Raw genomic sequence first — 57,671 nt, forward strand, 5'->3', positions numbered from 1 at the left:
GAACGTATTATCGTAACCTCCACCGGAATGGGTGGCCCGTCAACCGCTATTTGCATCGAGGAGCTGGTCAAATGCGGTGTCGATACCTTTATACGCGTAGGTACAGGTGCATCCACATCCGAGAAAGTAGGTAAGGGTGATATAATCGTAGTGAATGGTTCTGTTCGCATGGAGGGTACCGGGTGCCATTATTTGCCCATGGAGTTTCCTGCTGTACCGGATTATGGACTGCTTAAAAAGTTAGAAATTGCGTCAAAAAAATTGGGCTATTCTACTGCGGTGGGCATCACCATTACAAAAGACTCCTTCTTTACACAAACCGAGCCGGAAAGCAAACCAATCGCCTATGAACTAATTCATCGCTGGGACTCTTATGTAAAAGGTGGTGCAATTGCGACCTCTATGGAAGAAGCGCCGCTGTTTTTGGTGGCAAATTCACTGGGCGTTCGCGCCGCAAGTGTTCTGGTCTCCGCGACAGATTACGTTGGCAAAGTATCCAGTGATATTTCTGCAGGCGGGTTTCCAAAAGATTTTATTGACCGGCCTATACAAGTTGCCGTGGAGGCAATTCGCAATGATATTCTAGCGCGAAAGTAACCGTTAAGGCCCTTGGCATTTATTCATGACAATTTTTATAAAATGTGCTAGTATTATGTTGAATTTGTAAATTCATAGAGAATGGAGCTGTTTGGGGCTTGACGAAAAAAAATCCGACAATAAAGGGAAACCGCCAGCTGCGCTATGTAGATGCATACAGTAGAATAGAAGCAATGATTAAACAAGGTGATATTAAACCGGGCGATAAACTGCCCGGTGAAAATGAGCTGTGCGTCCAATTGGGCATAAGCCGTGGTACGCTGCGCCAAGCCCTGCTGTTGCTGCGTGAAGACGGCATGATTTACAACCACCAGGGCAAAGGAAATTATGTCACTGTACGCAGGCAGGATACAGAGAAAGGGGTCGAACAGATCGGCTCACTGGCACATTGCTTTAACACAGTGGAATACGATGAAATCTCGTTAGAGGTGCAGTATACGCCCAGCAGCGCCAAAATGCAGGAATTTCTGGATTTGAACAGCTCCACTTTAACGATGAATTTTCATATCAGCTATAAAGTAAAAGAAAACGTAGCGGCAATGGCGATTTACTTTATACCATTTGAAAGCATCACGCCCTATCACCTGGATTTATCCGACAACGAAGCGCTGCTTGCATTTATACAAAACTATGTAAAAGAAAAAATTGCATCCAGCAAAAGCATGTTTAATCTGACCACTGCCCGCGAATCAGTCGCGAAGCGAATGAACTTGCCGGAAGGAACCCCTTTGCTTTACTTTAGCGAAGAGATGATGCTTCCTACCGGAGAAAAAGCAGTTTATGTAAAATCTTATTTTGAGCCTTCCTATTTTAATTTTATGGTTTATCGCCATTAAGGGGGAAATGATTTGATAAAAATTTTAATCGATGCAGATACCGGGATTGACGATTCCCTTGCCATTTTGCATGCGCTGAAAAATCCCGATATGCGTGTTATGGGCATAAGCACAGGGTGTGGAAATACCACTGCTACCCAAGCAGCGGAAAATACTCTGCGCCTGATTGCTCTGGCACAGCCTGAATATGATGTTCCTGTAGTGGTTGGTGCTCAACAGCCGCTTATGCGAAAATGGGACGGGCCCGTTTACCACATTCATGGAGATAACGGAATTGGCAATGCCGAGCTTGCACCCAGCAAGCAAACGCTCTTGAATGAAGAGGCAGAGGATTTCATCTACCGCATCGCCAAAGAAAACAGCGGAGAACTGGTGCTGATTACATTAGGACGTCTCACCAACATAGCGCTGACGTTAAGAAAATATCCCGACCTGGTAAGGCATGTGAAAAAACTGGTGATGATGGGCGGAACTGTTTATGCACCCGGCAATGTAGGCCCCAATGCCGAAGCGAATGTGCACGGAGACCCGGAAGCCGCCGATGAGGTGTTCCTTTCCGAAATTCCTATCACATTGGTTGGGTTGGATGTTACGATGCGCACGCGCCTCAACGCGCAGCACATCGCACATCTTCAGCAGTTTTGCCGCGAAGACTGCCGCGGAATCGCCGAATATTTGGATACCGCAATGATTTTTTACCGCAACTTCAACCGCATACAAGACGGTGCGGTGGGAGATTGCCCCGTGCATGACCCTCTGGCGGTGCTGGTAGCTGCGTATCCCGATCTTGTTGTTACTCAAAAAATGAAAGCACGGGTAGAGTGCAGCGGAGATTATTCCACCGGCCGCATTGTTGTGGACCAGCGCTTACATGGTATTGAGGCAAATTATGTAGAAATGTGCTTGGAAGTTGACGGAGTGAAGGCGGTAGGTAAACTGCTATCTGTTTTTTGCCATAATTTCTATAGCAACTCGAAATAGCACTTCACTTAAAAGAGCAGGATATCTAACTAAGGCTGGAATGCTGAGACCAGATACAAACATAGCAAGAAGCCCCCAAACGCAGAATTGATTTTGTGTTTGGGGGCTTCTTTATTCTTTTGTTTTATTTGCGTTTCATACTGCGGATAATCGCTTTTGTTTCTTTGTCCACACGGTAGGATTCTGTAATCTTTTGCAATGCCTTGTTGTACGTAAACTGATCCAAAGAGTTCTCTTTTAAATAAGCCATAGTCTGCTTCGGAAGTTTTACAAAGCAAATGGAAACGGCCCAAGCAACGGCCATTTTTACGTAATATCCTTCATGCCGTATTTGATCAAGCAGCCTCAGCACTTCGTCAATGTGGGGTTCATCAATATAATAAAACAGCAGCATCACAACTCCGAACCGAAGTTCAAACTCCTGCTGCGAAATCAAATAAGGCTGCAAAAAATCCCAGACACGCTCCGGATCTTTTTTAGTAAATTTTAAACCGTTGCAAAAACTATCACACACCGACCAGTTGTCAATTTTGGGGATAAAATCTGCCGCGTAAGCAAGCAGCTCTTCGGTATCTGCTTTGGCGTTGCCAGTTACCATGCCTTGTAGCATAATCTCTTCAAAATAGTCGCAATGTGCCGTTTTTAAGTAAGCGCGCCAGTCGCCCATGGTTATCTTTTTTGCCATGTTGCGCAGCAAGGGTAGGCGTACGCCTAAAATATTGTTACTATTCGGCAGCAGCCCGGAAGAAAATTTTCGATAATCCTCCTGCGCAAGGGCCAGTAGCTGCTCTCTTATCGTCAGCTCCACCGCATAATCCCTCCCTATATCCGATTTTTCTCATCCTATCTTTCAAAATAGTATCATTTCGTGTTGCACCTGTCAAATCATAACAGGTTGCATCAAAACTAAAATCTGCTCAATATTTGTAAACCTACGCCATACCCCAAAATAGCAAGCCCAAGACCAAGCACAAGGCTTAAAATAATGGTAACTAATATTTGACAATCATTTACGAACATTATAATATGGTTCTATCAAGTGGAATAAATTTAAACAACACTACCAGAATTTAAGCGGTATGCAAATAAAGGAGCAGTGTATGATTAAAGTTGTTGTAGCAGATGATGAGCTGAAGGTTTGCCAGTTAATCTGTGGTTTGATAGACTGGGCGTCGCTGGATATGGAGATTGTGGGGGTGGCGCACAATGGAATCGAGACGTTAGAATTGATACAAACGCTTCAACCCGATTTGGTGATTACCGATATTCGTATGCCCGGATATGACGGCTTGGAAATGATCAGCCGGGCGATCAAAATAAAAAAGGATATTTATTTTATTATTGTCAGCGGTTATCGTCATTTCGAATATGCTCAGGTCGCCCTTAAATATGGGGTTAGCGATTACATATTAAAGCCCATCAAAAAGAACGAACTTATGGATACGCTGAATAAGGTGCGCGAAAAGTATAAGCAGAAAACCGAGCAACTCTCCAACGAGGAGCGCCTGAAAATACGCCTGCAGAGCGATATCGAAAAGCTGCGCTCCGGTTTGTTTACCGATATCTTGTTCCACAAATCAGTTTATTTCGAGCCCATTCAAATTGAGCAAATCAATAAGGACTACCACTATGATTTTCAACCTGGCTGTTTTCAGGTTTGCGTTATCAAAGTGGATTGTGAATACGAAGGCGTTTTTGAAAACAGCATTAAGATTTTAGAGGACAAGGTGATTCAAATTTTGCGCGGTCAGCTGAAATCAATCTGCTTTGACCTGGAAATCTTTTTTCGAGACAGCTGGGCGTATTGCATGCTCAACTACAGCGAAAGCAATAAGAAAACGGTAAGAAGGCAGCTGAAGGTCTGCCTTGATGAACTATTATTGCAGAAAAATATTTTTGATAAGATAGAATTTACAATCGGTTTAGGCGCAGCGATATCGAGCATCAACCAATTACCGGTTTCGCTGAAAGCAGCAGAGCGTGCTGCTGCACAGCGTATTCTGGAAGGAACCGGAAAATTAATTGAAGATTTACCCCCGCAGGACATTGCCCTTGACGAAGATGCCTTGCTGATAAATTTCAGCAAAAACATGGAACCTGCTCTGGAGGTTCTAAATGCCGATATTATGATTCAGGAGATCGGGTTATTAAAAGTGTTTGTACTGCAAAAAGAAAATGTTTCGGGTCAGACGATTTTTGATGTAGTGATAAAAGCTTGCCGTCTTTATCTCTTGTCCCTGAAAAAATACCAGTTTAACATTGGAAATGCGGATGAGTTTCTCGATAACTTTTATGCACATGCAGACCTCTGCAGCTCTGCGGCACAGTTGTTCGCTTATCTCTCAAAGGTCATCGGGGAATCTGTAAGCTATATTATAGAGGACCGTAAACAGGCAGACACAAAACCAATACGTACCGCAAAGCAGTATATTCAAAAAAATTACATGCAACCAATCAGCTTGGAAGAGGTGGGAAATATCGTTGGGTTTAATTCCTCCTATTTCAGTTCCCTGTTTAAAAAGGAAAGCGGTAAAAACTTTTTAGAATACCTTTCTGAGGTGCGCATGAATAAGGCAAAAGAATTACTCAGAGAAACCAGCTTAAGCATTGCTGCAATCTGTGAGCAGGTGGGGTACAACGATCTAAAGCATTTTACCAAAAGCTTTAAAAAATTTACCGGCATCAAACCCAACGAATTTCGAAAGCTTTATTCTTAAAACGAGGATGTATCCATGAAAAATAAAATACACCGTTATCTGGTCTATCGAGCATTTTTTATACTATTAGTGCTAAGCATTTTTGCAGGCCTTTTGCTGGTTACTCTAGCCGTTTTGTCGGTTCGCCAAAGCAGCTGTGGTTTATTTTTGATTGGCGGATTATTAATAGTATTTATCGCAATTATTTATCTTACCTATAAATGGCTCTATCGCCCATACAAAGAAACCGCAAAAGTGCTGCAGCTATTTGCAAGCGGCTATACCATTCAAGCAATCTATGATTTGCGCCTGCCCATTAGCCCGGAGGTAGAGGGCGCTATTGAAAAACTGAAGGCATTTCTCAACACCAATGAGCTCATCAACGTTACCAAAAAGCAAGCCCAATATCTTGCGCTGCAAAATCAAATTAACCCACATTTTTTATACAATACGCTTGAGGGAATTCGCGGTGAAGCCATTACGGCAGGGCTGGATAACGTAGCTAAAATGACGGAGGCGCTGGCTACCTTTTTTCGCTATACCATTTCGAATGTAGAGCACTTGGTTTTGTTGGAGGATGAGTTGGCGAACATTGAGAATTATTATATCATTCAGCAGTACCGCTTTGGGGAACGCCTAAATTTGACGATTGATTACGATGGTGAAGATCAAACAGAGGTATTAAAATATCGTTTGCCCAAGCTTATTCTGCAGCCGATTGTGGAGAATTCGATTTTCCACGGTATCGAGCGAAAAATAGAAAAAGGGAACATTCGAATTAAGATTGAAGCCACCCCGAAGCGGCTCATTATTACCATTTCGGATGATGGTTTGGGGATAGAGGAAACGCGGCTGAGGGAGCTCAACGAGAAGCTGAATGTATCGTCTTTCGATTATGTGCAAACAGACAACGAAAAAAAAGGCGGTATCGCTATTGTAAACGTCAACAACAGGATTAAGCTTTTGTTTGGTGAGCAGTACGGTATTACAATTTACAGTACGTTAAACGTGGGTACCGATGTGGAGGTTACGCTGCCGCTTATCACAAAGAACATAGAGGGAAAATAGATGAAAGAGGAGATTATTCGCTTAGAAAGAGTTACACAAATTGTTGACGGTGTAACTCTTTTAGATAATTTTAATCTACATATTTTTAAGGGCGAAATTATGGGACTGCTCAGCATCAATGTGCACGGACAAGAGGCGCTGATTCGTCTGCTGTGCCAAAATGTTCCTATTCATTACGGGCATGTCTATTTTCAAGAAACTTTGGTAAATAACTACGAGCACAGCTCTATGAGCAAAAACCGGGTATCTGTGATAGAAAAGCAAAGCCGTTTAGTAGAATCTTTAACCGTAGCCGATAATATTTTCGTATTGCGCGACGGTTTTAAAAAATACCTTATCAGCCCCAAAATGTTGGATGCACAGCTGCGCCAGTTCACCGAGGAGTTGGACATTTCCATTGATGTGAATCAACCGGTTGCGAATCTGTCTTTTTTTCAAAGGTATGTGGTAGAGCTTTTAAAGGCAGTTGTAACAGGGGTGAAATTGGTTGTAATACGCGATATCAGCAATTTTATCAGCACCACCGATCTGAAAAAATTTCACGACCTGCTGCGCCACTATTTAAAACGGGGAATTTCGTTTTTGTATATTTGCAACCACCATGAAGAAGCATTTAAAATCTGCGAGCGGGTTTCCCTTATGGAAAACGGAAAGGTATTTAAGGTTTTGAACCGAAACGATTTCCGTGATGAAATGATCACCCCATACACCCTTGATTTCAGCAGGATAGCTTCTCCCCCAATCCGTGAAACCGGCAAGGATGGAATTCTCAGATTCCAAAATATTTCTACACAAAACATCAAGAATATGAGCTTTACAATTGAAAAAGGTGAATGCGTTGTCTTTTTAGATATCGACAATACGGTTTTAACCGATATACTGCAGTTGATGAACGATGAACAGCAGCCCTCATCGGGGGATATTTTGCTGAATGGTTTACACTACAGCGAAAAAGCTGCTCGATTAAAACGCAGTGTCGGTTTTATACAAGAAAACCCGACGCAAAGTATGCTGTTTAAAGAAATGAGCTATATCGACAACCTGTGCTTTTTGATGGACAGAAAAAAACCAAACTTATGGTTCAGTAAAAATATGAAAAAAAGTATTCTGCGTGAATACGAGCCGCTGATTGGCGAAGATATTTATGCTGCCGATATTACGAGTTTAACACCATTGTCGTTGTATAACCTGGCTTATTACAAAATCCATCTTTATAATCCAAAGGTGGTTCTTTGTGTGCAGCCGTTTTCAGGTGCGGATATGTACCTCAGGCACCATCTGATTGGCCTGATCAGTCAATTGCGCAGAAAAGGTATTACCGTTATTATTTTGGCGGTCAGCCTTTCCGATTCACTGGTTGTAGCAGACCGCTTGATGGTGATTGAACAGGGGCAGCTCCGCAAGGAATATCACCGGGAAGAACTGGATTTTTTTAACACAAACTAAATCAAAAGACGAGCGTGGCTACAATGGCTACGCTCGTCTTTTCCGCTTATACTGAGCTCATGTTTAAAAACCTATATGGTCAAATATTACAAATAAAAACTAAATTGGTTATATAATATATATATTTAATATAAAAACTCCAAAAGAAAACCCCCATACTCCCAAAGTATAGCCCCTTACAATACCTAATTTTGGATGCTATACTACAGTTATAAAGTAATAGAAGATGGGTGGGTTTATGCTGGAATATATAGTTGAAATTGAACATGTCTATAAATCTTTTCCCGGAGTAAAAGCATTGGATGACGTATCGTTCCATTTAAAATCGGGGGAAGTTTTAGCATTGTTGGGCGAAAATGGTGCCGGTAAATCAACTCTTATGAAAGTTTTGAGCGGTATTTATACGAGAGATAGCGGTGACATCACGATCTTCGGTGAAAAAATAGGCGTGCTAACACCCAAAAAAGCGCAGGAACTGGGTGTGGCAATCATTCACCAAGAGCTGAATATGTGTGCACACCTCTCAATAGCAGAAAACATATTTCTGGGGCGCGAAAAAAGCCACTCCGGCCTTTTGTCGAACAAGGAAATGAACAAACAGGCAAAGGCAATTCTAGATCGATTAAATATTGATCTGGACCCGGAGACCATTGTGGGCGACCTTACCGTTTCAAAACAGCAGATGGTGGAAATTGCAAAGGCACTCTCAACCAATGCCAAAATATTGATTATGGATGAGCCCACCTCCGCACTAACCTCCAAAGAGATCGACGATTTGTTTGGCATTATCCGAAAATTAAGGGATGAAGGCTGTGGTATTGTATACATCTCGCATCGACTGGAGGAACTACAGTACATAGTTGACCGCGTAACTATTATGCGCGACGGCAGGCACATTACCACAATGAACTTTGCCGAGACCACCATGCAAGAGATTATCGAAAATATGGTGGGACGCGAGATTAAAGAGAAGTTTCCCAAGGTGGTATGTGAGCGCGGCAAAAAAATATTGGAGATTAAAAATTTAAACGTAGGCAGATTGGTAAGGGACATCAGCTTCGATATTTACGAAGGTGAAATCGTCGGTATTGCGGGGCTGCTGGGTGCAGGCCGTACCGAGACTACCCGGGCAATATTTGGGGTAGACCCCAAGGAAAGCGGAGAAATTATCTTGAACGGCGAGCCACTCACAATCAATAAACCTATGGATGCGATTAAAGCCGGCATTGTACTTGCACCTGAAGACAGAAAGAAAGACGGCTTATGTACAAAGCTGAGTGTTCGGGATAACATTGCTTTGCCGAATCTGGACATTCTTTGTAACGCACTTGGCGTTGTAAACAAAGGTAAAGAGGATGAGATGGTGGAGGATACCATCAGCAAGCTTACCATTAAGCTGCCCAACGCAGAGGTTGATGCCATCAGTCTTTCCGGCGGTAATCAGCAAAAGGTCGTGGTGGGGAAATGGCTGGCGCGAAACTCTCATGTGGTAATTTTCGATGAGCCTACAAGGGGTATTGACGTGGCTGCAAAGGTTGAAATTTACAACCTAATGAATGATTTAAAAATGCAGGGGATTGGCGTATTCTTTATTTCGTCAGAAATGCCCGAGATTATGGGGATAAGCGATAGGATTCTCGTGATGTGTGATGGCAGGATTACGGGGGAACTGAATATCGAAGATGCCACGCAGAATCTTATTCTGGAATATGCCACCAAGTTCGATAGCAAAGTCATAACGTCAAATGCCCAATGAAACAACATTTTACAACCATAGGAGAGGTAAAAATGGAAAAAAGAAAGAATCAAAATCCTATAAAAAAGATACTGTCGATCAGGGGGATGGGGCAGGTTATCACCGTAACGTTTGGTCTCATTATTCTCTGTATTGTATTTGGTATTATCAATCCAACCTTTTTCTCAAGCAAAAACGTTGGTAACCTGCTGCGCCAAATTGCACCAATCCTTATGATTGGTATTGGTCAATCCTATGTGCTAATCACCGGAAACATCGACCTTTCCATTGGCTCTGTGGTGGGTATGAGCTGTATGATCTCCGCAACCCTGATGACAAAGGGCATTAACCCTTGGGCCGCAGTTGCCATTACCTTTGTATGTTGCATTCTGGTTGGCGTAACGAATGGACAGTTGGTTGCAAAATGTAAGCTTCCTCCGTTTATTGCCACATTGGGTACAATGACAATTGCCAGAGGCATTGCCCAAATTGTAAACAACAATTATAACACCGATTCTATTGGCGATGCAGCACAAATGTTCAGAGATTTCTTCTACTACGGCAAAACCTTAAGCATCTACAATACCATTTGGATTGCTGCTGTAATATGGATTGTATTCAACTTTATCTTAAGCAAAACCCGCACCGGCCGCCACATTTACGCAATCGGCAGCAATATCGAGGCATCCAGGTTATCGGGCGTCAACATCATTACCACCACAACAAAAGCATATGTTGTAAGCTCAATTTGTGCTTGTATCGTCGGGCTTATCACCTGTGCCACCAGTGGAATGGGTACGATGGATGCGGGCAACAGCTATGAAATGTATGCGGTTGCTGCCTCCGTAATTGGTGGTGTGAGTACCCTTGGCGGACAGGGCATACTGCTTGGAACTGTAATCGGTGCTTCTATTTGGGGTGTACTACAGAACGGCCTGCAGTTTGCGGGCGCACCGGTTGCTATCCGCAATATCGTAATCGGCATCATCGTTGTTATTTCCGTTCTGCTGGATGTTGTAGTAAGAACAGGCACACACAGAAAGAAAAGGGCAAAAACAGATTCATCTGCAGCAGTTAAAGCATAAGCTTTAATTATAAAATTTTAGGAGGATTTGAAAATGAAATGCAAATTAACCGCGCTTATACTGTGCCTTGTTATGGTCGTTGGTCTCATTTCCGGTTGCGGAAGTGCTCCGGCTGTTTCTTCTGAAGCACCTGCAAGCAGTGCTGCACCGGCAGATTCTACTGCTCCTGCACCTGCACCTGCAAATTACAGTGTTTACCTCATCACCATGGATCAAATGGACCAGCATTGGGTGAATGTAGACGCAGGCTGTAAAAAAGCTGCTGCTGAGCTTGGAAACATCAAATACACCTGGTTGGCTCCGGATGTAAAAGACGATGCAAAACAAATTGAATGCATCAACAACGCAGTAGCCGGTGGGGCAAATGCAATTCTTCTGGCTGCCAATGGCCCTGACGCGGTTACATCTTCTTTAAAAGAAGCTGAGGCTGCCGGCGTTAAAATTATTTACGTAGACTCCGCTGCAGATTTCCCTGCCATTCAGACCTTGGCAACTGACAACAAAGCTGCCGGTACCACCGCAGGCAAAGAAATGATTGCCGCTCTTGAAGCAGCCGGTACAAAAGAAGGCAAAATCGGTATTGTAAACGTGAATGCTGCTACCGCTTCCACTGTAGCTCGTGAAGAAGGCTTCCGCGCTGCATTTGAGGGCAGCAAGTTCACAATTCTCGAAACCCAGTACGGCGATGGCGACGCTGCAAAATCCAAAGACATTGCTGCGAACTACATCACACAAGGCTGCGTAGGCGTCTTCGGCGCTAACGAAGGTTCTACCGTAGGCACCGGCAATGCAATTCAAGAAGCGGGCGGAAAAGTAATCGGCGTTGGTTTCGATAAGTCGGATACAATTCTCAACCTAATCAAGAGCGATTTCCTCCTTTGCACAATGGCTCAGAACCCCGACGTTATGGGCTACGAAGGCATGAAAACAGCCGCAAAAGCCTTGGCTGGCGAAAATACAGGCGATGCAAACGTTGATACCGGTGTATCGGTAATCAACAAAGCAGCTTTGTAATTGAAAAACTCTTATCTCTTATTCTTAACAACGAAAAGGTGGTTTCTATTTGTAGAAACCACCTTTTCGTTTGTTTATGGTATTTAAGTTTCAAGAAACAGAGCAGACGTGAAATAAGCTGTGCGGCCTATCGGGGCAAGAACCCAACCTTTTTGTAAACTTTGTCCAGAGTACGGCGGCTGATTCTATCCGCCTGTTCGGCACCGCGTTTGTAGCAGCTCTCCAAGTAAGCCTTATCGCTCATCAAACGGTCGTAGTTTTCGCGCACGGGGCGCAGGTGTTCTGCCACAGCCTCACCGACTGCCGTTTTAAAGTCACCGTAGCCTTTGCCGGAATAGTCGTGCTCAATGGTTTCTAAGCTGTCACCCGTTACGGTGGAGAGAATGGTCATCAGGTTGTTGATTCCATCCTTGCCGTCACGGTAAGCAACCTCCATGTCCGAATCGGTAACCGCACGCTTAAACTTTTTCACAATGGTCTCGGGCTTATCTAAAATCGAAATAAAGCCGTTCACATTGTCGTCTGATTTTGACATTTTTTTGGTAGGGTCGGCAAGCGACATAATCTTGGCGCCCTGTTTTGGAATATACGGCTCGGGGATAGTAAAGGTGTTGCCATAGGTATTATTAAAGCGGATAGCGACATCACGGGTGAGCTCAAGATGCTGCTTCTGGTCAATGCCCACAGGAACCAGGTCGGTCTGATACAGCAGAATATCGGCAACCATCAGCACAGGGTAAGTAAACAAACCTGCATTGATGTTGTCGGGGTAGCGTTTGCTTTTATCCTTAAACTGGGTCATGCGGCTTAGCTCGCCAAACTGTGTACTGCAAGCCAGTACCCAGTTTAGCTCGGCATGTGTGGTGACATGGCTTTGAATAAACGCAATGCTTTTTTCGGGGTCAACCCCGCAGGCAAGCATAAGCGCATAGGCCTCGAGGGTGTGCTGCTTTAGTGCTTTGGGGTCTTGCGCAACGGTAATGGCGTGCATATTTACAATGCAGTAAGCACAGTTGTAAGCCTCCTGCAGCTCCACCCAGTTTTTTACGGCACCCAAATAATTGCCCAGTGTCATAATACCGGTTGGCTGAATGCCCGAAAAAATTGTTTTTTTGCGTTCGGGTATTTGTGTTATTTTGTTTTCTTCCATGGAATTTTCCTCCCAATATTTTAACGCGAAAGCAGATGAAAACTATGTCAAACAAGATAGCAACGATCTAAGTTGGTAAGAACAGCAAGACATAATGATTCATAGCCTTCAAAATAGTTCTCTTGTTAATTTGCCCAAAATTGTGCAGCCTTGGGCGATTTTATCATCGGTGGGGGTAGAGAAATTAAGGCGGAATGATGTAGTTTCAACCTCATCATCGGTGGTAAACGCACTGCCGGGTACCACTGCAACCTTGTTTTGGGCCGCAATACGGCAGAAGTTCATCATATCGCTGCCCTGCGGCAGGGTGCACCAGATGAAAAGACCCCCCTCAGGCTTTGTGTAGGCAACGGCAGGGTGAAAATCGGTGTCGATATGGTCGAGCATCAGTTTGCACTTACCGCGGTAGATGGCCTGCAGTTTTGCAATGTGCGCATCAAGGTCACATTCAGTGATGAATTTGTGGCAGATCATCTGCGATAGAATGGTGGTGTGTACATCGTTGCACTGCTTGGCAACAGTCATTTTAGCAAGGACATCGTTGTGTGCGCATACAAAACCCACACGCATACCGGGGGAAAGAATCTTCGAAAAGCTGCCGCAATATACAACAAGGTTTTCGGTATCCAGTGTTTTGATGGCGGGAATGTGCTCGCCCGAAAATCGCAGGTCACCATAGGGGTTATCCTCGATAATCAGTACACTGTACTGTTTCGCCAGTGCGTAGACAGCCTTACGTTTTTCCCAGCTCATTGTAATGCCAGACGGATTTTGAAAGTTGGGAATAAGGTAAATAAAGCGTGCCTTGGGGTTCGCTTTCAGAGCATCCTCCAATTTTTCAAGATTGATGCCATCCTCATCCATATCCACACCGACAAGGTTTGCGCGGTAGCTGCGGAAGCAATTGAGTGAACCGATAAAGCTTGGCGCCTCGCAAATAACGGTGTCGCCCTCGTTGAGCAGGCAGCGTGTTGCGAGGTCGATACCCTGCTGCGCCCCCGATACTACCAACAGCCCGTCGTTTTCGTTGCCAATATCATAGCGCTTTTTCAGCATATCGCTGAGCGCAGTGCGCAGGGCTGGGTAGCCCTCCGTAATGGAATATTGCAGTGCCGCAATGGGCGAGTTCTCTAAAATTTCGGCGGTAATACGGCGAACATCTTCGATGGGGAACGCCTCGGGGGCAGGGTTGCCCGCCGCAAACGAGATAACAGAAGGGTCTGAAGTGGCTTTGAGAATCTCACGAATGGCAGAGGGTTGCAGACTGATGATTCGATCAGAAAAAATATAATTCATAAAAAAGACCTCCCTCTTATAAAATGTTAAAGTACACACTGAATAAGCCTTATTATAACACTATTAGTTCAAATTTGAAAGAAAAGATTGGTTTACTTTTTACCGGTCAAGCGTTATAATGTAGGAAAGAGTGGATAATATTTTGGGTATTTTTACAAATATAAATACAGCATGGAGGGGCAATTATGTGGGAGAGAGCGGAACTAAAAACCAACGCGAAAGCGGCATTGTCGCGTTATTACTGGATGGCATTTGCTGTATGCCTGGTATATGGCGTAATCAGCGGTATGGGCAGCGGGGGTAGCAGTGTTATTAATGTGGTCAACAATCTGCAGAATACCGGTACCATTCGGCTCTCGAATGCCGCGCTGATGGGGTTGGCAAGTGTAGCAATAGGGCTTGGCGCAGTTGGTATTGCATTGTCGTTTTTGGTAATCAACCCGCTTATGGTGGGTTTGTACCGTTATTTTATGGAAAGCAGAACCTTTAAAAGCGATTTTGGTACCTTGTTCTATGGCTTTACCGGTGGCCGCTATTGGAAGAATGTCGGTGTAATGGCATTGGTCAATGTAAAAACATTTTTGTGGGGGCTGCTGCTGATCATTCCGGGCATTATTAAGTCTTACGAATACTATATGATTCCGTACATTCTCGCAGAGAACGACGAAATAGAAACCTCGCGTATTTTCGAGTTGAGCAAGCAGATGACAGACCATGAAAAGATGAACATTTTTGTACTGAATCTATCGTTCTTGGGCTGGGTTTTGTTGGGTGCACTGCTGTGCGGTATTGGAACACTGTTTGTTAACCCATATATCTATGCTACAGATGCAGAGCTGTATGCTTTGATGCGCGCAAAGGCATTTGCTATGAACTTTTCGAATGCAGGTGAGCTGCCCGATTTCCATCCGCCGGTTTATGGACAGCTGGGATAACACAATAGCAAAGGGGCGCTTCGGCGCCCCTTTTTCGTTGCGCAGTGTTTGAATCAATGCTATACTACTTTTAAGATCATGAAAGCAAAGGGGAACATAACATGCTGTACGGCAAACAAGAAATTTTGGACAATTTGAAATATTTAAAAGCATTGGGGATTCAGTATCCAACGGTACAAGCAGCCTCTACCGAAATCATCAATCTGCAGGCGATTCTTAATCTGCCAAAGGGAACCGAGCATTTTATGTCCGACCTGCACGGCGAGTACGAGGCTTTTTTACATATCCTCAACAATGCATCGGGGGTTATCCGCGAAAAGGTGGATATGCTTTACGAAAAGAGCCTGCCCACCAAAGAGCGTGCGGTACTTGCAACACTCATCTATTATACCGAAGAAAAGCTCAAGGAGATCAAAGAGGAAACAGCCGATATGGAGGAGTGGTACCGTATTACGCTCAACCGCCTAATTGAAATCTGCAGGCTGGTATCGTCAAAATACACACGCAGCAAGGTGCGAAAGGCTCTGCCTAAAGATTTTGACTACATCATTGATGAGCTTTTACACACCAACTACGACGAGCTCAACAAAGAAAAATATTACGAAAACATTATCGACACGATCATTGATATTGAGCGGGCAGATGAATTTATTCTGGCGCTTTGCAATACCATCAAGCGCTTGGTTGTCGATCGTCTGCACATCGTCGGTGATATTTTCGACCGTGGTCCCCGCGCCGACATCGTGATGGATTCGCTGATGGAGCACCACTGTGTCGATATTCAATGGGGCAATCACGATATTCTTTGGATGGGTGCTGCGGCGGGCAGCCGCACATGCATTGCGAGTGTGCTCAACAATTCCATCACCTACAACAACCTTGAGGTGGTAGAGATGGGCTACGGCATCAACCTGCGCCCTCTGGCGCTTTTTGCTACCGAGGTGTACGGCAACAAAGACGTCTCGTGCTTCCGCCCGAAGCTGCAAGGCTCACAGTATTACAACCCTAAGGATATCCGTCTGGTGGCATGCATGCACAAGGCAATTGCTATCATCCAGTTTAAGCTGGAGGGGCAAATCATTCAGCGCAACCCCAGCTTTCAAATGGACGACCGCCTGCTGCTCGATAAAATTGACTACGAGCATGGTACCGTGCGCCTTGGCGGCAAGGATTATCCGCTGCGTGACTGCGATTTTCCGACGGTTGACCGCGAGCACCCGTATGAGTTGACCAACGAAGAAACCCTGCTGATGGAGCAGCTGAAGTTTGCATTCCGCCACAGCGAGAAGCTGCAAAAACACGTCCGTTTTCTCTACGCTAAGGGCGGGCTGTATAAGTGCTACAACGGTAACTTACTGTTCCATGGCTGCATTCCCATGAACACCGATGGCAGCTTTATGGAGTTTGAATGCGACGGCGAGCGGCTTTCGGGCAGGGCGTTTATGGATTACACCGAGGTGCTGGCGCGCCAGGGCTACACCGCCAAGCCTCATTCGCTTGAAAAGCTGCGCGGCAAAGATTTTTTATGGTTTTTGTGGTGCGGGCGCAACTCGCCGCTGTTTGGCAGAGATAAAATCACAACCTTTGAACGACTGCTGATTGAGGACAAATCAGTTTGGGATGAGCCTAAAAACCCTTACTATGTTCACAGTGCGAGCGAAGAAGCTTGCAAGCGTATTCTGCATGAGTTTGGGTTGGATGGCCCCCACTCCCATATCATCAACGGGCATGTACCCGTGCGCAGTAAAGACGGCGAGACCCCCGTTAAGGCAAATGGCAGGCTCATTGTAATTGACGGTGGCTTTTGCAGGGCATACCAGCCCACCACGGGCATTGCAGGCTACACATTGGTGTATAACTCCTATGGCATCCGCATTATTTCACACGAGCCTTTTGACGGTGCGCGCAATGCCATCCGCAACAACAAGGATATTTTGTCCACCACGGAAATTTACGAAACCCTGCAAAGCCGTATTAAAGTGAGTGAAACCGACGAGGGGCAGGTCATAAAAGAAAATATTCAGGGCTTAAAGCTGCTGCTTTCGGCTTACCGTATCGGTATGCTTAAAGAGCAGCACAACAAATAAAGGAGCAATGTTATGAAAACACATGCCTTTCGCCTGCACCGTGGGCAAGATATTTACAAAGAGCTTGTAGGCTATGCAAAAGAAAACCACATTGAGGCAGCGACGGTGCTTTCTGCAGTCGGTTGTGTAACAGTGGGCAGGGTGCGCCCCGCATGGGCAGAAGGTTTTGTTGCAATTCCCGAAAAGTTGGAGGTCGTTTCGCTGATGGGCACGGTGTCGAAAAATCGTACCCACCTGCATATTTCGCTCAGCAATAACGATACGACCACGTTTGGCGGGCATATGGAGGAGGGCTGCCTTGTCAATACCACCTGCGAGGTTGTGCTGCTTGAGCTTGACGACGTAACCTTCTCAGATGAATTCGACCCGGAGACCGGCTATGGAGAATTGGTGATTACAAAAAAATAAGCGGCTCTGCCGCAATTAAAAAACGGACGCATCTGCGTCCGTTTTTTGCTGTTCTAATCTATTTGCTAAGTAGTTCAATGCCTTTTTTGATTCTTAGAATACTTTCCTCTTTGCCGAGCAGTGAGCAAATTTCAACACCGCCGCCGGGGGTAAACTGCTTGCCCGAAACGGCAACGCGAACCGGCCACAGAATAATGCCGTTCTTTACACCGAGCGATTCAATTACTTTAAACAGGGCAGCATGCACACCCTCAACACTGTAATCGTCCAGCTCTTCCAGCACAGGCAAAACAGCTTTTAGGCTTTCCAGCGAGTTTTCCTCGTTGGTTTTCATCTTCTTGTGCACATACAGCTCGGTGCTGTATTCCGGCAGTTCATCTATAAAATCAAGCTGCTCGGGAATATCGCGCAGAACTTCCGTACGGGGTTGCAGCACCTGTGCAATCAGCTTGGTATCTACGTTGCCCTTTACCGTCTTGCGAATCCAGGGCAGCGCTCTCTCGTGAAATTCGTCAAGCGGCATTGCCTTGATGTATTCACCGTTGATGTAGTTGAGCTTTTGAGTATCAAAAATAGCGGGGGATTTGGAGATACTTGCGGGGTCCCACTCCTGAATCAACTCATCTAGAGTAAAGATTTCACGGTCACCCTTGGGGCTCCAGCCCAGCAAAGCAATGTAGTTGAGCACCGCGTCCTTCAGGTACCCCTGCTCAATTAAATCCTCGTAGGAGGCATCTCCGTTGCGTTTGCTGAGCTTATGGGTGCTGTCCTTCATCACCGGCGGGCAGTGGATATATTTCGGCACCTCCCAGCCGAATGCCTCGTACAGCAGATTGTATTTTGGTGTGCTGGAAAGGTACTCGTTGCCGCGGATGACATGCGAAATGTACATAAGGTGATCGTCTACCACGTTTGCAAAGTTGTAGGTGGGCATACCATCGGTTTTAATCAAAATCTGATCATCGAGGGTTTCGTTTTCTACGCTGATATCGCCAAAAATCTCATCATGAAAAGTAGTGGTACCATCTTTAGGCATTTTTTGGCGGATTACATAGGGAATGCCGGCAGCGAGGTTCTGTGCAATCTCCTCTTTGGTAAGCTCACGGCAGTGCCCGTCGTAATGCGGTGCTTGACCGGACGCTTTTTGCAGAACGCGAACCTCTTCAAGCCTGTCTTTATCGCAGAAGCAGTAGTACGCTGCCCCTTTTTCCACAAGCTGCAGGGCGTATTCTTTGAACATGCCCATGCGCTCGCTCTGAACATAAGGGCCGACAGGGCCGCCGATGTCGGGGCCTTCGTCCCAAATCAGCCCTGTTTCGCGCAGGGTGTTATAAATAATATCAGTTGCTCCTTCTACAAAGCGTTCCTGATCGGTATCTTCAATACGCAGCAAAAATTTACCGCCCTCTGCTTTTGCTGTCAAATAAGCATAAAGCGCGGTGCGCAGGTTGCCGACATGCATATAACCGGTTGGGCTGGGGGCAAAACGGGTGCGTACGCCTTCTAGTTTCATCAGTTTATTACCGTCCTTTTTTATGAGGCGCGCAGCCTCACCAAATTGCAGCAGAAAAGTCCGCTGTCTAGCTTATTGTAAGCCTGTAACGGGCATTTGTCGATCGGTAATTGGGTTCCGATTCGGCGCTGCAATTCTTCCGGCACAATTGTATGGAGATATAACAATCTATAGAGCTTATCGGCAGCATTTTACCTTGTTTCGCCAATTTGTGCGGTGGTATTGTGACAATGTTTTTATACAAGTTGTAATAATATGGAAGAAGTACCGGTGGTAACTAACATGATATGCAAACGGCTCCGAGAATATACCAAATCATTATATTATTATGCGGCAGCTTGCCGCGCAGGAGTGAAGCAGATGAAAGTAGGAACACAGAGGATAGGGACAAGCTTTGGCGGTAGAGTAAAACAAGTAATTACCGCAAAAAGTGGCTTGATTGAAAGTGGAATTTGTGCGGCAGTGGCATTTCTAATGGCGAACGCCTTTCTGTTTAACACTATGGCGCCGTTTGGAGTCAGCTTTGCTGCATCGGTAAAGCGTGAAAATTCGCTTGCGGCGGCGGCAGGGGCCATTCTTGGCTACACCTTCTCCTACAACCCTACGTCCAACGTTAAATACATCATTGCTGTCGTACTCATTTTAGCAGCAAACTGGGTGGTCTCCGACAGCCGCTTTTCCAAGTACAAGGGCGTTGCAGTGCCGATTATTGCGCTGCTTGCGGTGCTCGTAGCCGATTTAGCAGTGTTCTCGCTTGGCGGGCTTACCTTATACGATATTGTGCTGAGCCTCTCGGAAGCTTCGCTTGCCGCAGGCACCACTTTTTTTATGATGCGCAGTCTTACAGTTGCCGAGCACCGCGAAAACCTGCTCAGTCTGGGCAAGGCAGATATCTCCTGCCTTATCATCACCTTTGCCATTGCCATGATGGCACTCGGCTCTTTTTTGGTGGCGGGTCTTTCAGTGGGCAGAATTGTCGCTGTGGTTATTATTTTGCTGTGTGCAAAGTACGGCAATGAGGCGGCAGGTGCAGTTGCAGGTGTTACAGCGGGCGCCGCAATGGGGCTGTTGGGCAGTAGCTTTACCTTTTTGGCGGCAGCATATGGGTTTGGCGGGCTGGTAGCGGGTATGTTCGCAAGCTTTGGTAGTTTTGGCTGTGCTGTAATTTTTATAATTGTCAACGGCATTGTATCGCTGGTGCTGGGTGGGCAGTTTGAAGTGATGAACTCGATGTACGAGGTGTTTGCGGCAAGTGTGCTGTTTGTAGTGATCCCGACTGCTTGGACGGATAAATTGATGCTTGCACGTCGCAGTAAAACCGTAGCGGTCACCCAGACGGCGAAGGATATTATGTTGAGCAAACTGCATTTCGCGTCGCAGGCACTTTCGGATATTTCTACTACGACCCAGCAGGTTTCAGGTAAGCTGATGACCATGCAAAGCGTTGACATCGGCACTGTGTACAGCAAAAGCGTTGACAGCGTGTGCCGCCGCTGCAAGCAAAAGGGCGAGTGTTGGGGCGGAGATTTTTCCGCAAGTATGGACAGCATGAACCATTTCGGCGGGACTCTCAAGCGCAAAGGTGAGATTACCGAGCAGGATTTCTCAGGAAGGCTCGCCGGGCTGTGCATCCGCAAGCCGGAAATGGTGCTGGCAGTGAATGCCGAATACAGCCTGTTCGCACAGCAGCAGGGCAGCCGCCAGAAGGTCTCGCAGATTCGCGGCGTGGTTACCGACCAGTTCGAGGGCATGGCTCTGATGCTCGGTTCGCTTGCCACAGAGTTATCTGAAATTTATGAGGTGGATAACCGCAAGAATCGCTGCATTGTTGACCTATTCCTACGCAATAAAACCGAGCTTTCTGCAGCATCCAGTTACGAAGATAAATTCGGTAGATTGTATGTGGAGGTAACACTGCCCTCGTTCAAGCTGGCAAGGCTGCCAGTGGCGGAGATTACCGCCGAACTTTCCGACCTGTGCGAAACCACCTTCGATCTGCCTGTAATACAGGAGGCGGAGAACACCGCCAAGCTGATGTTTGCTGAAAGGGCAAATCTGTGTGCGGAGTTTGGCAGGGCACAAATACCCTACGGCAACAGCAAGCTGTGCGGCGACTGCAGTGATTTCTTCCTTGATAACCGTGGGCGTGCGCATATGATCGTCAGCGACGGTATGGGCAGCGGCGGTAAGGCCGCGATTGATGCCGCAATGACCGTAAGCCTGCTCACCAAGCTGATTAACGCGGGCTTTGAGTTTGATGCTGCACTCAAAATGGTAAATTCCGCTCTTTTGGTGAAATCCAACGAAGAATCTCTTTCCACGATAGACCTTGCATGTGTTGACCTTTATACAGGCAGGGCGGAGTTCCTCAAAGCAGGGGCAGCCCCCACCTTTGTGTTGCGCTCGGGTACGGTGGGCAAGGTAGAGTCAATGTCAATGCCGGCGGGAATCCTGCGGGGAGTAGAGTTTGAAAAATCGTCTATGACCCTGCGTGAGGGTGATATTATTGTGATGATCTCGGATGGCGTGATTTTGACCGGAATCGACTGGATGTACCCCCAGATCAAGCTGAGCAAGGGGCTTTCCGCACAGGAGATGGCACAAGAGATTGCCAACACCGCAAAGGTGCGCCGCGTCGATAATCACGATGATGATATTACCGTAGCAGTGATGAAATTAAGCAAAGGAATATAGCAAGTAAAAAAGGAACGCCGCTGCGTTCCTTTTTTACTTGAAAATCGATATCCCCCAATGAATATCTTCGCGGGTAATGCAGGCGGAAAAGCACAAGAACAACAGGTAGACAGCCGCCGCCAGACCAATGTGCGCAGCAGCCTCGCCGACCGGGGTAGCAAAAGCCACGTCCCACAGCCGAAAAATCGCCTTAGAAGCTGCCGATGCCCCTACAATGCCAAATAGCGGCTTTATCACACATGCCCACAGGTTGAAACGAAATTGTGTTACTGAGATCAGGCGGTTTGCACTGAGGGCGGAATTGAGCAGCTCGGTAAAGAAGATGGTGCAGATATAGCCCGCAAGGGCAAACTTCGGTACCAGAAAATAAACGAGCACCACGCTGCACGACGCATCTATAATGTTATAACGCATGGAGCTTACCTGTTCCCCCAAGCCTTTGAGCATGCCGTCCACCGCAGTATCCAGATACATGACCGGAATCAGCGGAGCAAGGATGCAGATGTACTTTGCGGTGTCGTAGTTTTTGTAAATGGCAACCGCGAGTTCATTTGCAAAGCTGAACATAATCCCCGCAACGCCAATCGAAAAAAGCAGTGTAATTTGAAAGACCCGCGCCGCTATGTAATTGATGCGCACCTCATGGCATTGGGCGCGGCACTCGGCAAGCTCGGGAACAAGCAGCCCTGAAAGTGCCTGTAAAAAAGCCGCAGGAAAAAGAATGACCGGCAGCACCATACCGTGCAGTAAGCCGTAGGAGGCAAGCGCTGCCTCGGCCGATGCGCCGGATTTTTTAAGCCCGCGTGGAATCAACAGGTGCTCAATCGTAATAAGCCCCGAGCGGGCGTAAGCACTAAACGCAACGGGCAGTGAAATACCAAGCAAACGCCGCCATAAGCCACCCGTCACCTGCCCATCCGTTTTATAGCGCCTGCTGTCAAGCAGGTAGAGTATAAAAGAGTAGAAGAACGAGCAAAGCTCGGCTAGGCTGCCACCGCCCACAATGGCGAGGCAGGCAAATTCCAGCCCGCGCGGCATCAGCATAGTCAGCCCTGCAATGGTAAGCGAAATGCGCACCATCTGCTCAAAAATCTGTGCGGACGCACTTTTCACTACCCGTCGTACCGCGGTAAAATATCCGCTGATGGAGGAGGACATAGCAATAAACGGTAAGCTGACGGCAAGCAGCTTCAACGAAAGAATGGTTCGCTCATCCCCAAGCCACTGCATTCCCACTGTTTCTGCGTTGGTGTAAAGTGCTATAGCTGTAGCGGTGCCGAAAACAATGCTGTACGCAAGGCAGCGGTGCATCGCTTTTTTGGCGCCTGATGGATTATTGCGCCCAAGCTCTTCGGCAACCAGTCGCGTCGCTGCAAGGTTTACACCCGAGGTGGAAAGCGTGACCGCCAGCGTGTATACCGACATAATCAGCTGATAAAGCCCAATACCGGCTGCACCGATTTTGTTGGAGAGATAAACCCCAAAGGATACCCCAACCGTACGCATCAGCAGTGAAGTTGCCGTCAACAGCAGCGCGTTGATTACAAAGGCCTTGATTTTTTTCATTTACTCACCGCACTTACATATAGTATCAAACTATCTATATGCGGCATCTGTTCCAAGAAATGCGTCCTATCGGGTAGGAGACGGCACACCTGCAAGCAGAATCTGCCCCAAGCGTTGTTGCTTTAAGCTGTTATATCACTACAAACACAAAAGAGCCATCCGCCGCAGGCAGATGGCTCTTTTTATGCATAGAATCGCCGATTAAGCTTTGTTTACAGAACCGAACATTTCCATTTTCTCTTTTACTGCTGCTGCGATTGCGGCAGTACCGGGTGCAAGCAATTTGCGAGGGTCGAAGCCCTTGCCTTCAAGATCTTTGCCTGCCTCGATGTATTTGCGAGTAGCCTCAGCAAATACCAACTGGCACTCAGTGTTTACATTTATCTTAGATACGCCAAGGCTGATTGCTTTCTGAATCATCTCATCGGGGATGCCGGTGCCGCCGTGCAGAACCAGAGGTATGCCGGAGGTGGAGTCCTGAATTTTAGCAAGAGCCTCGAAGTTCAGCCCCTGCCAATTCTCGGGGTATTGGCCATGGATGTTGCCGATACCTGCAGCCAGCATAGTGACACCAAGATCAGCAATGAGTTTGCACTCTGCGGGGTCGGCAATCTCGCCTGCGCCAACAACGCCATCTTCCTCGCCGCCAATGGAGCCAACCTCAGCTTCAAGCGAAATTCCTTTTTCGTTTGCAAGGGCAACCAGTTCTTTTGTTTTTTCAATATTCTCTTCAATGCTGTAGTGAGAACCATCGAACATAATGGAGGAGAAGCCAGCCTCGATGCAAGCTTTTGCACCCTCGTAAGAGCCGTGGTCGAGATGAAGAGCAACAGGAACTGTGATGCCCATGCTCTCTACCATAGCGTTCACCATAGCAGCAACTGTTTTAAAACCTGTCATATATTTTCCCGCACCCTCAGAAACACCGAGGATGATGGGGGCGTTGCACTCTTGTGCGGCCTGCAAAGCAGCCTTTGTCCACTCAAGGTTATTGATATTGAACTGACCAACCGCGTAATGACCTTCGCGAGCTTTGTTAAGCATTTCTTTTGCAGATACTAACATAAAAATTACCTCCCATAAACTTTTTAACGTCTGAATAAACAGCGTTTTCCAACTATTAATTATAGAGTATCCAGCGCTAAAAAGCAAACTACGTTTTAGATAAATTATGCCACTGTTTTGCCGTTAAATTTATGACAAAGACGAGAATACAAAATAAAAAATTTACAGTTTAGAAGGGAATGCGTCGGGGCACACGCGCGCATAATGGAAAATATATTGCTGCGCAATGCCTGCGTTGTCCCTGGCACAGCGCGGCAACCCCTTCGGGAACAGGTGTTTCATAGCACGTTTCATCCACACATCCATCGGGAAGCACTCCATTCTTGCAAAGCCGTAGAGCAGCGCGCATTCCGCTACCTTTGGGCCAACCCCATGAATCTGCTGCAGCACTGCGCGGGCATCGTCCAGCTCCATCGTGGCAACATCTGCTAAAACAACCTCGCCGGAGCTCACTTTGCGTGCTGCATCCAATATGTATTTCGCACGAAATCCGCTGCGTAATGGGGCGAGGTCGCTTTCACTGAGCACAGCCAGGCGTTCGGGTGTGGGAAAGGCATAGATCCCCGCCGATATCTCGTCGCCGAAGCACTCACACAGCCGTGCCACAATGCCGCGGATGCGCGCTAAATTGTTGTTTTGGCTGATGATAAAGGAGCACAGTGTCTCCCACGGGTACTGGCGCAGCACTCGGATTCCGGGGGCAAACTCTGCTGCCTTTGCAAGTGTTTTGTTGCCGCAAAGCTTTGTACGGATTTCAGCGTAGCTGGTAGAAAGATCAAAATAATCCGCCCAAAAGCGTTCCTCGCCATCCGCAACGCCCTGCAGCAGCAGCCCTTGTGCATCCTGTGAAACACGGCAAAAACGCCCCTCCACTACGCCTTCAAACCAACCGTCTTCTGCTTCGTTCCAACGGAAGCACTGCCCACAGTTTAGCGTATCGCCCAGGGAAAATCCCTCCTCCGCGGGGATAGCGAGCCTGCAAATCGTACTGTTCAAGTCGAGACCTCCTACCTGAATTTATAGCAACCAGTATAGCAGATGGCAGGGGCGATGCGCAAGCGGAGAATATAACCACAAACGGACAAGCCCCTGTAAAGGGAGGATTACTATTTGTAGCCTAAAAAATCAAGTTTTCCACAGAAATGAATATTTTTTTAACAAACTAAGAACTCCTGTTCATAAGGGTTTTGCAATAAGCTTTCCACACTTTCCACAGAGTTTTCCACAGTTTTTGAGGGATATCATGAGAAAAATCTTAATACAACTAGTATATTAGTTCTGAAAATGGCTTATCCGTAGCATTTGTAAGCATGTATATTTAAAAAAGTGAGTGTATAATTCCATAACTGGTGGCAAAACAAGACGCTGAGTACTAATTAAATGAAGTTATGAATTAATACATCTTATATGGGAATAATTTACTTATCTATTTGCGCTTTATTTTTTAGATGCTGCAATTCAAATTACAGCAAAAACAAAAAACAGGAAAGGCGGTTCTACAAAATGCTCAGAGGGGTAAACAAAAAAATTATTGAGGTTGTTGATACACAAAATGATTACTTTGAAAGGGCTATTTTATTTGTAAAAGATCGAAAGCTGGATGAAAACGAGAGCGATATTAAACGCAATGCCGATGAATTTATGAAAAGTGCGGCTACTTTAAAATTTCGCCGCATTTTATATCGCATTCCCGTATTTGAAATTGTAAAACTGCTGGGTGCTGCGAGTGTAGGTGCAGCAATTGTACTCATCTTTATGCTTGTGTAAAAATTTACTTGTTTTTTGTTTCATCCTGTCATATTTTATGGTATAATTTGAAATTAGATATGCGGATGTGTAAAGTAAGCAATTAGGCGGGTTTTACATCCAAACAGCGAAAGGGAAATAACATGATGAACGAAAACAGAAATGACGATAAAACGACCGATTTGATCTACGGCAGAAACTCGGTGATTGAAGCAATCAAGTCGGATAAATGTATTGATAAAGTATATATCGGCACCGGTGACGGCAAGGGGAGTATTGGCAAAATCATCGGTATGGCAAAGGAACGCGGCATTCCTGTAAAAGATGTGACGGGGCAAAAGCTCGATGCTATGTGCGGCAGCACCAACCATCAGGGTGTGGCGGCGACCATTGCCGCAGTGGATTACAGCACCCTTGAGGATATTTACCAAAAGGCGCAGGACAAGGGCGAACCGCTCTTTGTCATCATTGCAGATGAAATAGAAGACCCGCACAATCTGGGTGCGCTTATCCGTACCGCCGAATGCAGCGGCGCACACGGCATCATCATACCCAAACGCCGCAGCGCGGGGCTGTCGCCAACCGTGTTTAAAGCTTCAGCGGGTGCTGCAAACTATACGCCCGTTGTACGCGTACCAAACCTTGCCGCTGCGATTGATGAACTGAAAGAGCGCGGTGTTTGGATTTACTGTGCGGATATGGATGGGCAGAGCTGGTGTAAAGTGGATTATTCCGGTGCGGTCGGTTTAGTAATTGGCAGCGAAGGCAACGGTGTTGGCAGACTGATCAAGGATAAATGTGATTTCACGATATCCTTGCCAATGCTTGGGCACATTACCTCACTCAATGCATCGGTTGCGGGCGGTATTGTCATGTACGAGATTGCCCGACAGAGAATGAAACTGTAAACAGATGATAGATGCCTTTCGTAAAACAGGGGAGGTTGGATCAACATGAATCGCGACTATGACATCGACAGCATCCTTGCTGAAATAAAGCAGAAGAAATCGAGTGGTACTCTATCTGCACCACAACGCCCTGTATACGGGCAAGCGGAGCGAGATGAATACGAGGAAGAGCGGCCGGTTCGCCGTGCTGCGCCTCGCCGTGCCGCGGAATATGACGACGAATACGAGGAAGAACGCCCGGTACGCCGTGCTGCACCTCGCCGTGCCGCAGAATATGACGACGAATACGAGGAAGAACGTCCGGTGCGCCGTGCTGTACCTCGCCGTGCCGCAGAATATGACGATGAATACGAGGAAGAACGCCCGATTCGCCGTGCTGCACCTCGCCGTGCCGCGGAATATGACGACGAATACGAGGAAGAACGCCCGATTCGCCGCACTGCACCTCGCCGTGCCGCAGAATATAACGATGAATACGAGGAAGAACGGCCGATACGCCGCGCTGCACCTCGCCGTGCCGCAGAATATGACGATGAAAACGAGGAAGAGCGTCCGATTCGCCGCCCTGCACCGCGCCAAACGCAGGAGCAGGAAGACAGCTATGAACAGCCTCGTCCTTCGCGTAAACGCATTGCGCGCTATAAAGAGGATGAGATGTATGAACCGGCATCTGCTATCTACGCGGTAGCGGGGCCGAATGTTGAGCCGGAGCGACCGAAAGCACGGCCGGCTGAGCAGCCTTCGCACCCTCGCGGCAGTGCAGCACGCAATGAGCCCGAGAATGACGAATTCATGATGAAATACAGCGGTCTTTCCAGCATTGGAAGTGGTGCCAGAAGAGCGCCTCGCACCGACCGCGACAGTATCCGCAGTAACTTTGGCAGTGCAGCAGAACCCCCTGCAAAGGGCTCGCGCGCTAAAGCGCCGCAAAAGCCTGCAGCACAACCCGAGGAATCGGTGCCGGTTCCCAAGCCGGAGCTGAAGGGAGGCTTCCGCTTTAATCCCAATATCGATTTTTCGCTGCATGATGACGAAGAGGTGTCGAGCGAGCTGACTCGCCTGGATTTACCTGTCGCAAATGCGGATAGGCGTTTTGCCTACAGTGATTTTGACGATACCCGCAGCCTGCCCACGGGGCTAAACCTTGAGGGGCTCGGCAGTGATGTTTTGAGCGGCGGAGTACCGGCTCACGATGAAGAAACGCCCGAACCACAGGACGAACCGGCAGCCGGTATGGAATTGGAGGAATACAACTCTCCGTCGGAGGCAGGTGAGGTAAAAGCAGACCTCGACACCCTACGCGGAAACCTGCTGGTGCGGTTTGTAATTACCATTGTCTGCGGTATCGGTCTGCTGTACCTCGGCCTTTCCGAAACTTTGCCTGTTCCTGTACCTGAAATGATCTCGGCTGCGGGAGCGCCCGCTGTCTTTGTCATTATCAATATGGTGCTGCTCATTGCCGCAACGTTTGCCTGCCACTCCACCATTTCAAACGGTGTTGTGGGGCTGTTTACGCTTAAAGCAAACAACGATTCTCTCGCTGCACTTGCGGTGCTTGCGTCGGTAATGCAGGGGGTATCGCTCATTTTAAACCCCGCCTCACTGGGTGACAACAATATTCACCTTTATTTTGCAGTGGCGGTGGCCGGGCTTATCTTCAACACTATGGGTAAGATGTTCACGGTTGGCCGTGTCACCGGGAACTTCCGGTTTATTTCATCAAGTGCACAGAAATATACGGTGCAGAGCCTAAACAAGCGCGAGCTCGGGCGCGAGTTTACGTGGGATATGAACATTGATGAACCGCATATTTCCTACAGCACCAAAACAGATTTCGCCGAAGGGTTTATCGAGCAGTCCTATGCCGATGACACGAGCGACAACATTGCCAAAATCACTGTGCCGATCATCTTTGTCGGCAGTGTGGTGGTAGCGGTGATGTCCTACGTGTTCAACAAGGATATGTTTATCGCACTTTCTACCTTTGCTGCTATTCTCGCCATTGCTTCCCCCATTACCGCAACGATAGTCGGCAGTCTGCCGCAGCACAAAGCCTACCGCAGCCTGTCAAAGTGCGGCGCGATACTTTCAGGTTATAACGCGGTGGAGCGTTTCAGCGAAACAAATGTAATTTTGGCAGAAGCCTGTGAGCTGTTTACCAACGACGAGGTTCTGCTACACAACATCAAAACCTTTGAAAAAAACCGTATCGATGAGGCAATTCTCGATGCTTCCAGCGTGCTGTGCATGTGCAACGGTGCGGTGAAGAATATTTTTCTGCGCATCATTCAGGGTAATACAAAAATACTCAAACCGGTTGAAAACCTCGTGTACGAGGATGCAATGGGTGTTTCCGCCTGGGTTGGCGGCAAACGAGTGCTGATTGGCAACAGCGAGCTGATGAGACATCACGGCATTGATACCCCAAGCAAAGACTACGAGGCCAAATACCGCACTGAGGATAGAGATATCCTATATCTTGCGAATTCGGGTGAGCTCACCGCTATGTTTGTTATCAGTTATGTGAGAAACGAAGAGGCTGATATTGCACTCGGTGACCTGGAACGCAAGGGCATCTCCGTGGTGGTAAAATCAGTCGACCCAAATCTTACCGCAGCAAAAATTGCCCGCATCTACGATCTGCCTGAAGAGATGATTCGTATTCTGCCCGCCAAGCTGCACGGCGATTTCGATAGGCTGCACCATGCGAGCGGCAGCAATAAGGGCTATATCGTACACAACGGAAGCTTTGCGGGCTTTGCACGTGCAGTATCCGCGGCGTCAGGCGTTAAGGTTGCCACCAACATCGGCCTGATCGTACAGATCGTAGGGATGATACTTGGCTATACGCTTGTCACGTTCTTCTCATTTATGGGCAGTATGGCACAGGCTACCATGGTCACGGTTCTAATCTACCAGGCGGTGTGGGGACTTGCCGTTTGGCTGTTCTCTGCCTTGCGAAGAATCTAGCTTTTTGTCGAAATTATACAATTTGCACAATACACAGCCGTCAAATTCTCTTGACGACTGTGTATTTTTTTGCTATTTGGCTTGATTCCTTTTGTTTTTGTAGTATAATTACACTATAATTGTTTGTGAGTTGTGATATAAACTTATTTAGATTCCACAATTATTATTTTAATTGCCCGTTTACTTACCTGAAGCGGGTAGAACGAAAGGGGACCTTACTATGAGGCAATACTTGGCAGATAAAATCAAAAACGTTGCCTTAGCTGGGCACGGCAGTTCTGGAAAAACATCTTTAGCGGAGGCTCTGCTGTTTAAAGCAGGCGCTACAGACAGACTTGGAAAGGTAGCTGATGCGAATACGATCTGCGATTTCGATCCGGAAGAAACAAAGCGCAAGGTTTCGGTCTCTATGGCGGTGGCTCCTCTCACATGGGGCTCAACTAAGATTAATCTACTGGACACGCCGGGATTATTCGACTTCGCGGCAGGCTTTTACGAGGGCGTAAGGGCAGCCGACAGTGTCATGATCGTTTTATCTGGAAAATCAGGAGTAACAGTTGGTGCAGAGAAGGCATACAAGCTGGCAACCCAGCTGAAAAAAGCAAGAATGTTTGTGGTATCCAAGCTAGATACCGAAAATGCCGATTTCTATAAGGTGCTGGAAGATTTAAAATCCAAGTTTGGGCCTAGCGTCTGCCCTTTGGTGGTGCCTTATTACGAAAATCGCACCGTTTCCTGTTACATTAATCTTATAGATATGAAAGCATATAAGTACGACAGCGCGGGTAACCCCAGCGAGGTTCCCATGCCTGATGCAGGGCACCGAATTGATGGACTTGTTGCGGCCATTTCTGAGGCAATTGCCGAAACAGACGAGGTGCTGTTCGAGAAGTATTTCTCCGGCGAATCGTTTACCCGTGAAGAAACCATTGACGGCATCCGTAACGGCGTAAAAGACGGCACCATTTCACCTGTGGTGTGCGGCTCTGCACTCACTTTGGAGGGAATCGATATGATTCTCGACAGCATTGCGGATTTACTACCCACGGCAAAAAAAGTTGCCGATGAAGTAGGTGAAACCCTAGATGGAGAACAAATCACCATTGAGTGTGACGACACGCAGCCGCTTGCAGCCTATATTTTTAAAACGATTGCAGACCCGTTTGTAGGCAAACTGTCGTATGTAAAGGTGGTAGCAGGCAAACTTTCAGCCGATATTACCCCAATCAATGCAACTACCGGTCAGCCCGAGCGTTTGGGTAAAATTATCTACGTAAAGGGTAAAAAGCAGGAGGATACTGCGTTTATCTCTGCAGGTGATATTGGTGCAATTACAAAAATTTCTGCAAATACCGGTGATACGCTTTGTGACCCGAAACGTGTCGTAAAGCTGCCGGCGATTAAATTCCCCGCAGCTTGCATGTCGATGGCAATGACTCCGAAGACCAAAGGCGACGAGGGCAAAATTGCAGCGGGCATTCAGCGGCTAATGGAGGAGGATCTTACCATTGGCTACGACAATAACAAGGAGACAAAACAGCAGCTTGTTTCCGGCCTTGGCGAGCAGCATCTCGATGTGCTCATCTCTAAGCTCAAAACAAAGTTTGGTGTTGAGGTTACTTTGGATAAACCTCGCGTACCTTACCGCGAAACCATTCGCAAAAAGGTAAGGGTGCAGGGCAGGCACAAGAAACAATCGGGCGGTCACGGCCAGTTTGGCGACATTTGGGTAGAGTTTGAGCCTTGTGAGGCGGAGGACTTGGAGTTCTGCGAGAAAGTAGTTGGCGGTGCAGTGCCTAAAAACTTCTTCCCCGCGGTGGAAAAAGGCTTGCGCGACTGCATTAAGCACGGCACTGTGGCGGGCTACCCTATGGTGGGCCTGCGTGCAACGCTGGTTGACGGCTCCTACCATCCGGTTGATTCCTCTGAGATGTCGTTTAAGATGGCGGCAAACATTGCTTATAAGGCGGGCATTCCGCAGGCAAGCCCTGTGCTGCTTGAGCCAATTGGCAGCCTGAAGGTTTACGCCCCCGATGCTAACACCGGTGATTTGATGGGTGACATCAACAAGCGCCGCGGTAGGGTGCTGGGCATGAACCCCGACGAAGACGGATTGCAGCTGATTGAAGCCGAGGTGCCAATGAGCGAGATGCACGATTTCACCACCGCGCTGCGTCAGATGACACAGGGCAGGGGTTATTTTACTCTTACCTTTGAGCGCTACGAGCAGCTTCCTCAAATGTTGGAAGCGGCTGTAATTGAGGACGCGAAGGAGATGAACGCTGAGGAATAATCCCAGATGTTTCCCCAGTAAAAAATATTTTGTATTCAGAAAAAAACCGGTGCGAATTTTTCGCACCGGTTTTTTGTCGACCAAATTTAAACAATAACTTTATAAAATTTGATATATTGTGTTTATCAAAGATTTATTGGTAAATAATACTTGATAAGAATGGAATAAGGTGGGATAGGTATGCCTAAGGAGCAAAACAGTAAACCGATATGCCCGCAGCCGGATGGAACAATAGATTATAGCGAATTTACTTTAGAAAAAAGCTTAGATTTAAACATGAAAACGGTTGCACAAATCTTTCAAGATGACGATACACTTATTACTCGCCAATTTGCAAATCAAAACCAAAGCAGTATAAAATGCTGCATTTTTTTTATAGATGGAATGGTGAACAACGAAATTATCAATGAAAACATTATAAGACCTATTTTGATAAACCCTATTTTATGCTCGACAAATAAACTGTTGGAAATGATTGAAACGCAAGTGATTGTAACAAATGATGTGAAAAAGGCACAGAGTTTTGCAGATATCGTGGAGGCAATCCTTTATGGGGATACCGTTTTATTTGTAGATGGAGTGAGCGGTGCCCTGATCATCAATACAAAAGGCTGGCAGTTACGTGCCATACAAGAGCCGGATACAGAGAAAGCTTTAAGAGGCCCCCGTGAAGGCTTTACCGAATCGCTTCTGATCAATATCTCTCTCATCCGCAGAAAACTGCGTACGAGTGATTTGAAATTCAAGTTTAGAACCTTTGGTACAAGGACAAATACCCAGGCATGCATCTGTTATTTGGAAAGCCTGACCGATAAAAAAATATTAAAGCAATTGGATCGTAGATTGAAAAAAATAAACATCGACGGTGTTCTTGATACAAACTATATCTCCGAACAGATAAAAGACTCTCCTTTATGTCCTTATAAAACAATTGGCATTACCGAAAAACCTGACATTGCCGCAGCAAAGCTACTGGAAGGGCGGGTGGCTTTGCTGGTGGACGGTTCACCTGTTTTGTTAACAATGCCTTACTTGTTTATCGAAAATTTTCAGTCGGGTGACGACTACTATTTGAATTTTTATTTTGCCTCCTTCGGAAGATTATTAAAGATTTTAGCTTTTTTTATATCGATCAGTGTTCCTGCCATTTATGTAGCGCTAACGACTTTTCACAGGGAGATGATTCCCACACCCTTAGCTTTAAACATTGCAAGGGCTCGCCAAAGTGTTCCGCTGCCAACTTTTATTGAGTGCCTCGTAATGCTGCTGGTATTTGAGTTTATAAGAGAAACCGGTATCAGAATGCCATCCAATATAGGGCAGGCACTCAGTGTAGTGGGTGCGTTGGTAATAGGGCAGGCTGCTGTTGAGGCACAATTTGTTAGTGCGCCTATGGTAATTATAGTTGCAATCACAGCAATTACCGGGCTTACGAATCCGGGTATTAAAGGGGCAACAATTTTGCTGAGATATCTGCTGCTTACCGTATCTGCGGTTCTCGGTTTTTACGGATACTTTTTTGGACTGATCGGGATATTGATTCATTTACTGAGTATAAGATCTTTTAGTGTAGAGTATACCTCACAAATTGCTACGTACCGTTTTCAAGAAATGCAGGACAGTTTAGTTCGTACGCCATGGTGGTTTATGAAGATAAGACCTAAATTTTCTCAAAGAAACAATGTGAGAAATTCCGGAAATGGAGATAGCCAGGTGTGTTGAAAAAGTTTTTTATATATTTACTATTGGTACTATGTATGTTTCTGTTTAGCGGATGCTGGAACTATATTGAGATAAATGAACAAGCGAACGTATCAGGAATAGCCATTGACAAAGGGCAAAACGGCAAAAAATATCATATAACGGCAGAGCTTATTAGTATTAGTTCTGGCGAGAAAGGTGCTGGGGTCAGTACTTCTATTGTTGAGGCAGACGGAAATACCATATTAGAGACGATAAGAAGAATGATTTCCATTTCATCTAAAAAACTATATTTCGGGCATTGTAGAGTAATGGTGCTCAGTAAAGACATTGCCGAAGAGGGTATTGCACCAATACTTGATTTTGCAATGCGTGATGCTGAGTTGAGGCTAACAATAGATCTTGTCATATCCAAAGCGGATACGGCTAAAGAAATTTTAATGCAGAAACCAATTTTAGAAAAAATTGTATCTTACGAAATTGATGAAATGCTTCAAACCAACTATAAGATTCTTTATGAATCACAAAAGGCTCAAGCCTACCAGTTTAATAATGTATTGGGGGCAGATGGGATTTCTCCTGTTGTTCCTGCATTTGAGGTTGTAAAAACAAACAAGGAAGAAACCACGTTTAAACTATCCGGTATAGCGATTTTTAATGAAGATAAGCTAATTGGTTTTTTGGATGAGGATGAAACAAAAACCTTTTTGTTTGTTAGAAATAAGGTGAAGGATGGAGTTTTATCTATCCAGATAAATGATGCGGAGGATGATTTCATTGCTATAGAAATATTCGGAAATAAAACCAAGGTTAAACCGGTGAAGCAGGATGGAGAATTGAGTATCGAGATTGAGACTCAAACAGATATGAGCATTGAACAGATAAGTGCGAATAATAAAATGACACAGCAAGAATTTGAAGATGTCTTTACGGCTCAATTGGAGCAAAAAATGATAGGAGTTATTCACAAAGTACAAAAGGACTTTAAGGTTGACATATTCGGATTTGGTAATATGATCAACCAAAAAAATCCGAAACTGTGGGAGGAATACCAAAGTAACTGGGATGAAACATTCAAGACATTAAAAGTAAAAGTTAAATCAAAAGTAGAAGTAAAAAGCAGTGGAACAACTTATGAACTAATTCAGATTGGAGAAAAATAATGTTTTTTTTAATTGTATTTGCAATCTGCTATTTTTTAATTATTGTTCTTGATCTGGTACCTCTGTTTAAAAAAAAGCAGTTTAAGATATTCACAATAAATAGTGCTGTTTTGGTTTTTGCATTTGCAATCCAAACCTGTTTGGTACTGGAGGTAAAACTTCCAAGCATAGCTTCTGCGATTATAGGTGCATTTAACTATATGTTAAAATAAAAAGCGAATGAAGTGGTAGGGAGGTGTTTTGACTCATGAAAAAAGAGATGATGTCATCAAAGCAAATAATTCATATTATGATTATTTATATACTCGGCAGTGCGTTGGTGATGGGAGGGAATACAACTGCAAAGCAAGATTCGTGGATTTCAATTCTACTTGCAATGCTGGTGATGATTCCAATCTGCTTTATGTATGGAAAGCTCAGCAAGCTTTATCCAGGCAAAAATATATTTGACATGTTCTATGAAAGCTTTGGAAAAATAGCCGGCAGTGTCTTTACCGCAATTTTTACAATCTATGCTTTACATCTTGGAGGAATTGTAACGCGTAATTTTACAGAATTTATTGAAACCGTATCACTGCCCGAGACGCCACAGTTTGCAGTGGCTATTGTCATCGGTGTACTGTCTCTGTGGACGGTAAAAGCAGGTATTGAGATATTGGGGCGTGGCGCTGTGCTGGTAACACCCATTGTTGGAATTGCGGTTATCTTAACCTTGCTGGCAAACATCAACCATATCGATTTAAGCTATATTCAGCCAGTATTTGCCCAGGGTCTCGGTAAAATGTTTTCGGGATCTATTTATTATATTTCTTTTCCGTTTGCAGAAATTGTTCTTTTCTTATCGGTTATGCCATGTGTAGATTCTAAGACCAACCCATATAAAATATACCTGATTAGCCTTGCTATAGGCGGTTTCTTGCTTTTGCTTGCAATGCTCCGTAATATACTGGTATTGGGAATTCCCACGCTGCAATCTTTATATTTTCCCTCTTATGCGGCGGTGGGGATAATTAATATCAAAGAATTCATTACACGCATTGAAGTATTGGTTGCAGGTAATTTTATTATATCAGGCCTTGCAAAGGCTTGTATTTGTTTATACGTTACCTGTAAAGGGATGGCACGGCTGTTTAACGTGCGCAATTATAAAGTGTTTGCAGCACCTGCTGCATTCCTTATGATTGCTGTTTCGGGCTGGTTGTTCTCCAGCACCATGGAAATGATGGCCTTTTTTGAACCTTACAAGTATTATGCGCCTGTGTTACAAATTTTAGTTCCGTTTGTTATTTTGTTAATCGCATTGGTAAAGAAAAGGAAAAACAAAAAGACCACAGCTGAAAAGGCATAAAAAAGGCACGGCGCTTGAATAGATGCCGTGCCTTTTATTTCGCAGGCGGCGCGGAGAGACGATTGGCTACATGCTGTTTCATTCGTGCAGAGGGGTTCTCCTGAAACTCAGTCATATAAGCCCAGTAGCGTTTGGGCATATGTGTCATACGGCATTTGGGGTTGTAGCGGGCCTCAATTGCAATGGTATCGTAATACTGCTTCCACAGTCTGCGGTATTGCAGCTCGGCTTCGTCCTCCTCGGGCAGTTGCAGGCTTTCTACCGGTATAACATTTGCCTTGTAGGGCGAATAGGTAAGTGCCATGCCATGCGCAGCATCGTAGATCATAAAATGCTCCTCGGCAAATCTTGAACAAAAGTGAGATTTTAACAGCGGTAGTACAAAGTTTTTGGGCTCTATTGTGGCAACCAGCGCGCCGCTGTACTCTGAAAAGCGGATAAAGCCGGTGAGCAAGTGCCTTTCGTTTAAGAGAGACTTTACCGCATTGTTAAGTGCACAGACTGTGTCATCAGTAAGCATGCTCATTACTCTGCCGCCAAAGCGATAGCCAAGGCAGATAAAACGGTAGATAAGCAGAGCTTTGTCAGGTGCGCAGGTTAAAAAGCCCAGCCTTACCAGCTCCTCTGCATCGGCACAGATACGTTGTGAAAGTGACGCGTAAATGCGCTGTGCGTGCGCTGCAACCGTTATGATCTCGCGGGTGGGGTAGAGAAGGCCCTGTGGCTCATCAACAGTTACAATATCAATTGGAGTTTCGCGCCGTGTATAGCTTTCAAACACACAGCACATCAGCCCGTCAAGGCTGCCATCGTAGAGGTATACTATAGCTGCCCCGTCAGGCATTGTACCACATCCTCTCTGATAAGCTGCGGGGTAAATAACGAAAGCTGTTCCGGCTGGTACTGGGGTAACATTGCTGCACAGCGTTCCGAAATTAAAGCGCGCATCGCACCCTCGGGGGTAATCTTCAGCCCTTCGGCAAGTTTGCCCCTGCAGGTAATAAAATATTGAGCACGTTTTACCACCACACCTATTTTTTTAAGCCCTGCATAGTCTATGCTGCCGGTACGCCGTGCCGCCACAATGCGCTGTGCGCTTTTTACGCCGATTCCCGGCACACGCAGCAGGGTGTCGTACGTTGCGGTATTAATCTCAACAGGAAACAGCTCCATATGGTTGAGTGCCCAGTTGCATTTTGGGTCGAGATAAGGGTTGAAGTTCTGATGCTGTTCATCCAGAAGCTCGGCGGCATCAAAGCCGTAGAATCGCAGCAGCCAGTCGGCCTGATACAGCCTGTGCTCGCGCAGCAGTGGCGGCTTGGTATCAAGCGACGGCAGCAGCGAGTGGCTTTGCACCGGTGTGTAAGCTGAAAAAAATACACGCTTGAGCCCAAATTTACGGTACAAATTTTGTGTAAGATTTAGAATTTTAAAATCACTGTCGGGGGTCGCGCCTATAATCATCTGAGTGCTCTGCCCTGCGGGAGAAAACTTTGGCGCATGCCTGTAGCGTACAAGGTCGGTGCAGTTTTCTTTAATTTTGTGCTGAATCACGCTCATCGGGCGCAAAATCGAAATTTTTGATTTATCCGGGGCAAGCAGCTTTAGGCTGTCCTGCGAGGGGAGTTCTATGTTCACGCTCATACGGTCGGCAAGAAGCCCCAAGCGCTGAATTAGCACATCGTCCGCACCGGGTATCGCCTTGACATGAATATATCCACGAAAGTTGTATTCATTGCGCAGCAGCGCAAGCGTCTCAATTAGCTGCTCGCAGGTATAGTTGGGGCTTTTGATGACACCGGAACTAAGGAAAAGCCCCTCAATATAATTGCGGCGGTAGAAGTGGATGGTGAGGTCGGCCAGCTCGCGTGGGGTAAATACGGCACGCCGCGTATCGTTGCTGACGCGGTTGATACAATACTTACAGTCGTAGATGCAACAGTTGCTCAGCAGCACCTTCAGCAGCGAAATGCATCTGCCGTCTGCTGAAAAGCTGTGGCAGATTCCGGCAGAAACCGCGTTGCCGATACCGCCTTTGCCGCCACTGCGGTCAGCACCGCTTGAAGTGCAGGCAACATCATATTTGGCTGCATCCGATAAAATTGTCAGCTTATCAAAAATTTCCAAAATTGCACCGCCTAAACAAAATAGAACATATGTTCTTAATAATATTTATTATACCCCGTTCTACTGTAAAAATCAAGTTTTTTGTACAAAAGCAATCATGTGAAAAAGATGTTGCCGAATAGAGCTGCACAGAATACAACAAATTAAAGCTGAAACCGACCTCGACCTGGGCACAATAAAAGATTTATTGCCGAAAATTTAAATCAGTATTCCAATTCTACCACCGGTAAGGTATACTAAAATGTATTGACCAAAGAGCGCGGCGGGTACCGAGCGGCGGAGCATACCTCACATGCTGGATGCATTTGCGCCGATGTTCACCATGGTTTACTTGCAGCTGTTTGCCTGCTATATGGTACTGCAAAACAGCTGTGATATTGACAAACCGTGCAATCTCGCCAACTGTGAAATATAAGCGGTGAATAGATAGAGAGGTTCTACCCATGAAGATGAATAAAAACTATTTGAATTTACAAGATAGCTACCTGTTTTCGACCATTGCGAAAAAAGTAGCGGAGTATCAGGCACAAAACCCCGAGAAAAAGCCCATTCGGCTCGGCATAGGTGATGTGACACTGCCGCTTGTGCCTGCGGTGGTGGCGGCAATGCAGGCTGCGGTTGCACAGATGAGCTGTAAGGCCACCTTTCGGGGCTATGGGCCTGAGCAGGGCTACGACTTTTTGCGCCAAGCGATTGCAGGCTACTATGCCGCGCATGGCGTAACGGTAGATGCAGGAGATGTATTCGTAAGCGATGGCGCAAAGAGCGACCTCGGCAACATTCTCGATCTTTTTGACGTAGAGAACACCGTGCTGATTCCCGACCCTGTTTACCCGGTATACGTCGATACCAACATTATGGCAGGGCGCAGGATTGTGTATATGAATGCCAATGAGGAAAACGGCTTTCTGCCATTGCCCAATGTGGGGATACAGGCAGATATCATCTACCTCTGTTCACCCAACAACCCCACGGGAGCCGTTTACAATCACGAGCAGCTGAAGGCTTGGGTAGACTATGCACTTGCAAACAATGCAGTGGTTTTATTCGATGCGGCTTACGAGGCCTTTATTCAGGACGAAACCCTGCCGCGCAGCATCTACGAGATTGAGGGTGCAAAGCAGTGCGCAATCGAGTTTTGCTCACTTTCCAAAACAGCAGGTTTCACCGGTACCCGTTGCGGCTATACCATTGTACCCGCTGAACTGACGGTTGAGGGTGAGCCGCTGCGCAAATTTTGGCTGCGCCGCCAAGCCACCAAATTTAACGGTGTACCCTATGTTGTGCAGTGCGGTGCACAAGCGGTGTTCGGTGAAGCGGGGCAACGCCAAATCAAGGCTAATATCGCAGTATATCAAGAAAACGCCAAGATCATCTCCGGTACTCTCAGAGAGATGGGTGTCTGGTTTACAGGTGGCGAGAATTCGCCCTATATCTGGCTCAAATGCCCCAGCGGAATGACCTCATGGGAGTTTTTCGATCGGCTGCTCACCGAATGCAGTGTCGTGGGCACTCCGGGCAGCGGCTTTGGCAAAAACGGCGAGGGCTTTTTCCGCCTTACCGCGTTTGGTGATAAGGCAGCTACCGAGATTGCAATGAAAAGGCTGCAAAAGCTGTTTTAACGAGAAAAGATATTCCGTAAAAAAAGCCGCCCACTGGGCGGCTTTTACTGTTTTACTGCGTTTTGCTGGTTTCCTGCTTTACCTTTTTATCCACCACATGGCGTTTTGCCAATTCGTCAGAAACCTCAGAAAGTGAGATGCCGCGTTCTACCATTAGCACCAGCAAGTGATAGGTAAGGTCTGCAATTTCGTAAATAGTTTCGGCGTTGTCGTCGTTTTTCGCACCGATAATAACCTCGGTGCATTCCTCACCCACCTTTTTGAGGATTTTGTCAAGCCCTTTTTCAAACAGGTAGGTGGTATAGCTGCCCTCCAATTTATCGGTTTTGCGTCCTTCAATCAGCTTGTACAACGCATTCAGCGAGAAGGGGTTCTTTTGCTCGTTCTGGTAAATCACATTGTTGAAGCAGCTGTCTGCACCGGTGTGGCATGCGGGGCCGTTCTTGATTACTTGGGCTGTCAGCGCATCATAATCGCAGTCCGCTGTAATTGACACAATTCGCTGTACATTGCCGCTGGTCGCTCCCTTGCGCCAAAGCTCCTGCCGGCTGCGGCTCCAAAAGCAGGTATGCCCCTCTTTTATGCTGATTTCAAGGCTCTCACGGTTCATGTAGGCGACGGTTAGCACCTTTTTGGTGTAATAATCCTGCACCACCACCGGAATCAGCCCATCTGCGCCAAATTTTAATTTTTCTATTTCAATCATGTTGTTCAGCCCTTCCAATATCATTGCAATCAAGCATAGCGCGCGTTTTCATAATCCTGATTTCTCACATAAACGTAATACAGCATTGTCGTATCAAAATGAATGCCCGCATTGCCGAAGTGCGTACGCCCTCTATGCGTGCCTGCCATCCTGCCTTTATAGGTTTGATCGACTATACGGTATTCGTACCGAATTCCGTGTGCGCCAAGCAGATTGCGCACCGCAGCAAAGGTTTGCACGCAACTGCCAAAATGAACCTCTTTCCATCGCCAAAACAGCAGCATCATGCAGCCCTCTTAAATTACCAATTGTAGTCAAATTCTCATTTCGATCTGCTGCGCTTTTAAGTAGCGCTTCAAATCGCTGATTACCAGTTCTTTGTAGTGGAAGATAGAAGCCGCCAGCCCTGCGTCCACGCCGTTTAAACGAAACAGCCCGGAGAAATCCTCTTTTTTACCCGCGCCACCCGATGCAATGATGGGAATGCTGACATGCTTTGCAATTTCCTCCAGCATCTCAAGGTCGAAGCCTTGCTTAACACCGTCGGTATCAATGGAGTTTACCACCAGTTCGCCCGCGCCGTTTTGCTCGCCGCGTACCGCCCACTGAATTGCGTCGATGCCGGTATCCTCACGCCCGCCCTTGGCAAAAATACGAAAGCTACCGTTCACACGCTTCACATCCATCGAGAGCACCACGCACTGGTTGCCGTATTTCTGCGCTGCCTGTGCAATTAGAGCGGGGTTGCTTATTGCACCCGAGTTGACGCTCACCTTATCTGCACCGCAGCTTAGCACGCGAGCAAAATCCTCTACGGTATTAATGCCGCCGCCCACCGTCAGCGGAATAAAAATTTGGCTTGCCACACGGCGCAACACCTCGGTGAACAGCGCGCGCTGTTCTATGCTTGCGGTAATATCGTAAAATACAAGCTCGTCTGCGCCGGTGTCGTTGTAATATTTAGCAAGTTCTACGGGGTCGCTTACATCCTGTATCCCCGCAAAATTCTTGCCCTTTACCACGCGCCCGTCTCGAACATCCAGGCAGGGGATAATACGCTTGGTGATCATACCTGCACCTCCTGATTGCCGTCTGCCAGTGCGATTGCCCTTGCAAGGCTGATCGCACCCGTATAAACCGCCTTGCCGATGATGGCGCCGTAGGTGCCCAATGCAGCAAGCTGGGGGATTTCGTGCTCGAAAGAAACACCGCCCGAAGCAATGATGCGGCAGCTCACCTCTTTGGCAAGCTGGCGATAGATTGCCATATTGGTGCCGCCCATAGCGCCGTCCTTTGCAATATCGGTGTAGATGATGGTCTGCACACCGATGCCTGCAAGCTCGCGGCAAAACTGCACCGAGTCAACATCACATACCTCGCGCCAGCCCTTAATGGCAATCTTACCGTCTTTTGCATCTACCCCCACTGCAATGTGCGAACCGAACTTGACCAACATTTTGGTGAGAAACGCTCTGTCTAGCGCAGAGGTACCCAGAATCACACGCTCCACACCGAGGTCGAGGTACTTTTGGATGCGCTGTTCGTCACGGATACCGCCACCCACCTGTACCGAAAGCCCGCCTGTCTTGATAATTTCACAGATAGTATCAAAGTTGGAGAGCGTACCGTCCTTCGCGCCGTCTAAATCCACCACGTGCAGGTTGCGTGCACCTTGTGCCTTAAACTCTGCCGCAACATCGGCGGGGGAGGAGGAATACACCGTCATTTGGTCATAGTCGCCCTGCTTTAAACGAACCGCCTGCCCGTTTCGCAGGTCGATTGCGGGAAATATCTCCATCATGGTCATCCCTTCTATAAAACGAATGCAGATTGTTTTATGCGTTCTGATTTTTAATTACAACTCCCCAAAAGCGGATAAAATGTTCAGCCCTGTTTCTCCGCTCTTTTCGGGGTGAAACTGTGTGCCCATTACATTGCCGTTTACCACCACACCGGTTATGTCTATGCCGTAATCTGAAACCGCAGCAACGCTTTCTGCGCAGTTTTTTGCATAATAGCTGTGTACATAATAAACGTAATCGCCGTTTTTGCTGTGTTTCAGCAGCGGGCAGTTGCGTGTTATTTTTAACCGGTTCCACCCCATATGCGGAATTTTAAGGTTTTCTTTGAGGTCGCCCAGTATCGGTACAACCTCGCCTTTCAGCAGCCCCAGTCCGTCGTGTTCACCGTATTCCAAGCCCTTTTCAAATAGTACCTGCATCCCAAGGCAGATACCCAGCAGCGGCTTGCCGGAAGCCGCTTGCTCTTTGATAACGGTGTCCAAACCGGTTTGCCTCAGTTTGTTCATTGCATCGGCAAAGGCACCCACTCCCGGCAGAATAATACGATCGGCCGTGTGTATCTCGTCAGCGCTGCCGGTTACCTTTGCCTCAAGCCCCAGATACTGCAGTGAGCTGATGAGAGAAAACAGGTTGCCCACGCCGTAATCGATTACAGCAATCATTCTTTCGCCTCCTCACGTTTTTTCAACAGTGCGGTGAGCCGCTCAAGCATCTCCTCAATTACTGAATTTTTAAACTTAAAGCTAGATTTATTGGTGATGAACCGCGCTGAAATTGGCACAATTTCATCAAAAACACGCAGGTCGTTCTCTTTCAGCGTGCTGCCCGTCTCTACAATATCGACAATCACATCGGAAAGCCCAAGTATGGGTGCCAGCTCAATTGAGCCGTTCAGCTTAATGATTTCAATTTCACGGTTAATGCCCTCGTAATACCTTTTTGCAATGTTTACATATTTGGTTGCAACGCGCAGAATGCGATCGGGCTGTTCAACGTAGCCGGTTTTTCCCGCCACCGCCACACGGCATTTGCCAATGTTCAGGTTCAGCAACTCGTAAACATCAGGCTCGCTCTCAAGCAGAATGTCCTTGCCCACCACACCGATATCCGCCGCGCCATGCTCCACATAAATCGCCACGTCCGAGGGCTTTACAAGCAGGTACCGCACACCGTTCTCGGCGTTTTCAAACACCAGTTTGCGGTTATCCTCATAAATTTCTCTGCAATCGTACCCAATTTGTGAGAACATCTCATAAACCTTATCTCCCAGCCTGCCCTTTGGCAGCGCAATATTCAGCATGTCAGGTATCCTCCTCTTGCAGTTTACCGTTTGCATAACGCAATACAGTTTTACAGCGCAGCCCCTGCGGCTTTATGCGTTCTACGCGCACCCGCAGCCCCTGTGCAATTTTATCCTCAATCAGTGCCGAAAATACGCCGTAGTCGTCTATGGTATCGTACAACACCAGTACATCCGCGTCGTCGTCGGCATCACAGCGGTAGTAGTGCTCCAGCTCATCAAGGTATACCGCAAACCCAATGGCACCTTTGTCTTTACCAAATTTATGTAGCAGGTTGTCGTAGCGCCCGCCCGCGAGCACCACCTTGGGGATTGTCTCAACATACCCTTGAAAGATAATGCCGTTGTAATAGTCGAGGTCGTTGACAATCGAAAAATCAAGGCTCAGTTTGGAGTCAAGGGGAGTGCCTTCAAAGGCTGTGTACAACATTTTCAGTTCATCCAAGGCGTTTTGCATCGTATCGTTTACCACCAGTAGCTGCGCCGCCGAAAGCACCTTGCTAAAATCTCCGTACAGGTGTGGTATTTGCAGCAGTTTTTCCTTGTAAAACACCGAAAGCTTGGTGTGCTCCAGCCGTGCATTCAGCTCGTAGATATTTTTAGTGCGAATGCTTTGCGCCAGCTCATATTTGGTTCGCTCATCCATGTCGGTACCTTCCAGCAGACCCGAAAGAAAGCCCATGTGCGAAATATCGAGCAGATAGCTTTCACTTACTGCGGCAAGGCTTTTTACGGCGAGGCGAATTACCTCAATCGTAGCATATTCGTCTATCTCACCAATGCATTCCAGCCCCATTTGGCTAATTTCTTTGTACTCATGGTTCTGGCGCGAAAGGCGGTACACCTTTTCAAGGTAATACAGCTTTTCAAAGCTGCCGCACTTTTGTGCATCTAGGTTTTTTACAATCGATAGGGTAACGTCGGGGCGCATAGCGAGCAGTTTGCCGTCCAAATCCATAAAGGTGATGATATGCTCTGTTTTCAAAAAATTCTTGTTATCAATGTAGAGGCTGTATTCCTCGAATTTATGTACGCGTACCTTTTTATAGCCGTGATGCTCGAATAGCTCCCGCAGCTGAAATGTAACGCGTTCTTCATCCTTTAGGCTTTCCCAAAACAAATTCATATCCACCATCCCATCTTACAGTTTTTACTAATATACCACGCTTTATCGTATTAGTCAAGTAAAGCGAAATTTGCCGTTTGTAAGGGCCAATTTTATGCGAAATAAATGTGACAAAAGCAACTGCAATTATCGCCATTGTCAGGCGGTTCTCCTCGGTTGTTTGACAGTTTTTGAAAAAAAGTGAAACAAAAAAGGTGTTTCCTGCAATAAAATCAAAAAAGTAAAACACTGTTATGGTGAAGGCAAGCCTTTCATACGACTATACCGTACTTATAAAAATCCCTAGGTATTTCCAAGTGCGAGCATTTTACTTCACGTAATTCACAGTTTATTATCAAATATTACAAAAAATTAATTTGAAATTTGTGATAAATGACGATATACTAAGAATAGTCGGTGGGAGACTACCGTAAAATAAAATGAAACATAAGGAGAAATTTTAAATGAAAAAACTCTTAACGTTGCTCATCGTTGCAACATTGGCTGTATCCATGGTAGCCTGTACCTCAAATAACGATAAAAGCTCCTCTTCCGAAAGCAGCTCTGTATCCGAAAGCGTAGATTCGTCATCCGAGGAGGAATCTTCCGAAGAAGAAAGTACCCCAGAGTTTGAGATTCCGGAAGAAAATAAGAAACTTGGTGATATCATCACTGCCGCTCGTACCGATGAAATGAATGAAGCTATGAATATTATCATGTCGAAAGATGACCCGCAGGCACAGCTGATTTTTGATGTTGCCGGCCTTAATGCCGACGATATGGAAGCTTTTGCTGTCAGCATTTCGCCGATGAACATAAAAGCATACGGCGTTGCTATCATTAAACCTGCTGAGGGCAAGGACGAAGCTGTACTCAAAGCCATTAACGGTTTTGTAGATGGACAGAAAAAAGCGTTCGAGCAATACCTGCCTGACCAGAAAGAGATTGCAAATTCCGCAACCGTTGATACCCTTGAAGACGGCACCGTTGTACTGGTAATGTCGGAGGACGGCGCAGCAGTACAGAAAGCAATTCTCGAGGCACTTAAAAAATAATTACAGCACACCTAAGGGGGCGAACATTTGGTTCGCCCCCTTTTTGCATGATGTATTTGCGCGGGCCGATTTTATGTGATATAATAACAAAGTATGCAATTTTGTAACACAATATTGCGATAAGCGGCATAGCCGTAAATATGGAGGAACTATGATAACTGTATCTGATTTGGCGCTTTCTTTTAACGGACAAAACTTATTTTCTAACGTTAACCTGTTGTTTCAGGGCGGTAACTGCTATGGTGTTATCGGTGCGAACGGCGCGGGAAAATCTACATTTTTAAAGATTCTCTCCGGCGAGCTGGAGCCTAGCAAGGGTGAGGTTTCGATGGATGCGAAGGTTCGCATGTCGGTACTCAAGCAGGATCACTATGCTTATGATGAATTTACTGTGCTCGAAGCTATTTTGCAGGGCAACCAGCGCCTGTATGAGGTATTAAAACAAAAGGATGAACTATACAATAAATCTGATTTCTCAGAGGAGGACGGAAACCTCGCCGCTGAGCTTGAGGCGGAATTTGCTGAAATGGGCGGTTGGGAAGCAGAAACCGACGCTGGCAAGCTGATGCAGGGCTTGGGGCTTGACAACATGATTTTGTATTCAGAGATGTCCTCCCTTTCCGAAAAAGAAAAGGTAAAGGTGCTGCTTGCACGTGCGCTGTTCGGTCAGCCCGACATCATCCTGCTTGATGAGCCCACCAACGGTCTTGATATTAAATCGATCGCATGGCTGGAGGAGTTTCTGCTCGATTACGAGGGCGCTGTTATTGTTGTCTCGCATGACCGTCACTTCTTAAACAATGTTTGTACGCATATCGTCGATATCGATTTCACTAAGATTAAGATGTATGTCGGCAACTACGATTTCTGGTACGAATCCAGCAAAATGATGCAGCGCCTGATGAACGACCAGAAAAAGAAGGCTGAAGATAAAATCAAAGAGCTGCAGGCATTTATCCAGCGCTTTTCTGCGAACAAATCTAAATCGAAGCAGGCAACCAGCCGTAAAAAGCTGATTGATAAGCTCACCGTTGAGGAGATGCCCGCTTCGTCCCGTAAATACCCTTATGTGGGCTTTGCAATGGACAGAGAGCCGGGCAAGGAGATCCTTGCGGTTGAAGGCATCAGCAAAACCATTGATGGAGTAAAAGTGCTTAATAACGTTTCGTTCCGTGTAGCAAAGGGCGATAAAATCGCATTTGTCGGTGAGAGCGAGATTGCCAATACCACTTTGTTTAAAATTCTTACCGAGGAGATTGAGCCGGACGAGGGTACCTTTAAGTGGGGTGTTTCCACCTCGCAGTCTTATTTCCCCGCAGATAATTCCGCCTACTTCAACGATTGCGACCTATCAATCATTAAGTGGCTCGAGCAGTATTCCAGCGACACGCACGAAACCTATCTGCGAGGGTTCCTTGGAAAAATGCTGTTCTCGGGTGATGACGTCAACAAGCCTGTCAAAGTGCTGTCGGGCGGTGAGAAGGTTCGCTGCATGCTTTCACGCATGATGATGTTTGGCTCGAACGTGCTGCTGCTCGACCAGCCTACCAGCCACCTCGACCTTGAATCAATCACCGCGGTAAACGATGGGCTAATTGAATTCAAGGGTGTACTGCTGTTTGCTTCGCACGATCATCAGTTCGTTCAGACGATTGCGAACCGCATCATTGAGATTACGGAAAACGGCTGCATCGACCGTATCTCCACCTACGACGATTATCTTGAAAGCAAATAAATAGCAATGCCCGGTGTCGTGGCGCACCCCTTGCCGCATGCAGAGGGTGCGCTTTTCTATTCGCCAATACGGGAAAATGTGTACAACACATTAAATTTGCACGATTTACCGCAGCATAAACGATTTTTACTTGTAATATGGTACAACATGTTTTATCATAGAAGTAAGAACATTTTACCGCGCGGCAGAGAATACTATTGTATAGGGTTATGAAAACAACCGCTAAAACAATATGTGTACTAGCAGGTGCAGCTATACTGAAACAGGACTTGTTCCGGAGGTCTATGATGATAGGTAAAAAGAAAAAGCGCCCGTTTGTATCGGCAATAATCGTTGCGGCAGGCAATGCCAGCCGTATGGATGGTATTGATAAGCAATTGGTTGAAATTAGTGGAATGCCGGTGGTGATTCGCAGCGTTTTAGCATTTGAACATTCCAATAAAGTTGACGAAATTATCGTTGTAACAAAAAAAGAGAGCATTCCCGAGCTGAACCGGCAGGTGCGTGAGTTCTTTGCAAATAAGGTTAAGTTTATTGTAGCCGGTGGAAAAACCAGGCAGGAATCGGTTTTTTGTGGGGTAAACTGTGTGGATGACCGCTGCGAATACGTAGCGATTCATGACGGCGCCCGCCCGCTGGTGCTTACCGGTGCAGTCGACGCCTGCATTGATGACGCGGTAGAGCATGGCTGTGCTCTGTTGGGCGTAAAGGTGAAGGAGACCATTAAGGCGGTGGATGAAGAGCGGTTTGTTGAAAAAACGATTGACCGTGAAAATTTATTTATTGCACAGACGCCGCAAATTTTCGAGATCGCATTGTATAGGCGGGCAATGGAGCATGCCGATTCAACCGGCGCAGATTACACCGATGACTGCCAGCTGGTTGAGTCGATAGGGCAAAAGGTGTATGTATCGCGCGGGCACTACAACAACATAAAAATTACAACGCCCGACGATATCTCCTACGCTCAGGCACTGCTCGAACAGATGGAGGATCGAATATGAGAATAGGGCACGGATACGACGTACATAAACTTGTGCCGGGCAGAAAGCTGATCATCGGCGGTGTTGAAATAGTGCACGAAACCGGTTTGTTTGGGCATTCTGATGCCGATGTTCTAACTCATGCGGTGATGGATGCCCTGCTTGGTGCGGCGGCGCTTGGCGATATTGGTACACATTTTCCGGATACCGATGATGCGTTTAAAGGTGCAGACAGCATGATTCTTTTGCGTGCGGTGGTGGATAAGCTGAAAAAACTCGGCTATGCTATTGCTAATATCGATTGTACTGTAATTGCACAGCGCCCGAAGCTGAAAGACTATTTGATGCAGATGCGCGGTAACCTCGCCGATGCTTGTGAGGTTTTACCTGGGGATGTAAACATCAAAGCGACTACCGAAGAAAAGCTTGGCTTTACCGGAAGAGAAGAGGGAATTTCGGCACATGCGGTGTGCCTGCTGCAGCCTTTGCCAAACCGATAAGGGGCATGGACACAGTAAAAACATAAGTATTGCGGTGATTTGCCGCTGACGAAGGAGTAATAGAATGAAATATAAGCTGGTTGTAGATAGTTGCTGTGACGTGACCCCCGAACTGAGAAATAAACTACCTGTGGAGGTAGTGCCGCTGACAATGAAGCTTGGCGATGAAGCTTATGTGGACGACAGCACACTGAATTTGGATGATTTTTTGGCTAAAATGAAGGTTTGTAAAACTCATATCCGTTCGGCATGTCCGTCACCCGGTGATTACGCCGAGGCATATAAAGGTGCAGATACCACTTTTGTGGTGACGCTGTCCTCGAATCTTTCCGGTTCGCACAACAGTGCGGTGCTGGGCGAACGCCTTGCGAGTGAAGACGTTGGTGAGGTGCATGTGTTCGATTCCAAGAGTGCATCCGCGGGTGAGCTGCTCATTGCCTTACAAATCAGTGAATTTATCGAACGAAAACTTGAAAACAGTGAGATTGTAAAAAATATAGAAGCATTTATTGATGAGATGAAAACCTTCTTTGTCCTTGAGAATCTCGATAACTTAATCAAAAACGGGCGTATGAATAAAATTGTTGGCAGGGTTGCATCGGTTCTTGGTATTCGCCCTATTCTGGGGGCAGATGAAGAAGGAAACATTGCTTTTTTCTCGCAGGCGCGCGGCGCAGATGCCGCCATCAAGAAACTTGCTGCAACCATTGGTGAGCATTGCACCAATACCTGCGATAAAATTTTGGTTATCACCCACTGCAACAACTCGAAACAGGCAAATAAGCTCAAAGAGCTGGTGTCTGCGGCATATACCTTTAAAGATATCCTAATTGCACCCACGGGTGGCTTAAGCAGTATGTACGCCAACGAAGGCGGTATCATAGTAGCATTTTAACCAAATAGAATCAGAAAAAGGGCGCTTCGTCAGAAGCGCCCTTTTGTTGCTTGTTTATTTATCACAATCGCGAATGCTTGGTACCAGCCAGCACAAGGCACCCGAAATAAGAATAATGATACCGCATACAAAAAAACAGCTCATTACCCCCAGCTTTTCAGAAAATACCCCCGCAAAAGCCAAACCAATGGGGGTTGCAAGAACCATAATGCTCATGGAAATCGACATTACCCTACCGAGGTACTCCGGCTCTACACGTTCCTGAATTAGAGCCATAGCAACGCCTGAGTAGAAGGGGGCAGCAAGCCCCATTATCCCCGATAAAATCACAAACAGGATAAACCCGCTGACGGGGAGAAGTCCTGTGGCTACAAGGCTCGCGCCCATCAGTAAGATAGAAAGGATAATGGTCGTAATCTTATTTTTAAAGCCACCCCAAATACCCAGTACAATCGAGCCAATCAGCATACCGGCGGAAAACGCGACCTCCACAACACTTGCCGATACTGCATCACCGTTGAAATAGTCCATTGAAACCAGCGGGAAAAGCGCGTTGATGGGCATAAACCCGAACAGGTACAGCGCGGTTACCAATGTCAGCGGCAGCAAACCCTTGTGGCTGCGCAGCACGGCGAGCCCTTCTTTTGTATCGCGCCATACATTTGGTTTTGCTTCGGTGTCTGTATTAACTGTAAGTGTGGGAATATAGACCAGTGCAAGGGTTGCAACACCCGCTATCGCGCCGAAGACATCGAGAAATATAATATTCGAGATGTCCCATGCTGCGTACAGTACCGCTGCAATAGGTGGCGAAAGCAGCAACGACACCGACTGTAGAGTTTGTGAATAGCCTGCGCAGCGCGTCAGCTGGTCTGCGGGAACAATCAGCGGAGTTACTGCAGAAAGCGACGGCGAATGGAAAGCACTGCCCACCGAACGGATAAACAATACGCTCATGACCAGCCATAACGGAATTTCGCCGAACCGGCCCATTACCACAATGGCAAGGCTTGCAATCGCAATGCAGCTGTCTGAAATAATCATAATGTGTTTGCGGTTGTGCCGGTCAATAAAGGCGCCTATGAACGGCCCGAGCAGACCCTGGGGTAAAAAGCCGATCAATGTGGCGGCAGAGAGCACCATTGCCGATTTGGTAATATCAGTGAGATACCAGATGATAGCATATTGGATGATTGCGCTAGTCAGCAGAGAGATTGCCTGCCCCGCCCAGATTGTAAAGAACGGGATTTTCCAGTTGTTTGATTTTATCAGATGTAACTTCATAATGTCTCCTCAGCAAATGTTTCTTATGACTAGTATCGATATGTTGAGATAAAAAATGCATGCACAACGGGTTGTTGAACATGCAGACAAACAGAGATAGCTTGTAGGCAAAACGGGCATCTGCAAGCACTCTGGTTTGAAATCTGTACAACAATTAAAGCCTGCAGCAACAGGTTTACTCTGTCAAATTCAGTATTTTCAAATTAACTGAGCTTTACACAAACCGAAGTGCCATAAAAATCTCCCTAAAATATATAAATTCCTACTTATTCTAACCGAAACAGCCCCAGTTGTCAAATATTAGTGTATTGGAATAGGGCTTGTATCGTAACCGCACCAATTTACCGTCATAGCATAAAATAATAAAGCAACAGGTATATGATCGGCGTTGTATTGCACCCGCAGGGCATGCAACGTCTTTACGATAGATTAGGAGGTCGATTACAAAGATGGAGAAAAGCATCATTGTTGTAAAGTCCATCACCTATGCAATGCGGGGACAACAGCTCCTGAACAACTATGGTATCAGCGCTTATATTGAGCGCAACACCGGTGCTGCCAGCAAATATGGCTGCGGCTATAGTGTTCGTGTGAAAACGAGCGAAGCCAACCGGGCTGCCGAGATTTTAACAAGCTATGGAATACGCGTTGTCGATATTCTGCCCGTAGGGGGTGGCAAGTCGTGATCTATTTGGATAACGCCGCTACAACTTATCCCAAGCCCCCGCAGCTGCTGCGCGCTTTTACCGAGTATTTGAATTTTTATGGTGCAAATCCGGGACGGAGCGGCCATACAATGTCGCTTGAAACCGCGAAGCAGGTGTATAAAACACGTGAGGCAGTAAGTGAACTGTTTGGTGCAAAAAGCCCCGAGGATGTTATCTTCACTCAAAACTGCACCCACTCCATCAATCTGGTACTGAAAGGGCTGCTAAAATGGGGAGATCATGTCATCATCTCAGATTTGGAGCACAACTCAATTTTGCGCCCTATTCATAAGCTTTGGCTGCAAAATGGTGTGCAGTACAGTGTAGCAGAGGTTGTAGAGGGTGACTATGACGCAACGGTGGAAAATTTTCAGAAGTGTATCCGCCCAAATACAAAGCTGATTGCCTGCACCCACGGTTCCAATGTTTTTGGCATTAAGCTGCCAATCGCACAACTGGCAAAGCTGGCTCACCAAAACGGTGCACTGCTGTTGGCAGACTGCGCGCAAACGGCGGGAGTTGAAGACATTGATGTTCTCAAAATGGGCATTGATTTTCTTGCGGCGCCCGGACACAAGAGCCTATACGGTCCCACCGGTACCGGTGTATTGGTAATTGGCAATGAGGATGTTACGCTTGATACACTTACCGAGGGGGGTACAGGTAGCAATTCACTAAATTATGAGCAGCCTGATTTTCTGCCCGATCAACTGGAGAGCGGTACCGTCAATACTGCCGGCATCATTGCACTGGAAGCCGGCATTGCCGATATCAAACGCAAGGGCATCGCAAACATTTGCGCGCAGGAGCTGCTGCTTGCACAAACACTTTATGATGCCATGGCGGCTATGCCGCAGGTAAAGCTGTATACGAAACGCCCGACAGAACACTACCATCTGCCTGTGCTGTCATTTACGTTGGGCGGCGAGCATTCGGAGGAAACTGCAAAACGCCTCAGTGAGCATGGTGTCGCCACACGCGGCGGGTTTCACTGTTCACCGTTGGCTCATAAAAAAATGGGAACGACTGAAACCGGAACGGTACGCGTCAGCCTAGGCATGTACAATGGCATAGAGGATGTAAGAAAATTCTTAACAATTCTAAAATTATTACAAAATCATATGGTTTAGGATTGAAATACTGCGCAGATGTGATAAAATATAGAAATAAGCTTTTTTATGGTAAAAGGCTATGTTTTCCACGTTCTGCGCCGCCTTCGGGCGCTATTTGTTATGTTTTATCACATCGGAAACGGTCTTTGCTCGCCTTAGCACGCAAACTTGCGCCAGGCGCAAGTGTAAAACCGCGTTTTAACACCGATTTCATGATATAACATTATTTTAATATAGAGGAAGTTGAAGAATGGAGATATTGGACAATTTTTGGCTACAATTTGCCGGAAGTGTAAAGGCTGTTGGAATTGTTGATATAATTGATATGCTGTTCGTGGCGTATCTCATTTATAAGCTGGCACATTTTATGAAGGAGACCCGTGCTGCCCAGCTGGTTAAGGGTTTGATTGTATACATTGCGGCATTTTTGATTGCCATTGTCGCTGATATGAGAACCGTACGGTTTATTATGGAATATCTGCTCAACAACGGGCTGATCGTATTGGTGGTTGTGTTCCAACCCGAGCTGCGCCGTGCGTTGGAACAGGTTGGCCGAAGCAAACTGCCCATCGGGTTATTCTCATCACACACAATGAGCGAAGAAGCGGTCAAGCTGCAGTGGCAGAATGCAATTTCGTCCATTTGTGAGGCGGCTTCCTCCCTTTCCAGAACGCAGACAGGTGCGTTGATTGTAATTGAGCAGCAGACTAAGCTTGGTGACATTATTAAAACCGGTACTGTGATCGATTCTGACCCGAGCATGGAGCTCATCGGTAACGTGTTTTTTCCGAATTCTCCGCTGCACGACGGCGCTATGATTATTCGTGCCGGCAGGCTGCATGCGGCGGGCTGCTTTTTGCCGCTTTCCACCAACTACGAAATCAGCAAGCAGCTGGGTACGCGTCACCGCGCGGCACTTGGCATGAGCGAAAACTCCGATGCAATTATCGTTGTAGTATCAGAGGAAACGGGCTATATTTCGGTGGCACGCAACGGCGTGCTCAACATCAATCTTTCCATCGACCAGCTGCGTAAAACTCTGGAGGAAACAATTCTAAAAGAGGACAAGGAAGAGAAGGGTGAGAAAAAATTAGGTTTTTGGAAGGTGAAAAATAAATGAACAACTTTAAAGAAAAATTAAATAACCTTTTATTTAATAACGGTTTTCTCAAGCTTGTTTCTTTGTTTCTTGCCTTTGTGGCCTATGTTGTTGTGGCAATGTACATTAACCCTACCAAGGATTGGACTGTTACCGATATCCCTATCAATATCGATGTACACAATGCATCCATTGAAAAGCAGGGGCTGAATCTGCTTAGTTCAAACATAGCGGCTGCAAATGTAAAAGTATCAGGCAAGAACTATATCGTTACAAATCTTTCTGAAAAAGATATTGCCATCAATGCGTCGCTCAGTACGGTTTCGGGTGCGGGGGCTTACGACTTAAAGCTCGAGGCCGTAAATAAATCCGGCAAAGATTTCGTCATCACCGGTGTTACACCGGGAGTGGTCAAGGTGAAGTTTGATAAGCTGCTCAGCCGCAAATTCCCTGTCACGGCACAAATCGAAAACTTTACCATGCCCGAGGGCTATATGTCGCCCGATGAGAAGCCGCTTGTCACTCCGGGCGAAATTACCATCACCGGCCCCGAAGTAGAGTTAGATAAAATTGCAAAATGTGTCGTTAAAAAAGACTTGGAGAACAGTCCACTGAATAAAACAACGGTGCTCAAGCTGCCAATCGAATTGCAGGACAAGAACGGCAACCCTGTTCAATCGGATGAACTGAAGTTGGAGTACGACATTGCCGATGTTAAGCTCACCATATTCAAAAATAAGCAGATTCCCTTGAGTATTGGCTTTACCAATGTGCCAGCAAATTTCCCCATTGAAGAGCTGGAATACACCATCTCCAACGAAAAGATCTGGGTGGCGGGTCCGACCGACCAAATTGACAATCTGACGGGTGTGAATGTGGGCTATGTTGACTTAAAAACCCTCACCCCCGACAACAACGTCTATAATTTTGATGTTGTGCTTCCGGCTGATTTCAGCAACGTGCAGCACATCGAAAGTGTTACAGTGGAATTTGACACTACGGGGATGTCTGAAAAGAAATTCTATGTCAGCAACCTTAGGGTGATTAACGCACCTGTCGGGTATAATGTGACGCTGCTTACCAAGCAGCTTAGCAACGTCACCGTTGTAGGCCCTAAAAAAATTGTGGATAAGCTGACGGCAAAGGATATTGTAGGTGAAATTGATCTTTCCGACCGTAAAATTACCTCGGGGCAGATTGAAATGCCTATCAGTATGATTGTACCGGGCAAAGGCTTAGTGTGGTCAACAGGAACCTACACCGCAGTAGTAAATATTAGAGAGAAATAAAAAAGACAGAGGATAAGGCTTGTCAGCGATGTTGGCAAGCCTTTCTCTGGTTATGGAGAGTATTATGATTGTAATAACAGGAATCCGCACCGAAATTGCACAGGGAACACAGGCAGCGATTGAAAGGGCGATTGCGGAGCTTGGCATCAAACAAAGCAATGTGAAAAACAGCTATATCATCAAAGCATCGGTGGACGCACGCCGCCGCACCAACATGAGTATGGTGTACTCGGTAGGACTGGAGCTCACCTGCGATGAGGAAGAAGCGGTAAAAAAGGCAAACAAGCCCTCAATCACTCTGCGCAGCACAGAGCAGACTCCGCTTGTGTTCGGCTCACAAAAATTGAACTCCCGTCCTGTTATCGCGGGGTTTGGGCCTGCCGGTATGTTTGCGGGGCTGCTGCTGGCGCAAAACGGTTACCGTCCCATCATACTTGAACGCGGCGGCGATGTGGATACCCGCGTTCAGGCGGTGGAAGGCTTTTGGCAAGGTAAGGGGCTAGATACCGCAACCAATGTGCAGTTTGGCGAGGGCGGCGCGGGAACCTTCTCAGACGGCAAGCTGATTACCCGCATCAACGATCCGCATTGCAACTATATTCTGCGTGAGTTTGTACGTTTTGGTGCCCCGCAGGAGATTTTATATAAGGCAAAGCCTCACATCGGTACAGACCTGTTGCGCGGCATTGTCAAGGCAATCCGGCAAGAGATTATTTCTCTTGGTGGTGAAATTCGCTTTTGCTCACAGCTTGAGGATTTTATAATTTCTGAAAATAAGGTGCAAAGTGTTGCCGCAGGCGGGGAAAGTTTACCCTCACAGGTACTGGTGCTTGCGGTAGGGCACAGTGCACGAGATACCTTTGAACTGCTGCAGAACAAACAACTCGCTTTGGAGGTCAAGCCGTTTTCGGTGGGGGTGCGTATTGAGCACCTGCAATCCGAAATTGACAAGGGGCTGTTCGGCGAATTTGCGGGGCACTCTGCGCTCGGCAAAGGGGAGTATCAGCTTTCCCACAGGCGCGGGGAGCGCGCGGTCTACACCTTTTGCATGTGTCCCGGCGGTACGGTGGTGCCTTCCGCGTCAGAGGAAAACAGCGTGGTGGTAAACGGCATGAGCGAATATGCGCGCGATAAGGCAAACGCCAACTCCGCACTGGTTGTCTCGGTAGACAGCCGTGATTTCGGCGATAATCCCATGGATGCCATCCGCTTTCAGCAAAGGTTGGAACGCGCGGCATTCACTGCCGGTGGCAGCAGCTACAAGGCGCCTGCGCAGACGGTGGGCGACTTTTTAAAGGGGCGTACAGGGCTGAACCTTGGCAGGGTGCAGCCGTCTTATTCCATCGGCACCAAAGCTTCGAATATGCTCGATTTATTTCCACAGCAAATTACGGATATGATGCGCCTGGGGCTTCTGGTATTCGATAGCAAAATTAAGGGCTTTGCCGCTCACGACGCGGTGCTTACCGGTGTTGAAACCCGAACCTCATCGCCCGTACGTATTTTGCGAAACGAAAACGGCGAATCGATTTCGATAGGGGGCTTATACCCCTGCGGTGAGGGTGCAGGCTATGCGGGCGGCATTATGAGCGCCGCGGTGGATGGATTGAAAATTGCCGAAAGCATCATTCAAAAATACGCTCCGCTGGAATGACGCAGAGGGGGAATATTGATGGACACCAGTACCCTAATCGTAGTTTTTATTGTTCTGATGATTGTATTAACGCAAAGAAACACGATTTTGATTGCAGTAAGAAAGAAAAGAAAGAGGAGAATGGCAACGATGACGAACGAACTGATTCGAAAGTATATCGGTAAAACATGTCTTATTTCCACAGGCTCATTTGGCAGTTCGGTCAGTGGGGAGATTTTGGATGTAGTAGAAAATTGGATTGAAGTGAAAACCAAAAAAGGGAGCCAACTTCTCAATGCGGATTACGTCACCAACATAATGCCGAAGGAATCATAAGAAAACGAGACAGGGCAGGCCGCAGCCTGCCCATTTTACATGGCTGGTCAATTGGCACTATTGAAATTAAATGGCTATAA

The 57,671-nt window shown here is 46.7% G+C and carries 50 protein-coding genes; 33 read left to right on the plus strand and 17 right to left on the minus strand.

What is annotated here, in order from left to right; all coding sequences use genetic code 11:
- From RTV33_RS09100 to RTV33_RS09110, 3 genes are all read left to right on the plus strand, one after another.
- On the plus strand, positions 1 to 597 hold a 597-nt coding region (locus RTV33_RS09100; protein ID WP_312643609.1), incomplete at its 5' end, for a uridine phosphorylase.
- 98 nt (positions 598 to 695) lie between these two features.
- On the plus strand, positions 696 to 1,433 hold the full coding sequence (locus RTV33_RS09105) for a GntR family transcriptional regulator (protein WP_312643610.1): 738 nt from the start codon (positions 696 to 698) through the stop codon (positions 1,431 to 1,433).
- Between the two features lie 12 nt (positions 1,434 to 1,445).
- Positions 1,446 to 2,414 carry a nucleoside hydrolase gene (locus RTV33_RS09110; protein WP_312643611.1) on the plus strand — a complete coding sequence of 323 codons (969 nt, stop codon included), beginning with the start codon at positions 1,446 to 1,448 and terminating at the stop codon, positions 2,412 to 2,414.
- A gap of 124 nt (positions 2,415 to 2,538) precedes the next feature.
- Here RTV33_RS09110 and RTV33_RS09115 read toward each other — a convergent pair whose 3' ends face one another.
- Positions 2,539 to 3,222: a DNA alkylation repair protein gene (locus RTV33_RS09115; protein ID WP_312643613.1), complete on the minus strand. Its 684-nt coding sequence runs from the start codon at positions 3,220 to 3,222 to the stop codon at positions 2,539 to 2,541.
- A gap of 292 nt (positions 3,223 to 3,514) precedes the next feature.
- On the opposite strand from RTV33_RS09115, the gene RTV33_RS09120 reads away from it, so the two are divergent.
- The 6 genes from RTV33_RS09120 (at position 3,515) to RTV33_RS09145 (ending at position 11,458) form a co-directional block, all read left to right on the plus strand.
- Complete coding sequence (locus tag RTV33_RS09120; RefSeq protein WP_312643615.1) at positions 3,515 to 5,131, plus strand: helix-turn-helix domain-containing protein; 1,617 nt, start codon at positions 3,515 to 3,517, stop codon at positions 5,129 to 5,131.
- A 15-nt stretch (positions 5,132 to 5,146) separates the two neighbouring features.
- Entirely contained in the window at positions 5,147 to 6,178 is a 1,032-nt protein-coding gene (locus tag RTV33_RS09125; RefSeq protein WP_312643616.1) for a histidine kinase, read from the plus strand.
- Positions 6,179 to 7,624, plus strand: a complete 1,446-nt coding sequence (locus RTV33_RS09130; protein ID WP_312643618.1) for an ATP-binding cassette domain-containing protein — start codon at positions 6,179 to 6,181, stop codon at positions 7,622 to 7,624.
- Between the two features lie 238 nt (positions 7,625 to 7,862).
- A complete protein-coding gene (locus tag RTV33_RS09135) occupies positions 7,863 to 9,380 on the plus strand; it encodes a sugar ABC transporter ATP-binding protein (protein ID WP_312643620.1) in 1,518 nt (505 codons plus the stop codon).
- Between the two features lie 32 nt (positions 9,381 to 9,412).
- Positions 9,413 to 10,444 carry an ABC transporter permease gene (locus tag RTV33_RS09140; RefSeq protein WP_312643622.1) on the plus strand — a complete coding sequence of 344 codons (1,032 nt, stop codon included), beginning with the start codon at positions 9,413 to 9,415 and terminating at the stop codon, positions 10,442 to 10,444.
- A gap of 33 nt (positions 10,445 to 10,477) precedes the next feature.
- A complete protein-coding gene (locus RTV33_RS09145; protein ID WP_312643623.1) occupies positions 10,478 to 11,458 on the plus strand; it encodes an ABC transporter substrate-binding protein in 981 nt (326 codons plus the stop codon).
- A 127-nt stretch (positions 11,459 to 11,585) separates the two neighbouring features.
- Here RTV33_RS09145 and trpS read toward each other — a convergent pair whose 3' ends face one another.
- Complete coding sequence (trpS, locus tag RTV33_RS09150; RefSeq protein ID WP_312643625.1) at positions 11,586 to 12,608, minus strand: tryptophan--tRNA ligase; 1,023 nt, start codon at positions 12,606 to 12,608, stop codon at positions 11,586 to 11,588.
- 108 nt (positions 12,609 to 12,716) lie between these two features.
- Positions 12,717 to 13,904, minus strand: coding sequence for a PLP-dependent aminotransferase family protein (locus RTV33_RS09155; RefSeq protein ID WP_312643627.1), 1,188 nt, complete (start codon positions 13,902 to 13,904; stop codon positions 12,717 to 12,719).
- A gap of 185 nt (positions 13,905 to 14,089) precedes the next feature.
- Between RTV33_RS09155 and RTV33_RS09160 the strand changes: the two genes are divergently transcribed.
- From RTV33_RS09160 to RTV33_RS09170, 3 genes are all read left to right on the plus strand, one after another.
- Positions 14,090 to 14,839, plus strand: coding sequence for a DUF975 family protein (locus tag RTV33_RS09160; RefSeq protein ID WP_312643628.1), 750 nt, complete (start codon positions 14,090 to 14,092; stop codon positions 14,837 to 14,839).
- 101 nt (positions 14,840 to 14,940) lie between these two features.
- The gene (locus RTV33_RS09165; protein ID WP_312643630.1) at positions 14,941 to 16,926 is read left to right on the plus strand and encodes a fructose-1,6-bisphosphatase; all 1,986 of its coding nucleotides are present in this window, start codon (positions 14,941 to 14,943) and stop codon (positions 16,924 to 16,926) included.
- A gap of 12 nt (positions 16,927 to 16,938) precedes the next feature.
- Positions 16,939 to 17,334, plus strand: coding sequence for a DNA-binding protein (locus tag RTV33_RS09170; protein ID WP_312643631.1), 396 nt, complete (start codon positions 16,939 to 16,941; stop codon positions 17,332 to 17,334).
- A 58-nt stretch (positions 17,335 to 17,392) separates the two neighbouring features.
- On the opposite strand, the gene gltX is transcribed toward RTV33_RS09170, so the two are convergent.
- Positions 17,393 to 18,847 carry a glutamate--tRNA ligase gene (gltX, locus tag RTV33_RS09175; RefSeq protein ID WP_312643633.1) on the minus strand — a complete coding sequence of 485 codons (1,455 nt, stop codon included), beginning with the start codon at positions 18,845 to 18,847 and terminating at the stop codon, positions 17,393 to 17,395.
- 360 nt (positions 18,848 to 19,207) lie between these two features.
- On the opposite strand from gltX, the gene RTV33_RS09180 reads away from it, so the two are divergent.
- Positions 19,208 to 21,541 carry a SpoIIE family protein phosphatase gene (locus RTV33_RS09180; protein WP_312643634.1) on the plus strand — a complete coding sequence of 778 codons (2,334 nt, stop codon included), beginning with the start codon at positions 19,208 to 19,210 and terminating at the stop codon, positions 21,539 to 21,541.
- Between the two features lie 33 nt (positions 21,542 to 21,574).
- On the opposite strand, the gene RTV33_RS09185 is transcribed toward RTV33_RS09180, so the two are convergent.
- From RTV33_RS09185 to RTV33_RS09195, 3 genes are all read right to left on the minus strand, one after another.
- Positions 21,575 to 23,107, minus strand: coding sequence for an oligosaccharide flippase family protein (locus RTV33_RS09185; RefSeq protein WP_312643636.1), 1,533 nt, complete (start codon positions 23,105 to 23,107; stop codon positions 21,575 to 21,577).
- A gap of 201 nt (positions 23,108 to 23,308) precedes the next feature.
- The gene (fba, locus tag RTV33_RS09190) at positions 23,309 to 24,172 is read right to left on the minus strand and encodes a class II fructose-1,6-bisphosphate aldolase (RefSeq protein ID WP_312643638.1); all 864 of its coding nucleotides are present in this window, start codon (positions 24,170 to 24,172) and stop codon (positions 23,309 to 23,311) included.
- A gap of 162 nt (positions 24,173 to 24,334) precedes the next feature.
- Positions 24,335 to 25,168, minus strand: a complete 834-nt coding sequence (locus tag RTV33_RS09195) for a DNA glycosylase (protein WP_312643639.1) — start codon at positions 25,166 to 25,168, stop codon at positions 24,335 to 24,337.
- A gap of 507 nt (positions 25,169 to 25,675) precedes the next feature.
- Here RTV33_RS09195 and RTV33_RS09200 point away from each other — a divergent pair.
- From RTV33_RS09200 to RTV33_RS09230, 7 genes are all read left to right on the plus strand, one after another.
- The gene (locus tag RTV33_RS09200) at positions 25,676 to 25,939 is read left to right on the plus strand and encodes a hypothetical protein (protein ID WP_312643641.1); all 264 of its coding nucleotides are present in this window, start codon (positions 25,676 to 25,678) and stop codon (positions 25,937 to 25,939) included.
- Between the two features lie 125 nt (positions 25,940 to 26,064).
- The gene (gene rlmB, locus RTV33_RS09205; protein ID WP_312643720.1) at positions 26,065 to 26,826 is read left to right on the plus strand and encodes a 23S rRNA (guanosine(2251)-2'-O)-methyltransferase RlmB; all 762 of its coding nucleotides are present in this window, start codon (positions 26,065 to 26,067) and stop codon (positions 26,824 to 26,826) included.
- A 45-nt stretch (positions 26,827 to 26,871) separates the two neighbouring features.
- Positions 26,872 to 29,796 carry a hypothetical protein gene (locus tag RTV33_RS09210; RefSeq protein WP_312643643.1) on the plus strand — a complete coding sequence of 975 codons (2,925 nt, stop codon included), beginning with the start codon at positions 26,872 to 26,874 and terminating at the stop codon, positions 29,794 to 29,796.
- A gap of 220 nt (positions 29,797 to 30,016) precedes the next feature.
- Positions 30,017 to 32,089 (plus strand): elongation factor G, encoded by a 2,073-nt coding sequence (locus RTV33_RS09215; protein ID WP_312643644.1) that lies wholly within the window; start codon positions 30,017 to 30,019, stop codon positions 32,087 to 32,089.
- 180 nt (positions 32,090 to 32,269) lie between these two features.
- Positions 32,270 to 33,811 (plus strand): spore germination protein, encoded by a 1,542-nt coding sequence (locus RTV33_RS09220; RefSeq protein ID WP_312643646.1) that lies wholly within the window; start codon positions 32,270 to 32,272, stop codon positions 33,809 to 33,811.
- Positions 33,805 to 34,953: a Ger(x)C family spore germination protein gene (locus tag RTV33_RS09225; RefSeq protein WP_312643647.1), complete on the plus strand. Its 1,149-nt coding sequence runs from the start codon at positions 33,805 to 33,807 to the stop codon at positions 34,951 to 34,953. The genes RTV33_RS09220 and RTV33_RS09225 overlap by 7 nt, the downstream gene beginning before the upstream one ends.
- 247 nt (positions 34,954 to 35,200) lie before the next feature.
- On the plus strand, positions 35,201 to 36,301 hold the full coding sequence (locus RTV33_RS09230; protein ID WP_312643649.1) for an endospore germination permease: 1,101 nt from the start codon (positions 35,201 to 35,203) through the stop codon (positions 36,299 to 36,301).
- Positions 36,302 to 36,335: 34 nt separating this feature from the next.
- On the opposite strand, the gene RTV33_RS09235 is transcribed toward RTV33_RS09230, so the two are convergent.
- Together RTV33_RS09235 and RTV33_RS09240 are read right to left on the minus strand one after the other, a co-directional pair.
- On the minus strand, positions 36,336 to 37,145 hold the full coding sequence (locus RTV33_RS09235; protein WP_312643650.1) for a TIGR03915 family putative DNA repair protein: 810 nt from the start codon (positions 37,143 to 37,145) through the stop codon (positions 36,336 to 36,338).
- On the minus strand, positions 37,124 to 38,428 hold the full coding sequence (locus tag RTV33_RS09240) for a putative DNA modification/repair radical SAM protein (protein ID WP_312643652.1): 1,305 nt from the start codon (positions 38,426 to 38,428) through the stop codon (positions 37,124 to 37,126). Before RTV33_RS09240 ends, RTV33_RS09235 begins: the two co-directional genes overlap by 22 nt.
- A gap of 292 nt (positions 38,429 to 38,720) precedes the next feature.
- On the opposite strand from RTV33_RS09240, the gene RTV33_RS09245 reads away from it, so the two are divergent.
- On the plus strand, positions 38,721 to 38,843 hold the full coding sequence (locus tag RTV33_RS09245; protein ID WP_312643654.1) for a hypothetical protein: 123 nt from the start codon (positions 38,721 to 38,723) through the stop codon (positions 38,841 to 38,843).
- A gap of 28 nt (positions 38,844 to 38,871) precedes the next feature.
- Positions 38,872 to 40,050, plus strand: a complete 1,179-nt coding sequence (locus RTV33_RS09250) for an LL-diaminopimelate aminotransferase (RefSeq protein WP_312643655.1) — start codon at positions 38,872 to 38,874, stop codon at positions 40,048 to 40,050.
- 52 nt (positions 40,051 to 40,102) lie between these two features.
- On the opposite strand, the gene hisIE is transcribed toward RTV33_RS09250, so the two are convergent.
- Genes hisIE through RTV33_RS09285 form a run of 7 tightly spaced genes read right to left on the minus strand, consistent with a single transcriptional unit; the run spans position 40,103 to position 44,984 of the window.
- The gene (gene hisIE, locus RTV33_RS09255; RefSeq protein WP_312643656.1) at positions 40,103 to 40,756 is read right to left on the minus strand and encodes a bifunctional phosphoribosyl-AMP cyclohydrolase/phosphoribosyl-ATP diphosphatase HisIE; all 654 of its coding nucleotides are present in this window, start codon (positions 40,754 to 40,756) and stop codon (positions 40,103 to 40,105) included.
- Between the two features lie 29 nt (positions 40,757 to 40,785).
- A complete protein-coding gene (locus RTV33_RS09260; RefSeq protein ID WP_312643658.1) occupies positions 40,786 to 41,043 on the minus strand; it encodes a hypothetical protein in 258 nt (85 codons plus the stop codon).
- 27 nt (positions 41,044 to 41,070) lie between these two features.
- Complete coding sequence (gene hisF / locus RTV33_RS09265) at positions 41,071 to 41,826, minus strand: imidazole glycerol phosphate synthase subunit HisF (RefSeq protein ID WP_312643660.1); 756 nt, start codon at positions 41,824 to 41,826, stop codon at positions 41,071 to 41,073.
- Complete coding sequence (hisA, locus tag RTV33_RS09270) at positions 41,823 to 42,557, minus strand: 1-(5-phosphoribosyl)-5-[(5-phosphoribosylamino)methylideneamino]imidazole-4-carboxamide isomerase (protein WP_396327247.1); 735 nt, start codon at positions 42,555 to 42,557, stop codon at positions 41,823 to 41,825. The genes hisF and hisA overlap by 4 nt, the downstream gene beginning before the upstream one ends.
- A 54-nt stretch (positions 42,558 to 42,611) precedes the next feature.
- Positions 42,612 to 43,220, minus strand: coding sequence for an imidazole glycerol phosphate synthase subunit HisH (gene hisH, locus RTV33_RS09275; protein WP_312643662.1), 609 nt, complete (start codon positions 43,218 to 43,220; stop codon positions 42,612 to 42,614).
- Positions 43,217 to 43,858, minus strand: coding sequence for an ATP phosphoribosyltransferase (gene hisG / locus RTV33_RS09280; RefSeq protein WP_312643664.1), 642 nt, complete (start codon positions 43,856 to 43,858; stop codon positions 43,217 to 43,219). The genes hisH and hisG overlap by 4 nt, the downstream gene beginning before the upstream one ends.
- Position 43,859: 1 nt before the next feature.
- Entirely contained in the window at positions 43,860 to 44,984 is a 1,125-nt protein-coding gene (locus RTV33_RS09285) for an ATP phosphoribosyltransferase regulatory subunit (RefSeq protein ID WP_312643666.1), read from the minus strand.
- A gap of 443 nt (positions 44,985 to 45,427) precedes the next feature.
- Between RTV33_RS09285 and RTV33_RS09290 the strand changes: the two genes are divergently transcribed.
- From RTV33_RS09290 to RTV33_RS09310, 5 genes are all read left to right on the plus strand, one after another.
- Positions 45,428 to 46,018 carry a DUF4358 domain-containing protein gene (locus RTV33_RS09290; protein WP_312643667.1) on the plus strand — a complete coding sequence of 197 codons (591 nt, stop codon included), beginning with the start codon at positions 45,428 to 45,430 and terminating at the stop codon, positions 46,016 to 46,018.
- A gap of 151 nt (positions 46,019 to 46,169) precedes the next feature.
- Complete coding sequence (locus tag RTV33_RS09295) at positions 46,170 to 47,753, plus strand: ABC-F family ATP-binding cassette domain-containing protein (RefSeq protein WP_312643669.1); 1,584 nt, start codon at positions 46,170 to 46,172, stop codon at positions 47,751 to 47,753.
- Positions 47,754 to 48,037: 284 nt separating this feature from the next.
- The gene (ispD, locus tag RTV33_RS09300) at positions 48,038 to 48,757 is read left to right on the plus strand and encodes a 2-C-methyl-D-erythritol 4-phosphate cytidylyltransferase (protein WP_312643671.1); all 720 of its coding nucleotides are present in this window, start codon (positions 48,038 to 48,040) and stop codon (positions 48,755 to 48,757) included.
- Positions 48,754 to 49,236 (plus strand): 2-C-methyl-D-erythritol 2,4-cyclodiphosphate synthase, encoded by a 483-nt coding sequence (ispF, locus tag RTV33_RS09305; RefSeq protein ID WP_312643673.1) that lies wholly within the window; start codon positions 48,754 to 48,756, stop codon positions 49,234 to 49,236. The genes ispD and ispF overlap by 4 nt, the downstream gene beginning before the upstream one ends.
- A gap of 64 nt (positions 49,237 to 49,300) precedes the next feature.
- A complete protein-coding gene (locus RTV33_RS09310; RefSeq protein WP_312643675.1) occupies positions 49,301 to 50,131 on the plus strand; it encodes a DegV family protein in 831 nt (276 codons plus the stop codon).
- Between the two features lie 54 nt (positions 50,132 to 50,185).
- Here the strand turns inward: RTV33_RS09310 and RTV33_RS09315 are convergent, their stop codons facing one another.
- Positions 50,186 to 51,403, minus strand: a complete 1,218-nt coding sequence (locus RTV33_RS09315; protein ID WP_396327260.1) for an MFS transporter — start codon at positions 51,401 to 51,403, stop codon at positions 50,186 to 50,188.
- 461 nt (positions 51,404 to 51,864) lie between these two features.
- Between RTV33_RS09315 and RTV33_RS09320 the strand changes: the two genes are divergently transcribed.
- From RTV33_RS09320 to RTV33_RS09345, 6 genes are all read left to right on the plus strand, one after another.
- Positions 51,865 to 52,101: a DUF3343 domain-containing protein gene (locus tag RTV33_RS09320; protein ID WP_312643678.1), complete on the plus strand. Its 237-nt coding sequence runs from the start codon at positions 51,865 to 51,867 to the stop codon at positions 52,099 to 52,101.
- Entirely contained in the window at positions 52,098 to 53,252 is a 1,155-nt protein-coding gene (locus RTV33_RS09325; protein ID WP_312643679.1) for an aminotransferase class V-fold PLP-dependent enzyme, read from the plus strand. The genes RTV33_RS09320 and RTV33_RS09325 overlap by 4 nt, the downstream gene beginning before the upstream one ends.
- Before the next feature lie 232 nt (positions 53,253 to 53,484).
- A complete protein-coding gene (gene cdaA / locus RTV33_RS09330) occupies positions 53,485 to 54,354 on the plus strand; it encodes a diadenylate cyclase CdaA (protein ID WP_312643680.1) in 870 nt (289 codons plus the stop codon).
- Positions 54,351 to 55,622, plus strand: coding sequence for a CdaR family protein (locus RTV33_RS09335; protein ID WP_312643682.1), 1,272 nt, complete (start codon positions 54,351 to 54,353; stop codon positions 55,620 to 55,622). The genes cdaA and RTV33_RS09335 overlap by 4 nt, the downstream gene beginning before the upstream one ends.
- Positions 55,623 to 55,650: 28 nt before the next feature.
- A complete protein-coding gene (locus RTV33_RS09340) occupies positions 55,651 to 57,276 on the plus strand; it encodes an FAD-dependent protein (RefSeq protein WP_312643723.1) in 1,626 nt (541 codons plus the stop codon).
- Positions 57,277 to 57,294: 18 nt separating this feature from the next.
- The gene (locus tag RTV33_RS09345; RefSeq protein WP_312643683.1) at positions 57,295 to 57,591 is read left to right on the plus strand and encodes a hypothetical protein; all 297 of its coding nucleotides are present in this window, start codon (positions 57,295 to 57,297) and stop codon (positions 57,589 to 57,591) included.
- Positions 57,592 to 57,671: the final 80 nt, after the last annotated feature.

Source organism: Hydrogenoanaerobacterium sp. (genome assembly GCF_032017025.1).
In the GTDB taxonomy this organism is placed as follows: Bacteria; Bacillota; Clostridia; order Oscillospirales; family Ruminococcaceae; genus Hydrogenoanaerobacterium.

Coding starts and splice junctions, on each gene's coding strand:
- RTV33_RS09120 (WP_312643615.1), top strand. CDS start 3,515: ATGATTAAAGTTGTTGTAGCAGATGATGAGCTGAAGGTTTGCCAGTTA.
- RTV33_RS09125 (WP_312643616.1), top strand. CDS start 5,147: ATGAAAAATAAAATACACCGTTATCTGGTCTATCGAGCATTTTTTATA.
- RTV33_RS09130 (WP_312643618.1), top strand. CDS start 6,179: ATGAAAGAGGAGATTATTCGCTTAGAAAGAGTTACACAAATTGTTGAC.
- RTV33_RS09135 (WP_312643620.1), top strand. CDS start 7,863: ATGCTGGAATATATAGTTGAAATTGAACATGTCTATAAATCTTTTCCC.
- RTV33_RS09140 (WP_312643622.1), top strand. CDS start 9,413: ATGGAAAAAAGAAAGAATCAAAATCCTATAAAAAAGATACTGTCGATC.
- RTV33_RS09145 (WP_312643623.1), top strand. CDS start 10,478: ATGAAATGCAAATTAACCGCGCTTATACTGTGCCTTGTTATGGTCGTT.
- trpS (WP_312643625.1), bottom strand. CDS start 12,608: ATGGAAGAAAACAAAATAACACAAATACCCGAACGCAAAAAAACAATT.
- RTV33_RS09155 (WP_312643627.1), bottom strand. CDS start 13,904: ATGAATTATATTTTTTCTGATCGAATCATCAGTCTGCAACCCTCTGCC.
- RTV33_RS09160 (WP_312643628.1), top strand. CDS start 14,090: ATGTGGGAGAGAGCGGAACTAAAAACCAACGCGAAAGCGGCATTGTCG.
- RTV33_RS09165 (WP_312643630.1), top strand. CDS start 14,941: ATGCTGTACGGCAAACAAGAAATTTTGGACAATTTGAAATATTTAAAA.
- RTV33_RS09170 (WP_312643631.1), top strand. CDS start 16,939: ATGAAAACACATGCCTTTCGCCTGCACCGTGGGCAAGATATTTACAAA.
- gltX (WP_312643633.1), bottom strand. CDS start 18,847: ATGAAACTAGAAGGCGTACGCACCCGTTTTGCCCCCAGCCCAACCGGT.
- RTV33_RS09180 (WP_312643634.1), top strand. CDS start 19,208: ATGAAAGTAGGAACACAGAGGATAGGGACAAGCTTTGGCGGTAGAGTA.
- RTV33_RS09185 (WP_312643636.1), bottom strand. CDS start 23,107: ATGAAAAAAATCAAGGCCTTTGTAATCAACGCGCTGCTGTTGACGGCA.
- fba (WP_312643638.1), bottom strand. CDS start 24,172: ATGTTAGTATCTGCAAAAGAAATGCTTAACAAAGCTCGCGAAGGTCAT.
- RTV33_RS09200 (WP_312643641.1), top strand. CDS start 25,676: ATGCTCAGAGGGGTAAACAAAAAAATTATTGAGGTTGTTGATACACAA.
- rlmB (WP_312643720.1), top strand. CDS start 26,065: ATGAACGAAAACAGAAATGACGATAAAACGACCGATTTGATCTACGGC.
- RTV33_RS09210 (WP_312643643.1), top strand. CDS start 26,872: ATGAATCGCGACTATGACATCGACAGCATCCTTGCTGAAATAAAGCAG.
- RTV33_RS09215 (WP_312643644.1), top strand. CDS start 30,017: ATGAGGCAATACTTGGCAGATAAAATCAAAAACGTTGCCTTAGCTGGG.
- RTV33_RS09220 (WP_312643646.1), top strand. CDS start 32,270: ATGCCTAAGGAGCAAAACAGTAAACCGATATGCCCGCAGCCGGATGGA.
- RTV33_RS09230 (WP_312643649.1), top strand. CDS start 35,201: ATGAAAAAAGAGATGATGTCATCAAAGCAAATAATTCATATTATGATT.
- RTV33_RS09235 (WP_312643650.1), bottom strand. CDS start 37,145: ATGCCTGACGGGGCAGCTATAGTATACCTCTACGATGGCAGCCTTGAC.
- RTV33_RS09245 (WP_312643654.1), top strand. CDS start 38,721: ATGCTGGATGCATTTGCGCCGATGTTCACCATGGTTTACTTGCAGCTG.
- RTV33_RS09250 (WP_312643655.1), top strand. CDS start 38,872: ATGAAGATGAATAAAAACTATTTGAATTTACAAGATAGCTACCTGTTT.
- hisIE (WP_312643656.1), bottom strand. CDS start 40,756: ATGATTGAAATAGAAAAATTAAAATTTGGCGCAGATGGGCTGATTCCG.
- RTV33_RS09260 (WP_312643658.1), bottom strand. CDS start 41,043: ATGATGCTGCTGTTTTGGCGATGGAAAGAGGTTCATTTTGGCAGTTGC.
- hisF (WP_312643660.1), bottom strand. CDS start 41,826: ATGATCACCAAGCGTATTATCCCCTGCCTGGATGTTCGAGACGGGCGC.
- hisA (WP_396327247.1), bottom strand. CDS start 42,557: ATGATGGAGATATTTCCCGCAATCGACCTGCGAAACGGGCAGGCGGTT.
- hisH (WP_312643662.1), bottom strand. CDS start 43,220: ATGATTGCTGTAATCGATTACGGCGTGGGCAACCTGTTTTCTCTCATC.
- hisG (WP_312643664.1), bottom strand. CDS start 43,858: ATGCTGAATATTGCGCTGCCAAAGGGCAGGCTGGGAGATAAGGTTTAT.
- RTV33_RS09285 (WP_312643666.1), bottom strand. CDS start 44,984: ATGAATTTGTTTTGGGAAAGCCTAAAGGATGAAGAACGCGTTACATTT.
- RTV33_RS09290 (WP_312643667.1), top strand. CDS start 45,428: ATGAAAAAACTCTTAACGTTGCTCATCGTTGCAACATTGGCTGTATCC.
- RTV33_RS09295 (WP_312643669.1), top strand. CDS start 46,170: ATGATAACTGTATCTGATTTGGCGCTTTCTTTTAACGGACAAAACTTA.
- ispD (WP_312643671.1), top strand. CDS start 48,038: ATGATGATAGGTAAAAAGAAAAAGCGCCCGTTTGTATCGGCAATAATC.
- ispF (WP_312643673.1), top strand. CDS start 48,754: ATGAGAATAGGGCACGGATACGACGTACATAAACTTGTGCCGGGCAGA.
- RTV33_RS09310 (WP_312643675.1), top strand. CDS start 49,301: ATGAAATATAAGCTGGTTGTAGATAGTTGCTGTGACGTGACCCCCGAA.
- RTV33_RS09320 (WP_312643678.1), top strand. CDS start 51,865: ATGGAGAAAAGCATCATTGTTGTAAAGTCCATCACCTATGCAATGCGG.
- cdaA (WP_312643680.1), top strand. CDS start 53,485: ATGGAGATATTGGACAATTTTTGGCTACAATTTGCCGGAAGTGTAAAG.
- RTV33_RS09335 (WP_312643682.1), top strand. CDS start 54,351: ATGAACAACTTTAAAGAAAAATTAAATAACCTTTTATTTAATAACGGT.
- RTV33_RS09340 (WP_312643723.1), top strand. CDS start 55,651: ATGTTGGCAAGCCTTTCTCTGGTTATGGAGAGTATTATGATTGTAATA.
- RTV33_RS09345 (WP_312643683.1), top strand. CDS start 57,295: ATGGACACCAGTACCCTAATCGTAGTTTTTATTGTTCTGATGATTGTA.